This is a genomic window from Zarconia sp., from assembly GCF_057467645.1.
This window is the reverse complement of sequence record NZ_JBRJXU010000122.1, coordinates 57,672-108,534: the sequence shown is the minus strand read 5'-3', so window position 1 is coordinate 108,534 and position 50,863 is coordinate 57,672. Positions and strand designations below refer to the sequence as shown.

44 protein-coding genes and 1 tRNA gene (1 of these 45 running past the window's edge) are annotated in these 50,863 nt (G+C 50.0%); 29 read left to right on the top strand and 16 right to left on the bottom strand.

Translation table 11 applies throughout. From position 1 onward, the window contains the following. Positions 1-464: 464 nt before the first annotated feature. Complete coding sequence (locus AC2215_RS19055; RefSeq protein WP_486811584.1) at positions 465-3,128, top strand: C39 family peptidase; 2,664 nt, start codon at positions 465-467, stop codon at positions 3,126-3,128. Between the two features lie 199 nt (positions 3,129-3,327). Here AC2215_RS19055 and AC2215_RS19050 read toward each other — a convergent pair whose 3' ends face one another. The 3 genes from AC2215_RS19050 to aat form a co-directional block, all read right to left on the bottom strand. Next, on the bottom strand, positions 3,328-3,927 hold the full coding sequence (locus tag AC2215_RS19050; RefSeq protein ID WP_486811583.1) for a hypothetical protein: 600 nt from the start codon (positions 3,925-3,927) through the stop codon (positions 3,328-3,330). A gap of 223 nt (positions 3,928-4,150) precedes the next feature. Further along, positions 4,151-4,222 (bottom strand) — tRNA-Thr (locus AC2215_RS19045). Between the two features lie 215 nt (positions 4,223-4,437). Beyond that, positions 4,438-5,022: a leucyl/phenylalanyl-tRNA--protein transferase gene (gene aat, locus AC2215_RS19040; RefSeq protein WP_486811582.1), complete on the bottom strand. Its 585-nt coding sequence runs from the start codon at positions 5,020-5,022 to the stop codon at positions 4,438-4,440. 87 nt (positions 5,023-5,109) lie between these two features. Between aat and AC2215_RS19035 the strand changes: the two genes are divergently transcribed. Then, positions 5,110-5,439, top strand: a complete 330-nt coding sequence (locus tag AC2215_RS19035; RefSeq protein WP_486811581.1) for a hypothetical protein — start codon at positions 5,110-5,112, stop codon at positions 5,437-5,439. Positions 5,440-5,528: 89 nt separating this feature from the next. Here the strand turns inward: AC2215_RS19035 and rpsN are convergent, their stop codons facing one another. From rpsN to AC2215_RS19010, 5 genes are all read right to left on the bottom strand, one after another. After that, positions 5,529-5,831, bottom strand: a complete 303-nt coding sequence (rpsN, locus tag AC2215_RS19030; RefSeq protein WP_486811580.1) for a 30S ribosomal protein S14 — start codon at positions 5,829-5,831, stop codon at positions 5,529-5,531. A gap of 199 nt (positions 5,832-6,030) precedes the next feature. Beyond that, entirely contained in the window at positions 6,031-7,155 is a 1,125-nt protein-coding gene (locus AC2215_RS19025; RefSeq protein WP_486811579.1) for a geranylgeranyl reductase family protein, read from the bottom strand. A gap of 394 nt (positions 7,156-7,549) precedes the next feature. After that, complete coding sequence (locus tag AC2215_RS19020; protein ID WP_486811578.1) at positions 7,550-8,614, bottom strand: hypothetical protein; 1,065 nt, start codon at positions 8,612-8,614, stop codon at positions 7,550-7,552. A gap of 163 nt (positions 8,615-8,777) precedes the next feature. Beyond that, the gene (locus AC2215_RS19015; RefSeq protein WP_486811577.1) at positions 8,778-9,968 is read right to left on the bottom strand and encodes a sulfotransferase domain-containing protein; all 1,191 of its coding nucleotides are present in this window, start codon (positions 9,966-9,968) and stop codon (positions 8,778-8,780) included. 192 nt (positions 9,969-10,160) lie between these two features. Next, on the bottom strand, positions 10,161-10,901 hold the full coding sequence (locus tag AC2215_RS19010; protein ID WP_486811576.1) for a tetratricopeptide repeat protein: 741 nt from the start codon (positions 10,899-10,901) through the stop codon (positions 10,161-10,163). A gap of 232 nt (positions 10,902-11,133) precedes the next feature. Here AC2215_RS19010 and AC2215_RS19005 point away from each other — a divergent pair, with 232 nt between their 5' ends. The 4 genes from AC2215_RS19005 to AC2215_RS18990 all read left to right on the top strand — a co-directional run bounded on the left by AC2215_RS19005 (position 11,134) and on the right by AC2215_RS18990 (position 13,612). Beyond that, positions 11,134-11,721, top strand: a complete 588-nt coding sequence (locus AC2215_RS19005) for a Uma2 family endonuclease (protein WP_486811575.1) — start codon at positions 11,134-11,136, stop codon at positions 11,719-11,721. Between the two features lie 67 nt (positions 11,722-11,788). Next, positions 11,789-12,100 (top strand): hypothetical protein, encoded by a 312-nt coding sequence (locus AC2215_RS19000; RefSeq protein ID WP_486811574.1) that lies wholly within the window; start codon positions 11,789-11,791, stop codon positions 12,098-12,100. A 138-nt stretch (positions 12,101-12,238) separates the two neighbouring features. Beyond that, on the top strand, positions 12,239-12,844 hold the full coding sequence (locus tag AC2215_RS18995; protein WP_486811573.1) for a Uma2 family endonuclease: 606 nt from the start codon (positions 12,239-12,241) through the stop codon (positions 12,842-12,844). 93 nt (positions 12,845-12,937) lie between these two features. Then, complete coding sequence (locus AC2215_RS18990) at positions 12,938-13,612, top strand: Uma2 family endonuclease (protein WP_486811572.1); 675 nt, start codon at positions 12,938-12,940, stop codon at positions 13,610-13,612. Between the two features lie 17 nt (positions 13,613-13,629). Here the strand turns inward: AC2215_RS18990 and AC2215_RS18985 are convergent, their stop codons facing one another. Beyond that, positions 13,630-13,764: a hypothetical protein gene (locus AC2215_RS18985; RefSeq protein WP_486811571.1), complete on the bottom strand. Its 135-nt coding sequence runs from the start codon at positions 13,762-13,764 to the stop codon at positions 13,630-13,632. Between the two features lie 142 nt (positions 13,765-13,906). Here AC2215_RS18985 and AC2215_RS18980 point away from each other — a divergent pair, with 142 nt between their 5' ends. The 3 genes from AC2215_RS18980 (at position 13,907) to AC2215_RS18970 (ending at position 20,735) form a co-directional block, all read left to right on the top strand. Then, on the top strand, positions 13,907-14,452 hold the full coding sequence (locus AC2215_RS18980; RefSeq protein ID WP_486811570.1) for a transposase: 546 nt from the start codon (positions 13,907-13,909) through the stop codon (positions 14,450-14,452). A 294-nt stretch (positions 14,453-14,746) separates the two neighbouring features. Then, positions 14,747-17,242 (top strand): primosomal protein N', encoded by a 2,496-nt coding sequence (gene priA / locus AC2215_RS18975; protein ID WP_486811569.1) that lies wholly within the window; start codon positions 14,747-14,749, stop codon positions 17,240-17,242. A gap of 535 nt (positions 17,243-17,777) precedes the next feature. Beyond that, positions 17,778-20,735, top strand: coding sequence for a two-partner secretion domain-containing protein (locus tag AC2215_RS18970; protein ID WP_486811568.1), 2,958 nt, complete (start codon positions 17,778-17,780; stop codon positions 20,733-20,735). Positions 20,736-20,944: 209 nt separating this feature from the next. Here AC2215_RS18970 and AC2215_RS18965 read toward each other — a convergent pair whose 3' ends face one another. Continuing rightward, the gene (locus tag AC2215_RS18965) at positions 20,945-21,106 is read right to left on the bottom strand and encodes a hypothetical protein (RefSeq protein WP_486811567.1); all 162 of its coding nucleotides are present in this window, start codon (positions 21,104-21,106) and stop codon (positions 20,945-20,947) included. 44 nt (positions 21,107-21,150) lie between these two features. Between AC2215_RS18965 and AC2215_RS18960 the strand changes: the two genes are divergently transcribed. The 3 genes from AC2215_RS18960 to AC2215_RS18950 all read left to right on the top strand — a co-directional run bounded on the left by AC2215_RS18960 (position 21,151) and on the right by AC2215_RS18950 (position 27,148). Then, positions 21,151-22,644: a sugar ABC transporter substrate-binding protein gene (locus AC2215_RS18960; RefSeq protein ID WP_486811566.1), complete on the top strand. Its 1,494-nt coding sequence runs from the start codon at positions 21,151-21,153 to the stop codon at positions 22,642-22,644. A 130-nt stretch (positions 22,645-22,774) separates the two neighbouring features. Then, positions 22,775-25,462 (top strand): ATP-binding protein, encoded by a 2,688-nt coding sequence (locus AC2215_RS18955; protein WP_486811565.1) that lies wholly within the window; start codon positions 22,775-22,777, stop codon positions 25,460-25,462. Between the two features lie 333 nt (positions 25,463-25,795). After that, positions 25,796-27,148: an adenylate/guanylate cyclase domain-containing protein gene (locus AC2215_RS18950; RefSeq protein ID WP_486811564.1), complete on the top strand. Its 1,353-nt coding sequence runs from the start codon at positions 25,796-25,798 to the stop codon at positions 27,146-27,148. A gap of 119 nt (positions 27,149-27,267) precedes the next feature. Here AC2215_RS18950 and AC2215_RS18945 read toward each other — a convergent pair whose 3' ends face one another. After that, complete coding sequence (locus AC2215_RS18945) at positions 27,268-28,062, bottom strand: PhzF family phenazine biosynthesis protein (RefSeq protein WP_486811563.1); 795 nt, start codon at positions 28,060-28,062, stop codon at positions 27,268-27,270. A gap of 284 nt (positions 28,063-28,346) precedes the next feature. On the opposite strand from AC2215_RS18945, the gene AC2215_RS18940 reads away from it, so the two are divergent. The 16 genes from AC2215_RS18940 to AC2215_RS18865 all read left to right on the top strand — a co-directional run bounded on the left by AC2215_RS18940 (position 28,347) and on the right by AC2215_RS18865 (position 43,133). Beyond that, positions 28,347-28,520, top strand: coding sequence for a DUF3285 domain-containing protein (locus tag AC2215_RS18940; RefSeq protein WP_486811562.1), 174 nt, complete (start codon positions 28,347-28,349; stop codon positions 28,518-28,520). A gap of 13 nt (positions 28,521-28,533) precedes the next feature. Beyond that, positions 28,534-29,040: an rRNA maturation RNase YbeY gene (gene ybeY, locus AC2215_RS18935; protein ID WP_486811561.1), complete on the top strand. Its 507-nt coding sequence runs from the start codon at positions 28,534-28,536 to the stop codon at positions 29,038-29,040. Positions 29,041-29,183: 143 nt separating this feature from the next. After that, positions 29,184-29,636: a diacylglycerol kinase family protein gene (locus AC2215_RS18930; RefSeq protein ID WP_486811560.1), complete on the top strand. Its 453-nt coding sequence runs from the start codon at positions 29,184-29,186 to the stop codon at positions 29,634-29,636. Positions 29,637-29,961: 325 nt separating this feature from the next. After that, the gene (locus tag AC2215_RS18925) at positions 29,962-30,549 is read left to right on the top strand and encodes an anthranilate synthase component II (protein ID WP_486811559.1); all 588 of its coding nucleotides are present in this window, start codon (positions 29,962-29,964) and stop codon (positions 30,547-30,549) included. 254 nt (positions 30,550-30,803) lie between these two features. Further along, entirely contained in the window at positions 30,804-31,577 is a 774-nt protein-coding gene (locus AC2215_RS18920; RefSeq protein ID WP_486811558.1) for an MBL fold metallo-hydrolase, read from the top strand. A gap of 206 nt (positions 31,578-31,783) precedes the next feature. Then, a complete protein-coding gene (locus tag AC2215_RS18915; protein ID WP_486811557.1) occupies positions 31,784-33,130 on the top strand; it encodes a lysophospholipid acyltransferase family protein in 1,347 nt (448 codons plus the stop codon). A gap of 24 nt (positions 33,131-33,154) precedes the next feature. Beyond that, the gene (miaA, locus tag AC2215_RS18910) at positions 33,155-34,084 is read left to right on the top strand and encodes a tRNA (adenosine(37)-N6)-dimethylallyltransferase MiaA (RefSeq protein WP_486811556.1); all 930 of its coding nucleotides are present in this window, start codon (positions 33,155-33,157) and stop codon (positions 34,082-34,084) included. A 506-nt stretch (positions 34,085-34,590) separates the two neighbouring features. Next, positions 34,591-35,280, top strand: a complete 690-nt coding sequence (locus AC2215_RS18905; protein WP_486811555.1) for a class I SAM-dependent DNA methyltransferase — start codon at positions 34,591-34,593, stop codon at positions 35,278-35,280. 46 nt (positions 35,281-35,326) lie between these two features. Continuing rightward, positions 35,327-35,617, top strand: a complete 291-nt coding sequence (locus tag AC2215_RS18900) for a hypothetical protein (RefSeq protein WP_486811554.1) — start codon at positions 35,327-35,329, stop codon at positions 35,615-35,617. 276 nt (positions 35,618-35,893) lie between these two features. Continuing rightward, positions 35,894-36,955 carry an alcohol dehydrogenase family protein gene (locus tag AC2215_RS18895; RefSeq protein WP_486811553.1) on the top strand — a complete coding sequence of 354 codons (1,062 nt, stop codon included), beginning with the start codon at positions 35,894-35,896 and terminating at the stop codon, positions 36,953-36,955. A 47-nt stretch (positions 36,956-37,002) separates the two neighbouring features. Then, a complete protein-coding gene (locus tag AC2215_RS18890; protein WP_486811552.1) occupies positions 37,003-37,809 on the top strand; it encodes a hypothetical protein in 807 nt (268 codons plus the stop codon). 93 nt (positions 37,810-37,902) lie between these two features. Next, positions 37,903-39,219, top strand: coding sequence for an NAD(P)-dependent oxidoreductase (locus AC2215_RS18885; protein WP_486811551.1), 1,317 nt, complete (start codon positions 37,903-37,905; stop codon positions 39,217-39,219). 30 nt (positions 39,220-39,249) lie between these two features. Continuing rightward, positions 39,250-40,377: a TauD/TfdA family dioxygenase gene (locus AC2215_RS18880; protein ID WP_486811550.1), complete on the top strand. Its 1,128-nt coding sequence runs from the start codon at positions 39,250-39,252 to the stop codon at positions 40,375-40,377. A gap of 55 nt (positions 40,378-40,432) precedes the next feature. Further along, complete coding sequence (locus tag AC2215_RS18875; RefSeq protein WP_486811549.1) at positions 40,433-41,536, top strand: mandelate racemase/muconate lactonizing enzyme family protein; 1,104 nt, start codon at positions 40,433-40,435, stop codon at positions 41,534-41,536. Positions 41,537-41,679: 143 nt separating this feature from the next. Next, positions 41,680-42,090, top strand: a complete 411-nt coding sequence (locus AC2215_RS18870) for an EamA family transporter (protein ID WP_486811548.1) — start codon at positions 41,680-41,682, stop codon at positions 42,088-42,090. Positions 42,091-42,191: 101 nt separating this feature from the next. Then, entirely contained in the window at positions 42,192-43,133 is a 942-nt protein-coding gene (locus AC2215_RS18865; protein ID WP_486811547.1) for an isopenicillin N synthase family dioxygenase, read from the top strand. A gap of 215 nt (positions 43,134-43,348) precedes the next feature. Here AC2215_RS18865 and opcA read toward each other — a convergent pair whose 3' ends face one another. The 4 genes from opcA to fbp all read right to left on the bottom strand — a co-directional run bounded on the left by opcA (position 43,349) and on the right by fbp (position 48,770). Next, positions 43,349-44,683, bottom strand: coding sequence for a glucose-6-phosphate dehydrogenase assembly protein OpcA (opcA, locus tag AC2215_RS18860; protein WP_486811546.1), 1,335 nt, complete (start codon positions 44,681-44,683; stop codon positions 43,349-43,351). Positions 44,684-44,841: 158 nt separating this feature from the next. Next, entirely contained in the window at positions 44,842-46,371 is a 1,530-nt protein-coding gene (zwf, locus tag AC2215_RS18855; RefSeq protein WP_486811545.1) for a glucose-6-phosphate dehydrogenase, read from the bottom strand. A gap of 157 nt (positions 46,372-46,528) precedes the next feature. Continuing rightward, positions 46,529-47,665 (bottom strand): transaldolase, encoded by a 1,137-nt coding sequence (tal, locus tag AC2215_RS18850; protein ID WP_486811544.1) that lies wholly within the window; start codon positions 47,663-47,665, stop codon positions 46,529-46,531. Positions 47,666-47,705: 40 nt separating this feature from the next. Continuing rightward, entirely contained in the window at positions 47,706-48,770 is a 1,065-nt protein-coding gene (gene fbp, locus AC2215_RS18845) for a class 1 fructose-bisphosphatase (protein ID WP_486811543.1), read from the bottom strand. Positions 48,771-49,715: 945 nt separating this feature from the next. Here fbp and AC2215_RS18840 point away from each other — a divergent pair. Continuing rightward, on the top strand, positions 49,716-50,732 hold the full coding sequence (locus tag AC2215_RS18840; protein WP_486811542.1) for a hypothetical protein: 1,017 nt from the start codon (positions 49,716-49,718) through the stop codon (positions 50,730-50,732). Positions 50,733-50,765: 33 nt separating this feature from the next. On the opposite strand, the gene AC2215_RS18835 is transcribed toward AC2215_RS18840, so the two are convergent. After that, a protein-coding gene (locus AC2215_RS18835; RefSeq protein ID WP_486811541.1) for a CHAT domain-containing protein crosses the window boundary here: on the bottom strand, positions 50,766-50,863 show its end. The gene runs 2,497 nt beyond the window's last position; the window shows 98 of its 2,595 coding nt (coding positions 2,498-2,595); its start codon lies off the right edge, out of view; it ends in the stop codon at positions 50,766-50,768.

Sequence of the window (50,863 nt, the reverse complement as noted above, 5' to 3'; positions counted from 1 at the left end):
CTTGATGAGCGAAGCGATCGCACTGGCTACATCTGGTTGCAGGGGAGCAAAGTACTTCATCCCTATTCCCCATTCCCCATTCCCCGCCCTCACCGGAAACAGTCTTATCCAAAACTGACGTTAGCCTAGATTCTTCACCACGCCGCTCGTAAATGCCTGAAACCCTGAATACTCGTCGAATTCGGGAATGGTCGCTCGATGACAAACGGTAATGGGGACAAAACTCGCCAATTAACTGATACTGAAGGCTTCCAGCTGTTTGGAGAAGGCGATGGTGAATAATGCCGGTTAGACGGTTTCCGATGACCGACTCATGCTCCAACGGCTCGACCAACTCGCGCACCATTCCCCACACTCCTTGACCAATGGCACATCAGCAAAACCACCTCACCAATGACCATTGCCTCTCACCCATGGAGCGACTAAAGTGAAAGTTAGTGACGCTATCGGAAACACTGACGCTCATGGGTGTTCTAACCTATCTCGCTCCCCAAGAAGTTACCGTCCGTCGGCCGACAGTGCTGCGGGGAACCTTCGACCCGCAACAAGTGACGGAGATCTCCGTCATTGCCGAAGACCGCTTTCCCCTCCCCGTGGCGATCGATCCGAATAATGGCACCTGGCGGGTGACCCTAGACCGGGGATTTAGCGGTGCGGGAGTGCGCTGGTTGCGCTTGCGGGGGAAGAACGGGGCGAACCAAGTCCAAAGCGATCGCGTCGTCTACCTCACCGTCAGCCCCCAACCGATGGCCGAAGCGGAAGGGTTGAGCGTCAAAGTTTTACAAAACACCTGGCTGAAAGTTTCCCCCTCGGGTTCGAGCAGCCTCAACGACGAGCAAAAAGTCTTTATCCGAGCGGGAGAAACCCTGAAAGTCCGTCGCTACGCCCCCCTTAACGGACACCTCGCCCTCGAATTCGAGACTCCCATTTCCCCAGTGGGGCAGTTTGGCTACTTTTACCAACCCCACGTCCGCCTCGCATGGCAGGGACAAGATTTCTTCTTCGAGGAAGACGAACTGCCGCAACCCCCGGTGGGGACGATTTTGGTGTGGGTCAAACAGGATACGAAAATTAAAGCCGTACCGGAAAGTTCGAGCGTCTTACCCGGCGATCGCCAAGTCACCCTCTTCGCCGGACAAACCCTGATCGCCTACGGTTACGCCTGCGTCGACGGGCACTTCCGAGTCACCCTGCGCGACTCCATCCCTAAATTGGGTAATAGCGGCTATCTCTACCGCAATCACGTGCGCCTCAAAGTCGAAGATGAGTGGATCGAGTACGATCGCAACGCCTTAACCGTCACCTTGGAAAAAACCACTGTCTTCAAAAAGCGTCCGATCGATTCCTCCCGACTTTCCGCAGCGGAAAAAGTCACTCTGAATGCTGGCATGGTTTACGGTGTCAGCAGTTATGCCCTCGAAGATTCCCATTTCCGGGTGGCACTGACAGAAAATATGCCCGGATTCGGCAATACCGGCTACCTCTTCGCCGATTTCGTCCAACTCAAAGAAGGCGGCCAACCTTTCAACGTCTTCCCCAGCCTCAGCTATCGGGGACCGGTGGAAGTGATGGTGGGTCAGCCGACAGTACTCCACGGCACCTTCGATCCCACCAAAGCCGTTGCGGTTTCCGTCGTTGCCGAAGATAAATTCTCCTTCCCCGTCAGTCTCGATCGCAATGCCGGTATTTGGCGGGTCACCCTCAACAATGGCTTCAACGATCCCGGATTGCGCTGGCTGCGGGTCAAGAGTACCAACCGCAACGGCGCAACCGTCGGCAGTCAAATTTTTTACGTTACCGTCAGTAACGATGCCCTGACCGTTGGCGATACCCTCACTATCCGCATCCTCAAAAATACCCTCTTTAAAATTGCCCCCGTCGATTCTGACCGATTGACCTCCGAGCAAAAAGTGAGGTTCGATACGGATACGACCTTGGCGGTGGCGAAGTACGGCTTCGTCGACGGTCACCTGAAAGTAGTACTCAAAAACCCCGTGGCACCGGTGGGAGATTTCGGATACTTTTTCGAGTCCCACGTCGAACTGAGGAAAGGCAACCAAGTGTTGCAGTTCGACATCGGTGACGTGCCGGATATTCCCACCACCGGGGAGTTGTTGGTCACCGAAACCACTTACATCAAACTCAAACCAGAACCCGCATCGAGTTTACCCGCCAACCAAAAGGGTCGGTTGCTTCTGGGGCAATCTTTCGGGGTTCTGGGGTACGCTTCAATCTCGGGACATTTTCGAGTCACCCTCAAAGAGTCCGTCCCCGGTTTCGGCAACGTCGGTTTCGTCTATCGCAATCACGTCAAACTGCGCCAAGATGGCAAACAACTCGTCAACTACGATGCCAATGCCCTGACTCTGACGATTCGTCAGCAAACGGCTTTAAAGCGTCGCCCGATCGCCTCAAGTCAGCTGAGTTCGGGGGATAAAACCACCCTCCCCACGGGACGGGTGTACGGCGTGGCGGGGTACAAAATCGAATCCGAACATGTCAAAGTCACCCTCACGGAACAGTTACCCGGATACGGCAACACCGGCTATATTTTTCCCGACCACGTTTTGATGCGACGCGGGGGCCAGAAGATCGACTTATTTCCCAAACTCCCCAAATACGTCGAACTCAACGTTCCTTATCTTTCCCAGCGTTGGAATCCCCGGTATTACTGGTCTACCTGTAACGTCACCTCGATCGCCATGGTCTTTGCCTACTACGGCATCGAACCCGAGGCTAGCTACCCTCTCGCCGACGACCTGTTGGAGTGGATTTTTAACAGCTACGGCGAAGGGTCTCAAACGGAACACGAAGTTCTCCAGCGACTGATTCGCGCCTATGGATTCGAGACCAGTTTCTCGACAACGCGCAAGTGGCGGGAAATCGACTGGGAACTGGCGAACGGTCGTCCCGTGGTTCTGGCGGGGGATTACGTGCAACCGAGCGGTCATATCGTCACTGTCATCGGCTACACCCCGGACGGATTGATTGTCAACGACCCTTGGGGAGATGCCCTCACCGGTTACTCCAACACCGAAGGCGTGCGCTTGTTCTATCCCAATGGCTACGTCAATTCAATGAGCGGCCCCGAGGGGAATATTTGGGCCCACTTTATTAAGAAGAAGTAGGTCGAGGGTGTGGGGATCGGGGAGACAAGGGAGACAAGGGGACAAGGGAGAGGGGGGAAGAATGACGCTCTAGATGTGGGGACGCGGTGATGCAGTGATGGAGAGTACGAATTTTGATTTAATGCGCGCATTTTCTCCCCCGGCCCCCGAGAGCGAACGAAGCTTCCTCTGCCCCCTTCGCCCCGAAACCCCTACCCTCTCAAAGTTCCCCCGAAGCTGGTTCGAGTGCGGTTAGGTTAAAGGAATTTAGAAATCGATCGGCTTCGACCAAAAAGTTGGTGAGATCGTCTTGGGAAGTAACAACGATCGTCTGATAGATTCGTTGGTTGACTAAGTAAACGCGATGTTTGTAAATTAGTCCGTCCAGACCTTCGTAGTACAAGTCCAGTCCCGGATGTCCCCCGAGAGAAATATTGCGATCGGCTTCCAAACGCTGACTGACATTAGCTGTGAGTCCTTGCATAGTGCCTTCTAACAGGGTTTCGGCCGGCAAACCTTGGAAAGCTGGGGGAAAGTCGTTGTAGCGAACGGCATAAACTCGCGTTTGGAGATCGATTCCGATGGTGTGGAGTTGGATTTGACCGACTTCGGTTTCGATCGATTGCACTTCTTCGCGCAAGTTTCCCGGTGGGACTTCGATCGCAAATCCAGCCTCGGGACGAGACAGCAAATCCCAGTCGGATGCGGTTTGCTCGATCGTTGTCGGTTCTTGACCCCAAACGGCTCGAGCGCAAATGGCTGCATACCCTGCCCATAAAAAGAGCGCGGTTAGGGAAGAGAGCAGAATGGGTCTTTTCATGGATGAAGTGCGTGTAAGGGGAAGTAATAAGTAATAAGTAATAAGTAATCAGTAATAAGTCAATAGAGGTCTGCGAAAATCGGGATAAAATTCTCGGATCCGACCGATCCTCGATCGATAGTTTGTAGGATGGACAGTTTTTATCGCCGCAGTTGTGGGTGGCGTTCGTCGGTAGAGTATATCGATCGCCCCCTTGAAGGTTTTGGAATGGTTTCTAAATTAAAGCCGATGACGAGATTTGAACTCGTGACCGCTCGATTACGAATCGAGTGCTCTACCACTGAGCTACATCGGCACTGCTAACTTAGCATTTTAGCAAATTTGGGGAAGTCGCGATCGCTCCAGGAAAACTTTTTCTCACACAGCGAGATTCGCTTCAAACAGAATCCATGCCTAATGTATATGAGATGCTCGAACCCAGCGATCGTGACTTCGAGCTTGCTGTCCTCGGTTTCCTTTCCCTTGCCAGGGTTGGGCGATCGTTCCCATGAGACGCAATTCACGCGCAATTCAAAATAGAGAGCAGTGACGTCTGAGGGATTTAGCGAGCAAACGCTGATAGTGTTTTTCGCTGAGGGTATACGCACCGAACCGGGCGAGGTGGGGATTCATTAATTGAGCGTCGAACAGAAGAAACCCTCGAGAGCGCAACCGTTCCACCAATTTGACCATTGCCACCTTCGAGGCATCGGGGATGCAATAAAACATCGACTCTCCAATGAACGCTCCCCCGATAACAATCCCCAAGACTCCACCGGCGAGTTGCGTGCCTTGCCAAGTTTCAAAGCTGTGAGCCCAACCGGCTTGGTGCATCGCGAGGTAAATCCGCTTCAACTTGGGAGAAATCCAGGTGGTTTCTCGATCTGCGCAACCGTCTACAACCTCTTCAAAGGCGCGATTTACGGCAATCTCGAAGCGTTCTTGATGGAGAACCCGACGCAGCGACTTCGGATAGCGAAATCGATCGTCGAGGGGAATGACCGCTCGTTCTCGGCTACTGTACCACCCGATATCAGAGGCTTCTCGTCCTTCATTGGCCATTAAAAAGTAGCCTCGGGCGTATCCCTGAACGATCGCGGGGATGTCGTATTCCATAAGTTCGGCGCGCAGCGATAGGAGGTGGGGGTAGCGATCGCGAGAATGGCAAAATAGTAGATAGTCGCATTGTTCGGCACACTATCTATGTCTCAAGCAATTCCACCGATTACCCTACCACCGGCCCAAAATCCTAAGCTCGAAGGAGAGTGGCTCGAACGATCGCTACATCAGTGGCTCGACGAAGAGTTTCTCCCAGAACCCGTCAACGCAGAAATTGCCCAAAGAGCGGCAAGCATCTACGTGCGACAGCGTATGGAAGGAGAGAACGATGTTGGCTCTCTGGTAATAGCGATCGTCACCGAGATGCAAGGATTTGACTTTTCCCAAAGTTTTTACGGTGAATTTGCCGTCGCGAATGCGGTTAGCGACTTATTACTCGACAGTTTGGGCATCGAGCGCTGTTGCGGGCAGTGACGCTCGACAGTTGAGAATCGAGAACGATCGCGCGATTGCGGCTTGGTTCTCTGCTTCGCTCGTGTGCCCTCAAAGTTTAAGCGCCAAGCCTACCAGCTCGATTTAACAACGCCCGGAAGCAAACCTTCGTGGGCCATTTCTCGGATCGCATTCCGAGACAAACCGAAATCGCGGTAGTAGCCTCTGGGTCTTCCCGACATCCAGCAACGATTCCGCACTCGGTTGGGTGCGCTATTGCGAGGGAGTTGCTGAATTTTGCGATGGATTTCCATTTTCTCCATCTGAGAAGCCGCTTTATCAAATTGCTCCTTGAGAGCTTCGCGTTTGGCCGCGTATTTGGCGACGAGTTTTTTGCGCTTTTTTTCGCGCTCGATCATGCTTTTTTTTGCCATGAATGTAGGATTGAGAACCCTCAAATTGACATATACCTTACATATCATACCGGATTCGACCGCCCTTGGTGGGGCGGGGTAAAAGGCGCATCGGAAGGGAAGAATGCAGAATTTGGAATGCACTATTCTCAATGATTCTTCCGAGCGCCCGCTCTCCCCATTTTCCCTCCGACTTCCCTTCATCAAATGCCTGCGGGCCTCAACTGGCTAACCCGAAACTGATTCTCTTGAGCGCCCGTTCCACAATATCGGCGTAACGTACTTCCCCATAGATCGTCGGTACGATGCGATCGAAGGCATGGGGGAGTTTGACTCCAAACTTATAAGCAACAAACGGAAAGCGATAAAACGCCTCTGCCAACCGCTTCGCCCAAGCCATATCTGCACCCCATTCTTCATTAATCGTTTGGGTATAGCGCTCTAGGGCCTCCAGATCGCCAGCCAACGCCCCATCGATCGCCTCGGAGGCTTTCAAACCGCTAAAAATCGACGGGCGAATCCCTTCTGCGGTAAACGGATCGACCACGCAGGCCGCTTCTCCTGCGAGCAGCGCATTTTGGGTATGGAGGGTTTGAGTTCCGTTCCACAAAAATAAGGGATGGCCTTGGCGGTGGCAGGTGTTGAAATCGACCTGAAACTGAGCGGCATAATCTACCAGAGGAGCGGCGATATTTTCGACTTTTTCGCGACCGGGTCGAAACGCGCCACTCCCGATGGAATGACCATCGGCTTTGGGAAAATTCCAGGCGTAGCCATTTTTCACCAAGCCAAATTCAAAATGGGCCACGTTGGTTTGGCTCATGGTAGCGCGCGGTTCGACTTCGATCGCCCCACACATCGTTCGCCGACGATTTCGAAAACCCAGCCAGTCTGCCATCGGTCCTTTGGAACCATCGGCCGCGATCGCATACTGCCCTTCAAAAACGCCACGGGGCGTTGTCACAAACCAGCGATCGCCTTTAAACTCAATGCCGCGAACGGGGGTACCATCATAGAGCGTCGCGCCCTGTTCTTGAGCTTTTTGGGCAATGAAGCGATCGAACTCATTCCGTCGAACCATCCACATCGGTTTGGTGTGTAATGTCGCCTCGACTGCATCCCCCATCTTCCAGGTGCATCTGACGGTGTCTACTTTGGCAGAAATTACCGGACTAAAGTCAAAATCGAACCACCCGGCAACTTGGGGAGATACCCCACCCCCGCAAGGTTTTTCTCGGGGTAGAGCTTGTTTTTCCAGCAATAAAACCGAGCGGCCCCGCTTCGCGAGATGATAAGCGGCAGTGCTACCGGCCGGTCCAGCACCGACAATAATGCAATCGTACATGGTTCGTATCCATAATCTTGGCCCATCCTTATCTAGCCTAACCTCAGTTTTGGATCAGACTATGTTAGATGAGAGTGGGGGTGGGCAAGGGAGAATTCGGAAGCGCGGAATTCGGAAAAGGGAATGGGGAATGGAGCACTTTTCTCCCCAGCGACCAGATGTATCGAGTGTTGTACCCTCGCTTTCGCGAGGCTTGCCGACCGCCCTAAGGTCATCGAGAGTCGGCATCCGGGCGAGGTGGCTTCAGTAAAACTAATGTTACCCTACAGCAAGGAGCTGATGGGCTTTTTGCAAGGGCGAGCCAGTATCGAGCGCGTTTCTCTTCGGGGGAAGTGGAGGGTTGTTTGCAGCTGATGGCTAAGAGTCTATACCTGAATGCTGAGTGCCATTCACCTCAAACGGCGAGCGAAACTTTCGGTTGCAAACCCACGTCCTCCAGAGTTAAATCGAGCGCTTTCACCTGAATGTTCGACCATTCCGTTGACTGTCCCCAATATTGAAACAAACCAAAAGATGCTCGTTCGATTCTGGGTAAGTGCGGATCGAGATGGAGGTTATCCTCCTGGCAGACCCACAAATCCGGTTCGGGATTGCCTTTCTTCCAAATCCGAAAGCGAGCGCAACTCACTCCTGCCTCCAGAATGACTTGGTGTCGAACGCGATAGGTTACGTTCGATCGAATCGGCAGTTTCAAGTCTTTTTTGGTGTGAATGACCCACGTCTCGTCTTTGTCGTACAGGCAATCGCCCCAAGCAATCCAAATCTGGGGCCATCCCCGATAATCGAGGGTTGCCAATCCGGCCGTGGCATATCCGGGTTTGATGCCCAGATTCGGGGACTGTTCGACGTGGGCGGCAAAAAAATCGCTCAACCCCAGAAAGCACCACCCTTTGCCGCTTTCGGTAAATCGCACGTCGTAGGTCGCTTCTTGGCTGCCGTGGGGAGAACCGAGGAGAAGCAGAATATCGGAACCGACAGGGGTTCGGGAGACGATCGCATTTTTGGCGCGATCGATATCGAAGTCCCCGTTCACCACCTGACCGATGTCCTGAATGCTGTCGAAGTTGCGCAAATCCTGCAAGTTCAAGGCCACAGAGAGCGGCTGGGAATCCCAGAGAAACTCAACCTCGAGAACTTCGCGCACCCCGGAGCGATCTTCAATATCGATCTCCACCCGATTCCACCCTTCTTGTAGTTGGGGGCGATCGATGGGAATCTCGATATTGAAGTGACCCGGTCGATCTCGCAGTCGCAAAACAGAGGGGGTTCGGGTTCCCCAGGGATACTTCGGACCGTCCGTTGGGTGGGATTCGACGTAAAAATGCACGGGAGAACTGCCGTTGAGGGAATAAGTCGATCGCCTCGCGGGAAGGGTGGCATCGGTTTTGCCCAAAATATTAATATCGCCATGTCGATAGCGAAATCGCTGTTGGTTGCCGTGTAAAAGTTGAATGGTCATGTCTCGTTTTGTGGGGTTTGCTCCCTTTGATTCGGGCGATCGTTCGCGTTCTTCTAAGCCCGTTTTAAATTTGCTGAAACCCAGATTTTCCCGTTATCGAGAGATGGGTAAAAAACTCAATCATTCGTTTTGAGGAAAGCTGGAGTTTAACTCTCACTAACACTCATGATTCTGGATAACCCAATCTGCCAATCGATTCTTTTGTCACTTGTTTAAAGTACGCCAAGATCGACTCATCGAAATAATTCTTCCAATCCCCAGATTCTCCTTTTCGATAGTGAGAATTGATGTCTTCTTCACCTCGATCGCGTCCTTGGGTATAGCGCTTAAACTGATGCCGATCGTATAACTGAGAAAATCCCTCTTCTGGCATGTCAATTTCCAGAAAATCTAACATGTTTTTCAAAAAAGCTTTATTATCGCTTGCCAAGTCTTCATAGTGAAACACTTTTATATTTTTTTCTTCAGTATCAGCTCGTTTTAGCCAAGATTGTAAAGCCGCAAATAATCCCATGTCTTCTAGCCGATCGATCGAATACTTCAATCCATCCTTCAAACTGAGCTGTTCTAAATCTTTTCGCATTTTAGGGATATAGGCAACCAGAGAATGGGAATACTTGGTTGAAAAGTAGAAAGACACCACAATATCCCTGGGGTCTCTGGCGATGAAAAAAGTTTTGTATTTTTCGGGCTTGGGAATTGTTAGATACGTCGGATAGCTGATATATACATGAGTGGCAATGGTTTGGGTCGGCAAAGCTCGATTGAAACGAGCATCTTTCAAACCGGCTTGAGTGTAAGGGAAAGTCACCAAACCCGTGTACTGATAGAAAAGGCGATCGTTAAAAATCGATCGAAACCACTGACTTGCTGTTTTTTGCACGCAACAATGGTAAATATTCTCATAGGGCGAGTGTTTCAACACTTCAACGCTAGAATGTTTAAGTTCCATCGCTTTTTTAAAGCATTCACTAGCCCGATCGAACTCCTCTATTTGTTGCAAAGTATAGCCCAGTTTATTCTGAACGGCGCTCTGATTTGGCTCGATTTCCAAAGCTTTCTGATAGGCGATCGCCGCTTCTGAAAAGTTGCTTTTTTTCTGAAGAATCGCTCCCAAATCGCACCACGTTCGAGGGGCGTTAGGTTGGACTTTAAGCGCCCCTCGAATCAAATTTTCAGCCAATCCGTATTTGCCCGTTTGCCATGCCAATATCCCTAACCCGTGTAGTGCATCGGGTTGCTCTGGCTGAACGTTGAGAATCTTGCGATACACTTGCTCGGCTCGATCTAGGCGATTGGCTTTATGCTCTTGAACGGCGAGTTCGAGTGCTTCCGAAAGGGTAACCTGTGTCATCTTCCATCCTCTTTTCGATCGGGTCGAAACCCTCTATTTACATTGAGTTTGACTGAGTTTTACATTGAGTAACGAATCGTCTAACCTAGTGCAGCACGGTAGAAATAAGTACCTAGCCTTTAACCCGCGAACGCTATGCGTACTGGGCATTTTGCATTTTTGACTTTGCACTTTTAATTCCGCGTAGCGGCACTAGAGCGCAGATCGATAGATCTCCAGAAAATCGCGGAGTTCTGTATCGCTAGGATTGAGCTCGGCAGCTTGTTTGTAAGAGTCGAGTGCTTCCTCGAATTTCCCTTGTGCGTGGAGAGCGTTGCCCAAACTGTAATGGGCGATCGCCAACCCCGGATTCAAGGCGAGTGCCTGTCGGTAATAAGCAACGGCCGTCACCACATCCCCAGCTTTCTGGCAGGTTTGACCCAACTGGGCATTCGCCATCGCGTAATCCCCTTGCCGTTCCGGGGGCAATTTTTCTCGGGCGTAGAGGGCGTTGGCCAGATTGACATCCGCTTCGGGACAGTCAGGCTGGAGTTCGAGGGCTTTTTGATAGGTGGCGATGGCTCTCTCCCACTCCCCTTGCTGTTGCAGGGTGTAACCCAGGTTGTTGTACGCTGCGACTAAATTGGGCGCGAGGGCGATCGCGCGCTTGTAAGCCTCCACCGCGTCGTCGAACTTTCCTCGGACTTGATGCAGGTTCCCCAACCCGAACCAGGCTTTCACCGACTCCGGGTGAGCGCGAACGGCACGCTCGAATAACTGCTGGGCGCTGTCGTATTCACCCGCTTGCTGGGCAAGCGCTCCTAAGCCGCAAAGGGCATCGGGTTGATGGGGGGAACTCCCCAATACCTTGCGGTACACTTGTCCGGCTTGAAGGAAGCGATTAGCTCGATGGTATTGAGTTGCCAATTGTAGAGCTTCGGACACCGTTGCCATCTCAAAATCTCCTTTTCTATTTTTTTCGGGTTGGTTACCGTGCAGTTTTTCCCATTCAATTCGAGTCCCCAATGGCAACTCAAAAGCACCTTAAAAAAAGAAGCTTGGATTTTATTTTTATTTCGCCAATTTTAAACGCAAAATCCAGGGTTGATGTTGCCAAATTGGCACGAACAATTGAGCAAAGTTGTAAAATAACGATACCCAGTTGTCCGCAAGGAAAGCGATTGCCATGACCGTAGCTACCGAAAAACTCACCCTTGCCGAATATCTCCAATACGACGATGGAACGGATACGGTATACGAATTGGTTGAAGGAGAATTGGTGCCGATGGCTTTGGGGACGGGAAAACATGGCGGAATCTCTAAATTTCTAGAACGCAGCTTCGACGATGAAAGCAGCAGAACCAGAAAAAACTGGACGGCACAACGGTTTGCCGTTGGCGTTCGATCGCCCCGTGGCGGATGCTGGGACACGTGCAGAATTCCCGATGTCGTTGTTCTCCCCATCGAACAGTGGGAAAATCTAGCTAACCGAGAAGCAGTTATCGAATTTAACGAACCCTCCCCGATTCTGGTGGTGGAAGTCGTCAGTCAATCGACTCAAACCACGGATTACCGCAGCAAGCGATCGGAATATGCGGTGTTGGCAATCCTGGAATATTGGATCGTCGATCCCCTGCAAGATGTCGTCACGGTTTGCACCTTGGAAGAAGGGTTCTACGAGGCGATCGAATTTCGGGGGGAAGAACGGATCGTGTCGGCGACGTTTCCCGAGTTGGAGTTGACGGCTGGGCAGGTGTTGTCAGGGGTAGGCTGAAGGCGATTGCCCGATTGAAAGAGAAGATTACGATTTTGAGAAATCCATCGATCCCCCATTCTCAAGCATGAAAAATAGATCGCAATCGGACGACTGGCTTCTCAAGCGTGGAGATGAAGTGTTGGGGTCTCTCAAGTACGAAGAATTCGACCAACCCTGGTTCTATTTTCAATTTCATCCCGAACCTGCCTTTGCTTCAATCTGCGAACTGTTTGAGGAAGAACTTCGCCTACTCAATGAAGATCGGTTGGATGAGTGGGAACGAGCGTACGATCGGATCGAAACACTCGGTCTGACCCTTGTTTCAACCGTCGATGGAAGAGAACTGCACGAATTTCTGCTGCATATTGACGGCAACTGCGCGTGGTTCCGCGCGTAGCGAGTTGAATAGATAAGACGAGGTGGCTGTGGGAAGGCGATCGCACTTCTCAAACAATGCTCGAAACTGAAAACACCCTCTCAATTCACCTCTACAATTAAAAACACCCGTACGTCTCGGTCTGAGGGAGTGACGACGATGACCACAACCCTGCGCATCCAAACCCAATCCACGCCGTTAACGATCGCCCTACCCGCGATCGCACCGATGACTCGCGATGAGTTTTATGCCTTCTGCCTCGCCAATCGAGATCTCCGCATCGAACGCACTGCCACGGGAGAAGTAATTGTGATGCCACCCGCCTTTTCTGATACTGGAAACCGCAACTTTAATCTTGCTGCTCATCTCTGGGTTTGGACTGAGAAGGATGGAACGGGACTGGGATTTGATTCGAGTGCCGGATTTACCCTCCCCAATGGGGCTACTCGATCGCCTGATGCTGCTTGGATTAAAGCGGAACGGTGGGATGCGCTGACGGAGGCGGAAAAAGCATCTTTTGCCCCAATTTGCCCGGATTTTGTCATCGAGTTGCGTTCTGCTAGCGATACCTTAAAGGGCTTGAAAGCGAAGATGGAAGAGTATATCGAGAATGGGGTATTGCTGAGTTGGTTAATCGACCGGAAAGATCGCACGGTTTATATTTACCGACCCGATCGAGATCCCGAAATTTTGGCAAATCCCGATCGGGTTAGCGGCGATCCAGAATTACCGGGTTTTAGTTTGCCGATGGCCAAAATTTGGTAATCCCAGAATGTTCGGAATTAAGGGCGATCGCGTCCGGGGAAATTTAGACTAAAATAACCGAACCGTTCTCTCTTGTTGCGCTCCCGTGCTGTTATGGTCAGTGTCACCCCGATTATTTCTCAGCCGGTTCCCCAGCCTGTTGGTGAAAAACGATTTGTGTTTCGTTCCCTGGACTGGCAGCGTTACCAAACCCTACGGGAAACGCTCAATCGAGATCGTGCGGCCTCTATGATGGCGAATCGCAACATTCGTTTTACCTACATGCACGGAACCCTGGAAGTTACTGTGTCGCTGGAAATCCATGAATTCTCTGCTCGACTTATTGAGAAATTCATTTGGATCTTGGTGGTGGAACTGGGGATGAAAATCAAAACGATGGGTTCGACGACATTGGATCGAGAGGCATTAGATCGATCTGCCGAACCCGATGATGCTTACTACATTCAGAATCAACCCTTGGTTGCCCGACGAGATGTGGATCTCGATCGCGATCCACCGCCGGATTTAGTGGTGGAAGTGGATATTACCCATACGGATATTAACAAGTTACAGCTCTACGCGGCGATGGGAGTCCCCGAATTTTGCCGGTATAACGGCGAAGTTTGGCGAATTTATGCCTTGTGCGAGGGTGAGTATCGGGAAATGGAAGTGAGTCCGACATTTTCCCAAGTGCCGAAGGTGAAGTTGTATGAGTTTTTAGCAACGGCGAGGCAAGATGAGGTGGAAGCGGAATTGATGTTGCGCAAATGGGTGCGATCGGTTGGGTAGAGGATGGCTTGGTCACATCACCAACCCACCGTACCAATCCACCGTAGGGGCAAAGCATTCGGGCGAAAAATCAGGCTATTTCCAGTATTTAACAATCCGGATGCTTCGCCCACCCCCAACGATAATATCCAAACATCGATCGATTTGCTCACACATCTAACCCATCCGAAAATCGATCGCCTGCGCAATACATCTAGAGGGCGAAGCATTGCGATTTGAGTGTTGTCGTAAAATGCCAAATTTACCGCTGCAATGCTTTGCCCCTACAGCCCGGATACACATGATAAACCGACTATGACAGAATATTTCCATCGCCGATCGATTCGCTTGCGGGGATACGATTATCGGCAACGGGGCGCATATTTCGTCACCATTTGTACCCATCAGAAATACTGTTGGTTTGGAGAAATCCGTCAGGGGATGATGTATCCCAACTTTATGGGGTCTGCCGTTGCAGCGATTTGGCACAACCTACCATCTCATTTTCCGTTTCTGGAGTTAGATGCCTTCGTTGTCATGCCGAATCACCTCCATGGAATTTTAGTCATTACGGACGATCGCCCTTTATCTACCCCAGAATCGACAAAAGGTACGCCATCAGGTTCTGTCGGGGCGATCGTCCAAAATTTTAAATCCACTTCCACCCGCCGAATTCATCGGATTGGCGGCGATCGAAAAATAATTTGGCAGCGCAACTATTACGAACAGATCATCCGCACCGATCGCGCTTATGAAAATATCCGACGGTACATCCTGGAAAATCCTCTACGATGGCATGACGATGACGAAAACCCGAATCGATCGTCCCGGCATCCACCCAAATCCCACAACCCACCGTAGGGGCACAGCATTCGGGCGAAAAATCATGCGATCGTCGGTATCTAAACATCCGAATGCTTCGCCCACCCCCAGCGATAACATCCAAACATCGATCGATTTGGCCATACATCCAACCCATCCGAAAATCGATTGTCTGCAGCATATATTCGGGTGGGCGAAGCATTGCGATTTTTTTGCGATCGCGAAATGCCAAATTTGTCGCTGCAATGCTTTGCCCCTACGAATCCGACGAATCCCCATCACCCGATCGCACCCATATGCTACCCTGCATACAGTCCCTCGCCCGATCGCCCTATGACTGTGACTGCCGCGACATCTGCCGTCTGCGAACCCGTCGCCACCTACGGAGTCAGCAGCCCCCAATACATCGAAGTTTTGGTAGACTGTCAGGGCAGCGCAGATAAGCTCTTCACCTACGGCTTACCCGCCGATTTAGACGTGCAACCGGGGGATATTTTAAGCGTTCCCTTTGGATCGCAACAAGTCGGGGCGATCGCCATTCGCCACCTCGATCGCCTGCCGGAAGATTTAGCCCCCGATCGCATCAAACCCGTCGAAGATATTGTTAGTCGCGGCTTCTTTCCCCCCCACTACTGGCAACTCCTCGAACGAGTCGCTAGCTACTACTACACCCCCCTCATTCAAGCCATTTCCGTCGCCCTACCCCCCGGATTACTCGGCAAATCCCAGCGTCGCGTTCGCCTCAACCCCGAAGCCATCCCCGCCGGTGCAGAAACCTTCCTCAACGCCGCAGCCCAACAGGTTATCGCCCTGCTGCAAGTCTCCAAAACCGGCAGCTACACCACTTTCTACCTCCAGCAACAGGTTCGGGGGGCGCGACGGGGGATTCGGGATTTGGTGAAGCGGGGATGGGTGGAAAGTTACCTCGAACCCCCCAAAAGCCCCAAACCCAAACGCCAGCAAGCGATTACCTACACCCTAGACAGCGCCCTGGTGGAACTGACATCCCGGCAACGAGAAGTGCTGATACTGTTGCAACGGCGTGGGGGGGAAATGTGGTTGCAGGAATTTTTGCAGATGGCGGCGACGAGTCGGGGGACGGTGCAAGCCCTCGAACGCAAGGGATGCGTGGTAGTGGAGGAACGGGAAATTCTGCGTCGGGAGATGGGAGAAGCGGTCGATCGCGATTTGCCCAAAGCCCTCACCCAAGCCCAAGCCACTGCCCTGGATGCGATTAACGCAATTTCGGGATACGCGCGGGTTCTCCTCCACGGCGTTACCGGTTCCGGGAAAACCGAAGTGTATTTGCAGGCGATCGCCCCAATTTTAGCGCGGGGAGAGTCTGCCCTAGTGTTGGTTCCGGAAATCGGACTCACCCCCCAACTCACCGATCGATTTCGCGCCCGATTTGGCAAGAAAGTCTGCGTCTACCACAGCGCCCTCTCCGCCGGGGAACGATACGATACCTGGCGGCAAATGCTGGCGGGGGAACCCCAGGTGGTCATCGGAACCCGATCGGCCATTTTTGCCCCCCTGCCGAAATTGGGTCTCATCGTCCTCGATGAAGAACACGACAGCAGCTTCAAACAAGACCGCCCCGCCCCCACCTACCACGCCCGAACGGTGGCCCAGTGGCGGGCGCAACTCCTCGATTGCCCGCTGATTCTGGGTTCGGCAACGCCATCCCTGGAAACCTATCGCGATGCCCATACCGGCGACGACACATCTTATTATCTGGAACTGCCCGATCGCGTTCAGTCTCGTCCCATGCCACCGGTGGAAGTCGTGGATATGCGATCGGAGTTGCGGGCGGGGAATAAATCGATTTTCAGTCGATCGTTGCAAGCGGCCCTGAGACGGTTGCGGGAAACCGAGGGACAGGGGATTCTCTTTATCAATCGTCGGGGACACAGTACCTTTGTCTCCTGTCGCAGTTGCGGCGAGGCGATCGAATGTCCCCACTGCGATGTCTCCCTCGCCTACCACCACACCCACGAGGCAGCTGCCCAACTATTACGATGCCACTACTGCGGCCATACTCGCCTCCATCCCCAACGCTGTCCCGCCTGCGACTCGCCCTATCTCAAGTTCTTCGGTAGCGGAACCCAGCGAGTCATGCGGGAGTTGGAACGGCAGTTTCCCCAGTTGCGGGCGATCCGGTTCGATAGCGATACCACCCGGCGCAAGGGGGCGCACCGCCTGCTGTTGCGTCAGTTTGCCGATCGAGAAGCCGACTTGTTGGTGGGAACCCAGATGCTGACGAAGGGGCTGGATTTGCCCTCGGTGAGTTTGGTGGGGGTGGTGGCTGCCGATGGGTTGTTGCACCTATCCGATTATCACGCTGGAGAGCGATCGTTCCAAACCCTCACCCAGGTAGCGGGACGGGCGGGACGCGGAGACGATCCCGGTCAGGTGATTCTCCAAACCTACACCCCAGAACATCCCGTGGTGCAAGCGGTGCAGCGTCACGACTACCACTCGTTTATCGCCAGCGAACTCGAACAGCGAGAAGCCCTCAGCTATCCCCCCTGCGGACGGTTAATCTTGTTGCGGCTGACGGGGGTGGATGAAACAGAGGTCAGTAACAGTGCCGATCGCATTGCCATGGCGTTGCAACCCCCTGAAGAGGGGGACGAAGAGGGCAGCTACGACGTTCTCGGTCCCGTTCCCGCCCCAGTGATGCGCGTTGCCGATCGATTTCGCTGGCAAATCCTGCTCAAATTCCCTCTTTCTAAATCTCCGGAGTTGCCAGATTTAGAGAGTTTGCGATCGCTGTGTTTGGGGAAAGTCAGTTTGGCAATTGATGTCGATCCTTTGAATTTTCAGTAATAAGTAATACGTGAGAAATATCGAATTCTAACTCACCAAAATAGAAGAAGAAAGAAGTCAATATAGTAATTAAAATTTTAGAAAATATCCGCAACAAAATATCAAAAATTTTCTATCATAAATTTTCAAATCTGTAATTTCAAAAATACAGATATTGCTATCTTTCAGAGTTTAAAAGTGACTATAGCTGTTCTCAAATCAGTGAGGACGATCTTAAATCTCCAGTTCCTCTTCATCAGGGGAGGCAGCGTGGGGGATCTTCCGGACCTCATCCATTCGAGAAACGCTATATCTAACCAGATTTCAGATCGTCGACGATCGGTAACGATTCAGTTGCTGGGATTGACACATTATTTTACTTATGAATTTCTCACTTATTTGAAACCATTCAGGGTCATTTCGAAGCTCTTAGTATTTTGGCATACAGTTTTATGGGGTAAATCCATAATCTATACACAAAAAGGCTGATAATACAACCCCAAAACCTGAATACTTACGGTAATAATAAGGTTTTAGCTAAATCAGAATTGACAGTATGTTAAGACAAGCTAAGACCCATTTTTCAATTCGATCGAAATCGATAAAATACTCTTCCAATAGTATTCTCAAGTCCGTTCCACTTTTATTGATTCTGCTCGCGTCCTATCCCGTTCGGGGGCAAATTGTTCCCGATGCAACCTTACCGGCGAATTCGATCGCTACTCCCAACGGAAATTCGATCGCCATTGAGGGCGGTACTGAGGTTGGGAACAATCTATTCCACAGTTTTGAAACCTTTTCCCTACCAACAGGAAATGAGGCTTTTTTTGACAATGCCCTCACCATCGACAACATCATCACCCGCGTAACTGGCGGTCAAATCTCCAGTATTGACGGACTTATCCGCACCAACGGGACGGCAAATTTATTTCTGATCAATCCCAACGGCATTCACTTTGGGGAAAACGCGCGGCTGGAGGTGGGGGGGTCGTTTTTGGCAAGTACGGCAGATCGCCTTTTATTTGAGGATGGCAGCGTTTTCGATGCCCTCAACCCAGATCGGCCTCCCCTACTCACCCTCAGCGTTCCCATCGGCGTCCAATTTGGCGATCTAGGGGGCGATAATCCCGGTAGAATTACCAATCTGGGAAATCTGACGGCTACGGGGGATTTGACTCTATCCGGCAGTAACGTAACGAATACTGGCCGATTATCGAGCGATCGCGGTAATCTCGCCATCGAAGCCGTTGCGGGAGACTTGCAAATCGAAAATGTTACTGCGAGAGGAATTGCCCTGAGTACCAGTGGAAATGCGATCGTCGGCAATCTCGATACCAGAGATGTCTCGGGTGGAGGCAACATTGGTATCGACGCTGGGGAGAATATCCTCATCAACGGCAATCTCGATGCATCGGCAAATTTTATTTCGATTGTTCCCACACTTTCTTTCGAGGGCGACGGGGGCAATATTACCCTCACCGCTGGGGGTGATATTAGCTTCGTTCCGGGGACTTCCTTCGTGTTGTCTCTAGGCTTGCGAGGCGGCAATATCAGTTTCGAGAGTGGTGGTGCGCTTGTTATCGAAGATGCTTTTATTGGCAACTTAACCACGGGAAATATGCGGGGAGGCGATATTTCCCTGGCAGGAGACTCCATTTTGCTGCGCAATTTCGGTCGCGTCGTCACTCTTACCCTGAATGAAGGACGAGGGGGCGATATTTCGGTAACGGCTGCCGGGACGATCGATCTCGTCAGCGAATTTCAAACAAGCAACCTGAGTCTTAACAATCCACTTGCCGCATTATTAAACATTCTTTTTGTCGATGAGATTTTCTTTGTGAATGCCCTCTTGAACTCAACGGGCATTGCGACAACTACCCTTTCTAGCGGTCAGGGTGGAGATATTGCGTTGCGGGCGAGTCAGTTGAGTATCCGCAACGAAACCCCATTCATCTCGCATCCAGAAATTCCCATTCAGATAGGGATCGCGACAACAACGGTAGGTGATAGTCGCGGGAATAGTGGCAATATTCGAGTTGAAATGTCTGAATCTGTAGAAATCGTGGGTAATAGACTGGGGGCATTCGTTCCCTTACTTGATGAAAATGATGCCGACATTGTGATTGACAATTCGACGGGGTTGATTAGCGATGCCAACAGTCGTGGAAATAGTGGAAACATCACCATTAATACAGAACGCCTAACCATGCGCGATGGGGCAGTTATTGGTTTGGGCACTAGCCCCGTCAGCCGAGAGGGTAGTGGCGGCGATTTAACGGTGAATGCAACTCAAATCGAGTTGCAAGGTCTAGCCGGTTTGGTTTCTGCCACCACGGGAACAGGAAATGCCGGAAATTTAATCGTGAATGCAGATTCGATCGTCATTCGAGATGGCGCGTTTATTTCTGCTGATACCCTCGGTCCGGGCAATGCAGGGAATTTGACCATCGATACGCGGACGCTAACCCTAACGCACGGATCTCGCATCAGTGGGGCAACGATTGCGGCAGGTCTGGGTTCGACGGTAGATATTTCCGCCACCGAATCGATCGACTTAGTTGGAACGTCTGCCGATGGTCGCGTTCCCAGCGGTTTGTTTGCCGACTCCCAAGGTAGCGGAGAACCCGGAAGTCTGAGGGTGACGACGGGGCAACTGAGAGTGCGAGATGGGGCGAGTATCACCGTTAGCAGTCGCGGTGAAGCCGCTCAAGCCGGGAATTTGGCAATTACAGCCGATACGCTGCAACTGGAGAACCGGGGGGTTATCGATGCTAGAACTAATGCCGGGAATGGGGGGAATATCGATCTGCAAGTGGGCGATTTCCTGTTGCTGCGGCAAGAAAGCAATATTTCAACGACGGCAGGAACCGATGAGGCTGGCGGCAACGGTGGCAATATCGACCTCGACACTGATTTTATCGTGGCGTTGCCGAACGAAGATAGCAATATTACGGCAAATGCATTTGCTGGAGATGGGGGTCGGGTGAATATAGCCGCCCAAAGTGTCTTTGGGATCGAGTTTCGCGAGGTAGAAACCCCCTTTAGCGATATCACCGCCAGTTCTCAATTCGGACAGCAGGGGGTGGTGAGATTTGAGATTCCCGATCTCGATCCGGTGTCGGAATTGGCAAACTTGCCGGAAAATACCGTTGATGTCGAGGAACTTTCGGGGAATCCTTGCGATCGCAGCCTGGGCAAATTCATCGTCACCGGACGCGGTGGATTGCCACCGACACCTCGAGAGTCTCTCAGTTACCAAGAATCCTGGGTAGATTTGGTCGAATTGCCATCGGATCTTCCTGGCAACAGCGATCGCTTGGCACTCCAACCGCAACCCCAATCCGATCGCCTCGTGGAAGCCCAAGGCTGGAAAATGGGAGACAATGGGGAAGTGATTCTGACGACACATCCTCCTACCGTAAACCCCCACGGGACGAGTCCAATTCTCGATTCTCCGATGGAGACGCTGCGCGAACGCATCACTTGCAACGATCGCATTCGGAATCGTATCTGATGCAGGTTCGGATCGATCGGGGAAGGATATAACCCATTGACGCCATGTGCAACTTGTACGAGCCAAAACCTGACAACACGGGGGGAAGGGGGAAGGGCGATGTTTCGACTCGCTCACCATCCTTTCGATTGCCTAAAGTTGCACACCGCGTCATTCTCAATTGTCCATTGCTCAATCGTTCCGGACGCAACGGCAAGAGATTAGAGAGTCTAATATAATAACCCCAACTGCGCGATCGCCTCTTTAAAAATTCCAGACAACCACAGCGTCGAACCCCGAACTCGATCGCGCGCGGTGCGACGGTTGTTGGTATGGAGTCCGGGGTCATCGATCGCGGCGATACTTGCCCGCCACCGATCGGGAATTGCCATTGGGGTCGATCGAACACATCCAAACACCGATCGAGGAAAATTGAATGGTATCGAAGGCTCGAAGTCGAAGAACGCCGGAATCGGAATCCGAAGCGCCCTCCCATCATCGAAGGGGTTGGGGTTCTAAACTCTGCCGACTCGATCGTGCTAGAGTGCGAACCACGGCAATCCTAGCGTTGGGTTGGGTACTCGTCTCCTGTAACTTGGGTTCTCAAACCCAGCTATCTTCTGAAGACAACGCCTCTGGTGAGACGGAAAGCGATGTTTTAACAGTTTGGTGGGACCAAGGCTATCTCCTGGAAGAAGATGAAGCCATTCGCGAAATCGTCAGTAACTGGGAACGCGAAAGCGGTATCTCCGTTCGCCTCACGTTTGAAACCGAAGATGAGTTAACAGCCAAAGCCGAACGCGCCCTAGCTTCTGGTAATCCCCCCGATGTATTGTTTTCCACCCGCGCCGAATACGAACTGATTCCCCGCTTGGCTTGGGAAGGCAAACTCGCGGATGTCTCAGATGTCATCGAACCCGTTGCCGACTTGTACGATCCTTCAGCCCTGCAGGCGGTGTCTTTATTCGATCGCACCCGCAACCAGCGCAGTTACTACGCCATTCCCATTTATCAAACCACGATTTACTTCCACTATTGGGGCGATTTGCTCGCCAAAATCGGTCGCCAGAGTGGCAATATTCCCAGGGATTGGACGGGATTCTGGGAGTTTTGGCAGACCGCCCAGGATGAATTGCGATCGGCCGGAGAGTCGGAAATCTATGGCTTGGGACTGACCCTCTCGCCGAAATCCTCCGATACTTACCACTTCTTCGAGCAAGTTTTAGAAGCTTACAACGTCCAACTTCTGGATGAATCCGGTCAGTTGCAAGTAGACGATCCGAACGTGCGCCAGGGCATTATCGATAGCTTGAAATGGATAACCCAATGGTACGACCTGGGATACGTGCCACCGGGAGCAACGAAGTGGTTAAATCCCGATAACAATTTCAACCTCCTCAACCGCGCCACCCTCTCCTCCCCCAATCCCACCCTCTCCATCCCGGCAGCCCAACGTCAAGACGAAGAAATTTACTTCCAAAAACTGCGCACCGTCGAATTTCCCAACAAACCCAACGGCGACCCGATGCGCTATTTGCTCTCCGTCCGCCAAGCCCTCATTTTTGCCGACTCGAAAAACCCCGAGGAAGCCAAGGACTTTCTGAGCTATCTCGTGCAACCCGAAGTCCTCGATACGTATGTCAAAGCAGCGCTGGGTCGTCAGTTTCCCGTCCTCAAACCCAGCCAGCAAGACCCGTTTTGGAACGATCCGAAAGACCCGCACATTTCAACGGCCACCAAAATGCTCGCCGGGGGACAGACGCGCCCGTTCTACCACACTCAAAATCCTGCCTACTCTCAGGTTTTGGAAGAGCATCTGTGGGGCAAAGCCCTCGATCGCATCCTACTCGAAGGGGTTTCTCCTGAAGATGCGGCCGATGAAGCCATCGATCGCATGAAAAAGATTTTTGAGGAATGGGAGATGCGGTGACGCGGAGAGGGGGTGAGAATGAAAAATTAAAAATTAAAAATGGGGAAGCCAGAGGAGACACAGCGTTGCAACTGACCCATTGTCCATTGTCCATTGTCCATTGCCTCCGAACTGTTTGCCACAAAAGGCGATGAAATTGATTAACCAACATTTAACGACCAAAATCAGTACGTATTTTTTCTTCCTTTCGATCGCGATGACGGCGATCGTGGGGGGGATTAGCTTTTTTCGCGGTCGAGAAGCCCTTGAAGATTCGACTTACAAGCGCTTGAGCGTTGCGGCAACCCTCAAGGAAGGGGAAATTAATCGCTGGTTTGAAGATCGCCAGCGAGATTTTTTCCTCACCACCCAATTTCCGGAGGTGCAAACAGAGTTAGAAACGGTTCTGACGCGCGATGCCGACACTCCCCAGTTCAAAGGGGCCTACGAAAATCTGGCAACCTATCTCAAAGGCATTGCCGAAGTCTCGCCCAACTTTGCAGAGATTTTCGTCCTCAACCGGGGGAATCGAGCGGTGGTTTCGACCGATCGCACTCGCGAAGGACAGTACGTGGTGGCGGGCAACTTGACCTACTTTAACTTCGACAGTGACGGTACGGATCCATCTTTTAGCCCCATTTTTTACATCTCCCCGGTGACGGGAGAACCGGCGATTACGTTTGCCTCTCCCCTGCGGAACGATCGCGGCGAGCGCATTGGGGCGATTCTGGCGCATCTGAACCTCGAACGGATCGATCGGATCGTGCGCGAACGGACGGGGTTAGGGGCGAGTGGCGAAACCTATCTGGTGGGTTCCCTGGTGACGGGGACGGATTTTATTGCCAAAAGTCAAACTCAAACGGAGGAATTTCCCGATGGGGTGAGCAGTCCCGGTATTGAAGCGGCGATGCGGGGTCAGAGTGGTTTTGGACTGTACCCGAACTATGCGGGGGTTCCGGCGATCGGCGTGTATCGGTGGTTGGCAGATCGAGATATCGCTCTGATCGTGGAAATGGAGCAGGCGGAAGCCTTCGCCCAGGCGCGCAACCTGGCGATTCAAGCCATTCTCGCGGGATGTTTGTCGGCGGTGAGTCTTTCGATCGTTGCCTCGTTACTGTCCCGGCGCATCGCCCGACCGATTTTAGCTCTAGCCGATGCGGCCGATCGCGTTTCTGGGGGGGATTTGCAACAAAAGGCTCCGGTACTGAGCCGGGATGAGGTGGGGCTGCTCGCACGCAATTTCAACCAAATGACGCAACAGTTGCAAGAGTCGTTTTCTGCCTTAGAATCGCAAAATGCCCAGATGAAAACTCTGAATGCGGCACTTGCCGAAAGCGAACGGCGGTTGTCTCAGTTCCTGGATGCGATGCCGGTGGGGGTGTTTATTACCGATGCTCGGGGCAAACCCTACTACACCAATCCGGCTGGGGAGCAAATTCTCGGGCAGGGAATCGTTGAGTCTGCTAGTGCTGAGAGATTGCAAGAAATCTATCAAATCTATGAAAGCGGCACCGAGCAACTTTACCCGGTCGATCGCGATCCGGTACTCAAGGCGTTACAGGGAGAAAGTTCGCGGGTAGACGATATCGAAATCCATCGCGACAACACTATCGTCCCCATCGAAAGTATGGGCACGCCGATTTACGATCGCCATGGGAATTTGACGTACGCCATTGCCGCATTCCAAGATATCACCCAACGCAAAAATGCCGAACGAGTCTTGGCCGACTACAATCAAACCCTAGAACGGCAAGTGGAAGAACGCACCCAGGCGTTGCAGGTGGAAATTGCGGAACGCCGACAGGCTGAAGATCGGGTGCGGCAGAAAAATCAGGAACTCGCTCGAACCCTGCAACAGTTGCAAGCCACCCAAGAGGAACTGATTCAGTCGGAAAAGATGGCGGCGTTGGGACAGTTGGTGGCTGGGGTTGCCCACGAAGTGAATACTCCCCTGGGGGCGATTCGATCGTCGGTGGAACACATGAGCGATTTCCTTGCCGAACGCTTAGAAACCTTACCGGAATTTTTTCAACAGCTTTCGGCGGAAAACAGGGAAGTGTTCGTGGCGCTTTTGCACCGGGCGCTGCAGCCGTCGGCGATGTTGTCGAGTAAGGAAAAACGCAAAGCCAAACGGGCGCTCAATCGCAAGTTGGACGGTTGGGATATTGGGGAAACCGATACGATCGCGGATATCCTCGTGGATATGGAGATTTACGATGAGGTGGAGTTTTTATTGCCGATGATGCAAGATGGCGATCGCGATCGGTTATTTGAAGCCGCCTACGAATTGGTCAGCTTGCACAAAAGTACGAATACGATCGCTTTGGCGACCGATCGGGCGGCGAAAGTGGTTTTTGCCCTCAAGAGTTACGCTCGTTACGATTCCAGCGGTGAAAAGATTCCCACCCAAATCGCCGATAGCATTGAAACGGTTTTAACTCTCTATCACAATCAACTCAAACATGGGGTGGAGGTGGTGAGAAATTACCCCGAAGGGTTGCCGTTGATTCCATGCTATGCAGACGAACTCAACCAAGTTTGGACGAATTTAATCCATAATGCCCTGCAGGCCATGGATAACCGAGGAACCCTGACTATCGATATTGGTTGCCAAGACGATCGCCTGCAAGTTGGCATTACCGATAGCGGCACGGGCATTCCCCCGGAAATTCAAGCCAAAATCTTCGATCCATTTTTCACCACGAAACCACCAGGAGAAGGGAGCGGTTTGGGACTTGACATCGTCCAAAAAATTGTGACAAAACACGATGGTACGATTGCCGTGGAAAGCGTTCCGGGGAAAACCACCTTCACGGTATCCCTTCCCTTGGATAATTGAATGTAAACTCCCGGAGCGATCGCTCCGTTTTCACTCGATGAAACTCCACCCGCTCTCACGTCATAATAAAGGTACGCTACTGTTTGCTTCAGTTGCGATATCCTTCTATTTCCATGATGTTTGCGCGCAATTCGTATCCCATCTGGGTGCCGACCGGTGGCGAGTGCAACGGAATTCCCGAGCGATACCGTTCCGATCTCGGATGCTCCGACGGGAAACTCGCTGCCGGTGGGCGGGGAACTCCCAGCAATGCCTCCTATCTCATACCCCTTACCCCAACTCAGTTAGGGTGCAACCTCCAATTTTTGTGTCCTTCAACCGCTTGTCAACATCATGAAAAAAGCAGCGATCGTCTGTGTGGATGACGAGCAAATGATTCTAGAGAGCTTGAAAATACAGTTACGGCAAGCATTTAGCTCGAAATACCCCATCGAAACCGCTGAAAGTGGTGAAGAGGCACTAGAACTTGTTGAAGAACTACTCGAAGAAGAATACGAAATTGCAGCGATCGTCTCCGACTATATCATGCCCCATATGAAGGGTGACGAACTGTTGGCAAAAGTTCACAAAATATCGCCGAAAACCGTCAAAATTATGCTCACCGGTCAGGCTGATATCGAGGCGGTCGCCAATGCCGTTCAGTACGCCCAACTCTATCGCTATTTGACGAAGCCCTGGCAATCCGAAGATTTAATTTTAACAGTAACTGAAGCTATTTATAGTTATTTTCAAGAACAAAAAATTGAAGAGCAAAACCAAAAACTTTTAGAGGTAAATACCGATCTCAAAGTCTTAAATGAAGAACAAGAAAAACTTATCAAAAAATTACACGACAAAGAAAAACATCTATTTCAACTCAATCAGGCCTACGAACGTTTCGTTCCCAAGCAGTTTTTACACCTTCTGCAAAAAGAGAGCATTATCCAGGTAGAACTCGGAGACCAAATTGAAGCGGAGATGTCGGTTTTATTTGCAAAAATTCACAACTTTGCCGAGATTTCTACCGATTTATCCCCCGAAGAAAACTTTAAGTTTATCAATGCCTATCTCTTGCGTATGGAACCGGCCATTGTTGACAACAGCGGGTTTATCGATAAATACATGGGCGACGTGATTATGGCGATCTTCAGCCAGCACGCCGATGATGCCGTGAGAGCGGGAATTACCATTCTCCACCAAATGCAAGAATACAACCAACATCGACTCCAGTCCGGTTACAAACCCCTCGATGTTGGTATTGGGATTAATACCGGCACGCTGATGTTGGGAACGGTGGGGGGTAAATCTCGCATGGATGGAACGGTGATTAGCGATGCGGTCAATTTAGCCTCTCGCATCGAAGGCTTAACCCCAAAATACAAGGTGCCGTTACTGATTTCCGGTCAAACCTTCGCGCAACTCAACGAACCCCCGGACTTTGAGATGCGGGCGATCGATCGAGTGCGCGTTAAAGGTAAATCCCAACGAGTTTCCGTCTTTGAAGTGTTCGATGCCGATCCTTCCCCATTGCGGGAGAGCAAGTCTGCCATGAGAACTCGCTTCGAGCTAGGATTGGTTTTCTACGCCCAGCAACGCTTCCCCGAAGCTGCTCGCCAATTTAAAGAATGTCTGCGCCAAAACCCCGAGGATGTCGTAGCGCGCATTTATTTAACGCGGTGTCGGAAGCAGTACCAAGCTTCTGGCTAATTAAAAATTAAAAATTAAAAATGCAAAATGGGGAAAGGGTGATGGAGTCGATTGTCGCAACTGACCCATTATTCATTGAACTCTTCCCCAGTCTCCCAACGCCACGGAGATAGCAACTTCTATGACGATCGCAATTCACCCTGCAACACCGTAATCGCCTGTCCCCCAAGGTAAACTCGATCGCCCTTGAGTTTCACGCGCACAAATCCCCCCCGCGCGGAGGCTTGATAGGCGAGAAATTCATCCCGGTGCAATCGCTGCTGCCAAAACGGACCTAACGCACAGTGAGCCGAACCGGTGACCGGATCTTCGTTAATTCCCACGGCGGGGGCAAAAAACCGAGAAACGAAGTCGTACTCCGAACTCGCCGCTAAGCTGGTGACGATAATGCCTCGAACCGGTAGAGTTGCGAGTTGGACAAAATCCGGCTGCAACTGCCGCACCACATCCTCCGATGCCACTTCCACCAGATAATCTGCGCCGTCGTAACTCACACAGAAGATCGCCGCACCCAAACTTCGATCGAGTCCTTCGGGAGATGTCATTACTTTTGGCGGTTTGGCGGGAAAGTTGAGTTCGATCCACTCCCCTTGACGTGTCGCCCCAAGAACGCCACTGCGGGTATAGAATTCGATCGGTTGCCCAGCTTCAACCGCACCCACTTCCCATAAGGTATGAGCGCTAGCGAGGGTGGCGTGACCGCACAAATCGACCTCCACGGTGGGGGTGAACCAACGCAGGCGATACCCTCCTTTTTCCCGACAGAGGAACGCCGTTTCTGAAAGGTTCATCTCAGCCGCAACTTGCTGCATCCATTCCGCTTCTGCCGGATGTTCGAGTAGGCAAACAGCGGCCGGATTCCCCTGAAACGGGCGATCGGTAAATGCATCGACTTGCAGAATTTGAATACCCATTATCGTGACTTCAAGAATTGAGAGTGGGGAACACCGGAACGGGGAATAGGGAATGGAGTTCCCCGCTCGCCAGCAAGAAAATTATAGACCCAGCCGACTACACCGGCGTTAATCCCCCTTCCGGTGTTCCCCATTTCCCATGCCCCTTTCCTCTTGGGAATTCCGAATTCCGAATTCCCCACCCCGATCGAATACAACAATCCAAAACTGACATTCATTTGTTAAATCGAGGCAATAATTTGTTACGGTGTGAGACAGAACCACGATCGCAAACTATTCTCGCAATGAACGATTCTCCCACCTCCCCTCAACCGACTCCCGAAGAACCCAAACCCAGCTACGTCAAACTGGCGATGCGCAATATGGTGCGCAAGGGCAAAAAATCCGCTACCCACTTTACGATTACCGCTTTTGGCTTGCTGGCATTTTTCGTCGGTGTCTCCTACTTGACGCGCTAGAGATCTCGCGACTATGCAACTCGACCTCATCGTTCAAACAAGTTCTCCAGCATCCACTGCTCTTGAGGCAGCCGTTGCCGAAGTGTTGGAGGTTTCCTGGGAAAGCTGGTTTGAGCGTTGGCTGTGCCGATTGCATGAGGATTTACCCCCCGCCAAGGTCTGCGAACTCAGCTTGTGTTGGGTTGACGACGCTCGAATGCAAACGTTGAACCACCAGTTCCGACAGCAAGACCGACCGACGGACGTCCTGGCTTTTGCCGCCCTAGAAGCCAATATTCCCCATCCTGAAGAGATGCCCCTGTCTCTGGGAGAAATTATTATCTCCATCGAGACGGCCCAACGACAAGCCACACGGCAACAACATCCCCTCGTAACGGAATGTGGGTGGTTAGCCGCTCACGGTTTGCTCCACCTACTCGGTTGGGATCATCCCGACGAGGAGCGCTTGCTGGAAATGTTACGCCAGCAAGACATCTTACTACGGGACGTCGGACTTCAAGCTCCGGCTCGATTAATCTAAAATTAATCCCCGATCGCCCTCGCTCAAAGCTCAACTGGGTTTATCGTAGACTCAACAATTCAAATTTGGTGCACAGATTCTGTTCGTTGACTATGAAATCTCACGACACCCTAAGCAGCTCCCATCCGGTACCATCGCCATCCATGACTCCAAAACTTCCCATCGAGCAAGCAAAAACCACATCCCCTTCAGTCAATCGAGAGTTATCCTGGGCTGTGGCTTCAAGCCTGTTTGTGAGTTTCAAGTACGCAGCGGCCGGCATCGCTTATGCCTTTACGACCCAGCGCAACTTTCGCATTCACGTGGTTATCGGCAGCTTAGCCGTTGGACTGGCGTTATTTTTACGCCTAGAACCGGTGAAAATCGCCATTATCGTTCTCACCATCGGTCTGGTTCTTGCCTTAGAGTTATTGAATACGGCTCTGGAGTCTGCCATCGATCTGACGGTAAAGCAGACCTTCCACCCCCTGGCAAAGATTGCCAAAGACTGTGCGGCCGGTGCGGTGATGATCTCGGCACTTTCGGCTTTGGCCGTTGCTAGTTCGCTGATTTTGCCGCCGTTATTTGAACTGCTTCAAACGACCCTCGGCAGTTAAATTACGTTCGCGGATGAGTCGATTGCCCGCGTGCCGGTATTGAGCGAAACAGAGTCGGTTCGCGCAGGTCACCTCGAATCGTTCGTATCCATCAATGGAACGCATTTCTAGAGCTCGGGTTGAAATAAAGTTGACATCTGGTTTTAACTCTATTTCAACCCAGATGCTTTCAGAACTCGAGCGGAATTTTCTCTCGGGGTTCTAAGATATAGAATCGATCGCAACTGTTGAATGGGCGATCGCTAACTCGATGGGGTTCGAGCCATTTTTGGGTTTCCCCCTCTTCTTTTCCCAAACCCGAGCGCGCAAAGCGCTAATTTTTGCAATGATTATTGTCATTGATAATTACGATAGCTTCACCTACAACCTCGTTCAGTACCTGGGGGAATTAGCGGCAAAATTTCCCGTCGCCGCCGATATCCAGGTCTACCGCAACGATAAAATTTCCCTTGACGAAATTCAAAACTCCGGTGCTGCGGGGATCGTCATCTCCCCGGGGCCGGGTCGTCCTGAAGATGGCGGCATTTCCATGGAGACGATCTCCAAATTGGGAACGAAAACCCCGATTTTGGGGGTTTGCTTGGGCCATCAAAGCATCGGACAAGTCTTTGGCGGCCAAATTGTCGGCGCGCCAGAGTTGATGCACGGTAAAACCTCCCAGGTTTTTCACGAAGGTCGAGGGGTATTTCGCGGTTTGGACAATCCCCTCACGGCCACTCGGTATCACAGCTTGGTTATCGATCGCGCCACCTGTCCGGATGTGCTCGAAATTACCGCTTGGGTGGAAGATGGAACGATTATGGGGGTGCGCCATCGGGACTATCCCCATATCGAAGGAGTTCAGTTTCACCCGGAAAGTATTTTGACCGACTGCGGTAAAGCCCTGTTGGAAAATTTCCTGGCTCGCTTGTAACCTCGCATCCCGGTGACGAGATCGAAGGATAGTTACCTTCCCAAAAGACGTGGGGAGCAATTTAGAGAGCGATCGCGTCATCGAGCGTAAGCTATAGTGCTTCGCGCCGATCTATTTACACGATTGAAGAAATAGGTTTTTTCTATTCCCTATTCTCATTCCCCATTCTCTATGACGGAAAATGTGTAATGTAAAGAGCGCGAACTGCTATAAAATTTGGCAATTGAGAAGGACGAGAAAAGCGATCGGGAACCATGAAACGACGACAATTCATTCATTACCTACAAGTCGGAGTCTTGAGTGCGATCGCAACTGGGGGTTTATCCTCGTGGCAAGGAGCGCGCGCTCAATCGAATCGCGGACTGTCCGTTCGCTGGTTCGGTCATACCTGTTTTTCCTTCTCGGGTGGCGGCAAGCAGATTCTGGTGAACCCCTTCCGGGCCATCGGCTGTACCGCTGGATACGAGGAACCCAGTATCGATGCCGATTTGGTATTGGTAAGCAGTTTGTTACTCGATGAAGGGAATCTAGAGGGACTCCCCGAAGACCAAAAACTGCTGTTCGAACCGGGGGCCTATCAACTGGGAACTCTCCGCTTCGAGGGGATTAAAACCGATCACGATCGCAACGGCGGACGGCGGTTCGGTACCAATGTCGTCTGGGGATGGACTCAGGCAGGGATTAATATCCTTCACCTCGGAGGAGCAGCCGCGCCGATTACCTTCGAGCAACAAATTCTCATGGGACGACCGGATTTGCTCTTCTTGCCGGTGGGGGGCGGCCCCAAAGCCTACAACCCCGAAGATGCTGCGGCAACCCTGGAACTACTCAATCCCAAAATTGTCGTTCCTACTCACTATTTCACGTCAGCCGCCGATCCGACGACGTGCGATCTCGAACTCCTCGATGCCTTTTTAGATTTAATTGGGGACGTCCCTGTGCGTCGGGTGGGTAATACCGCCACGATCGCACCGGGGGATTTGCCAGAAACGGGGACGGTGGTTTATGTGATGGACGATCGGGCTTAGGGGATAAGGGAGACAAGGGGACAAGGGAGACAAGGGGACAAGGGAGACAAGGGAGAGGGTTAGGATGGGGTTAGTCGGGAAGATAAGGGCGATCGGGGATAACATCAAGCATTGACTCTCCTTCTGCTCCCCCAACTCCCCCAACTCCCCCAGTTTCCCCAGCTCTCTTCCTGCCACTCGTCTTTCTACACATTCCCCATCGATATATGGATCGCGTTCAACCTCCGCTCAACTTTATCGCACCAGCATTCAATCCCTGGGTCTTGCGACTGGCTCGCCTGAGTTTACCGATTTGGTTGCGATCGCGAGCGGATTTAGCTGAAATTGATGGGGTGAATCTCGATCGACTCGTCAAGCAGTACGATCGCTTTCAAAAGGGCGAGATTCGTTTGATGCTGGCTTTTCGCCATCCCAATCCTAAAGACCCGTTTTGCTTGGGACATTTAATGTGGAATTTGCTCCCTCAAGGGGCGAAAGCACAAGGTGTTTCCCTATCATCGCCGACCCATTTTCACTTTATCTACGATCGCGGTATTCCCCTGTGGGCGGGTTCGGTGGTTGAATGGCTGTTTCCCAAACTGGGGGGAACCCCCATCCAACGGGGTAAGCTCGATTGGGTGGGATTGCGATCTGCCAGGAATTTGTTTGCCAACGGCGAATTTCCCTTAGCTGCCGCACCGGAAGGGGGAACCAACGGTCATAACGAAATCATCAGCCCCCTGGAACCCGGTGTCGCTCAACTGGGGTTTTGGTGCGTGGAAGACGTGCGGCAAGCGGGGGGGTCGCAAGAGGTGATTATTTTGCCAGTGGGCATTCGCTACAGCTATCTAAACGCCCCCTGGAGTCAGGTGGATGCTCTGCTCGATCGCCTGGAAACCGAAATGGGACTCGATCCCTTAAGCGCAGGCGATCGCTACGATCGTCTTTATCGGTTGGGGGGCAAGCTGCTGGTGGTGATGGAACGATTTTACCGCGAGTCCTACCAGCGCCCGCTACCTAAGGATACGGATTTGCCTCAGTCGAACGAGGAAATGGCGACGCGGGTACGAGAGTTGCTCGATAATGCGTTGAGCGTTGCGGAAGAATACTTCGGTTTGAAAGCACGGGGAACGGTGATCGATCGCTGTCGTCGTTTGGAGCAGGCGGGATGGGATAGAATCTATCGGGATGACTTCGAACATCTAGCCAAAGTTTCCCCCATCGAACGGGGACTCGCCGATCGCATCGCCGAAGAAGCGGATTTGCGGATGTGGCATATGCGAGTCGTGGAGCATTTTGTCGCCGTGACGGGCAGTTACGTGCGGGAAAATCCCACCGTCGAACGCTTTGCCGATACGGCGATTCTACTGTGGAAAACCTTCGAGCAAATTCAGGGAAAAACTACTCGTACCCCTCATTTAGGGTCGCAAAAAGCACGGGTAACCATCGGCGAACCGATTTCAGTCAGCGATCGATGGGAGACTTACAGTGCCAGTCGCCGCAGTGGCAAGCAAGCCGTTGACGATTTAACCCAAGACTTGCGAAAAGCCCTCGAAGCGACAATTGACAACTGACAGCGGACAACTCACAATTGACCGATGCAAAAATTAATTGTAATTTGCGGGGCGACGGCGACGGGAAAATCCGGGCTGGCGATGAGTTTGGCGCAACGGCTGAATTCACCAATTCTCAGTGCCGACTCTCGCCAGGTGTATCGGGAGTTCGATATCGGCACGGCAAAACCCACCCCACTCGATCGCCAACTCGTTCCCCATTACCTGCTCGATATCTGCCATCCCACGCAAACGCTTACGGTTGCAGATTACCAGCAGCAAACGCAATCTCTCATTGCTAAGTTTCATCGTCTTTCGTCTCAAAATCGCCTCGATACCGTGCCGCTACTAGTGGGAGGAACGGGACTTTATATCAAATCCATTACCCGGGGGTTGAAAATTCCGAGAGTGGCACCGATGCCGGAGTTGCGATCGCAGCTAACCTCCATCGGACAACCCCAATGCTACGCCATGTTGCAACAGGTGGATGCAGTGGCGGCGCAAAAGATTCACGCTAACGACGCGACGCGCACCCTACGAGCGCTGGAAGTATTTTACGTTACCGGCAGGGGGATTTCCGAGCAACAGGGGGAATGCCCTCCCGAGTATCCCATTTTGCAGATTGGGTTGGAGTGCGATCGCCTCGACGATCGCATCGAACGGCGCACCCATCAGATGCTGGAGATAGGATTGGTGGCGGAGGTAGAATCATTGTGTCAAAAATACGGGCTGGATTTGCCGTTACTCGAGACCTTGGGATATGCAGAAATCAAGCAATATTTAGCGGGGGAAATTTCCCTGGAAAAGGCGATCGAACTGACGATTTTACATACCCGTCAATTTGCCAAACGACAACGCACCTGGTTTCGCCGCGATAAAGATATTGTTTGGTTTGATGGCGATCGAGCTGATTTATTGGATGGGATTTGGGAAGAGCTCGATCGGTTTTTGGAAGGAAACGAGGGAGCATTTTAGTGGTTGCGTTTATTTAATAAAAATTTAATATTTAGTCTGTTGGCCTCCATCCCAAAGATCGAAGATTTAATAAGATCCCCGATTGCATGAGTAGACTGATTTCCCTATATCTCCCTTTTCGGGAGGGGTTAGGGGTGGATTCATCGATCTCCAATTGCACAAGTTATTAAATCCTCATTCCCAAGCTATTCCGATGGGGGAGGGAGTGAACGGTTACGACTTTTAAATTACGGTTACGACTTTTGAATTTGGGCAAGACAAAACGGCCTCATTGCTATATTCTATGAAACTGTGCCAAGCAATAATAGCTTGTAACTCACATAATATTCGACTTAAAGTCTAAAACGTTTTGTTAAGTCTAAAACGTCTTGTTTGGCACCAAAATTAAATTAGTCGGAAGAAATAAGTTTCGCGTCACTCAAATGACGTAAACTCAAAACCGTCAAAAAAGTTAGATATTGCATATTTCGTCCATCAAAATTATCAAGAATTAAGAGGTTTGAATAGTGACTCAAAGTCTGACTCAATACCAAGAAACCGAGGAACTGAGTAGTTTTGATGCGATTAAGGAAGCGCATACCCTCTCTGGGAACCCTGAAGCGATAAAACAGTATTACGATCGATGGTCGTTCTCTTATAATCGCGACGTGGCCAATGAAGAGTACTGCGGCCCCAACTATATTGCGGCATACTTCGATCTGCTACCCAAGCAAGAGAGTAGTATTTTGAGCGGGCACGATCTCGACATCGAAATTTTAGATGCAGGATGTGGCACTGGACTTGTAGGTGCTGCTCTGCATCGCCAAGGTTATCAAAATATTGATGGGCTCGATCTATCCCATGGCATGGTGGAGAAAGCATCCAAAACCCAGGCTTATCGAACTTTAACTGGGGGATGTGACATGACCGAACCCATCGAAACTTACCCTGACAATCGTTATAATGCTGCCATTAGTTGTGGGGTATTTACTCTCGGTCACGTTCCTCCTACCGCTCTCGAAGAAATGATTCGCATTACCAAGCCTGGGGGATTGGTGGTTGTGAGTACTCGCAAAAGCTATTACGACAGCACCGATTTTCAAGCTGTTTGCGATCGACTGCAAGCTGAAAATAAAGTCAAGCTTGTGAGCAGTATTATGGATGGTCCTTACCTGATGGAAGAAGGCGCTCACTACTGGGCTTTTCGAGTTTGCTAAAGCCAACTGACAAACTTTGCCGTATATCTTCTCATGTAGGATCGCCATGACCCTACTCATGAATGCGGTTCTTCTGAGTGGTCGCGGAGGACTAGACAAGTTGGTTTATACCCAAGTGGCAAAGCCTTCGCCCCAGGCAGGAGAAGTCCTCATCCGAGTGGGTGCGTGTTCTGTCAATAACACAGATCTGAACACCCGCACGGGGTGGTATACCGCACAACAGGAGTTGGAAGCAGTTCTCCAAGATACTGCAGCAACACCGATTCACACCTCAACGGCTTGGGGAGCAACCCCGATCGAATTTCCTCGGATTCAAGGGGCTGATATCGTGGGTTGAGTGGTTGAGATCGGTGCTGGTGTTGACCCCAAGCTTTTGGAAAAACGGGTCATCGTCGATCCCTAGATTTGGACTGAACCTCCTGAGTGCGATCGCTATATGGACAGCGAACTGAATGGAGAGTTTGCAGAATAGACTGCTATTCCAGACGCCAATGTTTGTCCGATTCATTCATCCGTGCAAAAGCGTTTTGGGTAAAGTTGCGATACGTCATTCTCAGATAACCCGACAGAAAGTTCTGCCCGAACTAACGATTCTAAATTCAGAGAAAAAATAATGACAGAATTAATGAATGCTGTTGTTCTCAATGGATATGGCGGACCAGAGCAATTAGTGTACGCTCAAGTTCCTAAACCTACGCCCCAGAAAGGAGAAATATTAATCCAAGTGGGAGCTTGTTCTATCAATAATGCAGACATAAATACTCGCACTGGATGGTATGCCGCAGATGAAGGATTTCAAGAAATCTTGCAAGATACCAAGACCAACGAGGGAGGAAAAGCAACCTGGAATCAGATGGGTGTGAAATTTCCACGAATTCAGGGAGCCGATATCGTCGGAAAAGTTGTCGAAATTGGTGAAGGTGTTACGCCAGAGGTACTGAACCAACGAGCGATCGTATATCCTTGGGTTCGTACTGCTAAATTTGCAGAATATCAGTATGTCGGCAGCGAATTTGATGGAGGTTTTGCAGAATATGCGGTCGTTCCGGCAACAAATGCTTATCCCATTAATTCGGATCTACCCGATACTCAGTTAGCAACCCTGCCCTGTTCTTATTCCACAGCAGAAAATATGTTAACGAAAGCCAGAGTTTCAGCCAGAGATACCGTATTAATCACAGGAGCATCTGGTGGTGTGGGTAGTGCTGCAATTCAATTATGCAAAATTCGTGGGGCAGTCGTTATTGCTATTGTTGGAGCGAACAAAGAGCATTTAGCAAAGGAGTTGGGTGCTGATTACGTTTATCCTCGAGATAACCAACTCGCTTCTAATTTGGCGAAGCATGAAATTACGGTGAGCGCAGATGTGGTGGGAGGAGAATATTTTAGTCTGGTCTTCAAAAGTCTAGTTGTGGGTGGAAGGTATGTGACTTCTGGCGCGATCGCTGGTCCACTAGTTGAGTTAGATTTGCGAGATTTGATTTACAAGGACGTGGAGATGAAAGGAGGAAACCGTTATGAGCCAGAAGTGTTTCAGAACTTGCTCGGATATATCGAACGAGGTTTATTGAATCCTCCAGTTGCTAAAGTTTTCCCCCTGAGTCAAATGCAAGAAGCTCAGAAATTTTTTCAAAGTAAAAGCTTTTTGGGTAAAGTCGTAATTACACCATCCTAGTCAGGATAAAAATGAACCATCTATTCAAATAAAGGAATTTTTCGATCGTGGCTATATTATCAAGTGATTCACTCTCTATATCCGATCGTTTACTCAAACGCGGATTTACGATTTTTCAGTCCGATAACCTGAAGAATTTGGCAGGTGTTGATGTTTTTGAGCGCTACAGAAAAAATGTGATGTCCTTTAGGGCAAAGTTGAGAAAGTTGTTTGAACTTGATTTGTCAGTGAAGCGTGGCTTTGAGGCAGCTGTAACAAGTTACGTTCCAGAACTGAATGGATTTGGTCCGGGTTGGTGGCCGGAGTCTAAATTTCCCGATCCAATCGAAAATGTGGATTACGATATCCAATATATTTTATCTAAAATCTATGATGAAAGCCATCCTTCGACTATGTTTGATTTCGATGGCATAGATCCCGATATTTCGTTGGGAGGGAGAGATGATTTACCGAATCTAGAAAGCAATTTTATTAGCGACTTTCTGAGCCAATTTGTTCTGAATCGATTACGCGAGGATCTAGCCGCGAATTTGAATGTTTCTATTCCTAAATTAAAGCAGCAATTTGAGATAGCATACTATCCTCGAAAAGGGTTGCTACCAAAACATACTGACACGCCATTTTTGATGGGGAATATTGGTCCGACGCAAAACTTATATATTCTTCCCTTTGATACACGGGAGCCTTACCAAGTCTTTTTAGAAGAAGGGGAGATTCTCTTGTATACAGGTCGAGAGTTTCGAGAGCTACTTACTTCGGTAGATCGCAAACTTCCGACACCGATGCCACATTGGGTAAACGGGAGTCAGGGAAGAATTGCAATTTTGCTGCCATGTTTTGCCTCCAGACAATAACCTGCTATTGGTAGAGACCCCAAAGTGTTTTTTGGGGTTCTTTTTACCAGTGAATCGGTAGCATGTTCACACAGATTTAAAAATCAAAAGGAAATGATGACTAAACAGAAAATTGCTTACATCGGTACGGGTGCTATGGGCAAACAGCATATCTACAAACTCCTAAATGATGGGTATGAAGTCCAAGTTTACGATAAGTATCCAGAAGCGGCCAAAACAGTCATTGCAAAAGGAGCAGTTTGGAAAGATACTCCCAAGGAAGCTGCCCAAGGGTCGGATCTGGTGATTACCAATTTACCCTTACCCCATCATGTATTAGAAAATATGTTGGGAGACACTGGAGCAGCAGAAGGCATGAGATCTGGTGCAACTTGGATGGATTTTTCCACAACTGACTACCATAATACCCAACATATAGCAGAAGAAGCCGGCAAAAAAGGAATATTAAGCCTAGAATCTCCGGTGAGCAATCTATCCCATATGGGTGTAGATTTTTGTAATGTTAGTTACTATGTTAGTGGCGATCGAGAAGGCTACGATCTGAGTAAAGAAACCCTGGATGCGATCGGCAAAATTTCCTTCTTTGTCAGCAATACGATTGGTGAAGCTCAAACCGTAAAATTGTTAACCAATTTGTTGTTTTATGCACAAATGGTGACATTAGGGGAAGTTTATATGATTTGCAAAATATATGGCATTCCCTTGTTATGGATGTGGGATTATATTCGAGCTTCCCAAGGAAATAGTGTTGTGACAGAGCAAGTAAGTCCATTTATTTTTGATGGCAGTTATGACTATTCCTGTTCCTTGGAAATTACGGTGAAAGATACCGATTTAACCGTCAACTTAGCCGACGAATTGAAGGTTCCATTACCTCTGGGGCGTATTGTGGAAGAGCGATATCGGGAAGCCGGACAGAAATATGATGCCCATGATAATCATGTCAAAGTCACTAAATTAATTGAAGAGGACAACAATTTAGATTTGCGGGTGCCAGATTTTACAGCGCCATCGCCTTATGGTTTAGATCGGAGTTACGTTCATTCTGAGACCAAAGTGGCAGATAGTTATGGTCGGATTAAACCTCTTCCCTATCAACTGGAATATGCTTCTCCCGAGCCTTTAGCCGATGAGAAATTGATGGATATTGCCAAATCTTTGACGGATTTTATGGCTTATATTAATTACTTAATCTTGGGAGAAGCAAATCAACTGGGAAAAGGAATGGGATTGACTGACGAGTTATTAGTGGATGTGATTCGTTGGAGTGTTGGAACCTGTTGGGTATCAGATAATATTGATGCTTATCAACCCAATCCAGAGATTGTGGAGAAAATCAAATCTTTTGATTTTGGCAGTCAGGCGAAGCTCCCAGTTATAACAAAATTTTTGGCACATCTGAGTTCTTAAAAAAGTGTAAACATTCGCTCTTAGCCAGCTATGAAAGAAAATCAATCTTTTGTCATAGTTAACAACCAACGCTTCCACTACATTTGGTTACGGGATAATTGTCTTTCTGAGACAAGTCGCCATTCTACATCTTTTGAGAAACTTTATGACTTTAGTGAAGAAAAAGAATATCCAAAACCAAAGTCTGTGGAGTTAACAGATAAGGAATTGAGAATTGACTGGGATGAAGATCCTCCACATCGCAGCATCTTCCCTATTGAATGGTTGATGGCTTTTGCTTATGATGAAAATTCTCCAGAGTGCTACAACTACAGGCATAAAGAAGCACAAAGTCGCTATCCTGAAGAAATTTTGTGGAATAGAACTTTGCTTGAGAGCTATTTATCTAAGCCGGAAAATTCTAGTATTGGGGTAGATCGAGGATGGAAAGATCTGCTTTTTAGATTTGGTTTTAGTTTAATCCATGATTTAACCCCACAACAACATCAGGATTTTATGGCTTCTATTGGACCAATGCTCTATACCGAAGCAGGAGCTTTCTACGATCTTGAGAGTAAACCTGGAGCAAACGACTTAGGATATACTAGTCATGAACTTACCCTTCACACAGATTTTGTCCACATAAATTATTCTCACTTACTAACTTCTTTTTACATGGTTGAAAATGAATCAAAAGGAGGAGAATCAACTTTAGTAGATGGTTTTCGTGTTGCCCAAGATTTTAGAGAACAATATCCTCATTACTTTCAATTATTAGCCCAAACTTCCATTCAATTCCGTCAATTCTATACAGACTTGCAATATTTTCATAATAAAAGTATCCCTGTTATTCAATTGAATACTGATGGCGAATTGGTTTCTATTAACTTTGCTCACTTCCATGGCTGTAATTGGAATATTCCTTTCGATCTGATGGAGGAGTTTTATCAAGCTTATGCCACTTTCTTTAAGTATCTCAAAAATCCAGATTACCAATACTGTTTTCGTCTGGAGAAGGGAGACTGCCTGCTGATGAATAATAATCGGATTCTTCATGGTCGAAAGTCTTTCGATATTGGTTCGGGGAAACGACTTTTGAGACTAGGATACTTAGTTTGGGATCATGTCATAGGAAGAGAAAACTTTCAGAAATATAAAGATTTATATATGAGGAAATAGCTGTTGCACTCGTGTTCTATTGTTTGACTTAAGAGTGTAAATTTTCCGAAAAATTATGAAAATATCTAAAATTTCCGTCTATCAAGTTACCTTGCCTCTCGAGCATCCCTACAGTTTATCAGGGGGAAGATTGCACTTTGAAAAACTTGACTCTACCATCGTTGCCATCGATACCGATGAAGGTATCCGAGGCTGGGGAGAAGGATGCCCTTGGGGTTCGACTTATTTACCTGCTTTTGGACGGGGTATTCGGGCTGGAATTGAAGAACTCGCCCCCCAACTCATCGGACTCGACCCCAGACGCACCGATTCGATCTATCGAACGATGGATCTCGCTCTCCCCGGTCATCCCTACATTAAATCTGCACTAGATATGGCCTGTTGGGATATTCTGGGCAAAGCCACGGGATTACCGTTGTGCGAACTATTTGGCGGTCGCATCGACCAATCCATCACCATTCAAAATTCCGTTCCAACCGGTACCCCAGAGGAAATGATTGAATCGATAAAACTGGGTCAAGCAAGGGGGGAGACGGTTCATACTTGCAAGATTGGCGCTGATGTTGCTTTAGATATTGAACGAATTAAAGCCATTGCTGCTTATTTACCTCCCAATGAAAGCGCTACTTTTGATGTGAATCGTGCTTGGTTAGTGGATGAGGGGATGCGGGTGATGAATGCAGTCACAGACCGTCTTTTTTATTTCGAACAACCCTGTGAAACCTATGAGGAGTGCTTGCAGCTTCGCAAAGTGACCTCCCATCCCATCATCTTAGATGAATGTATTCAGCGCTATGGCGATATTGTCCGTGCCCAAGCTGATAATGCTTGTGAGGCGATTGGGCTGAAGATTAATCGGGTTGGTGGATTAACGAAAGCTAAGCGCATCCGAGACTTTTGCGTGGAAACGGGAATTCGGATGAATATTGAAGAATGTGGCGGTAGTATCATTGCCGATACTGGCGCTGTACATTTAGCCCAAAGTACCCCAGAAACCCACTTGCGAGCAACTTGGTTGTGCCACGAAATGCTAACAGTTGATACCGCCGAAGGGGGTGCGCGCAATCAAGGAGGTAAAACCGTTGCGCCAGATGCTCCAGGATTGGGTGTGGAGCCAATTCTTGATGTTTTGGGTGAGGCGATCGCGGTGTATGAATAGCTTCTAGAGTGAGTATCACTTGTAAGATTCTGTTTGAAGGTTGATTGACAAGGCACATCGCACATCATAAATATGCAATCTCTGCGACGTTAACTTTTTCCCAAGTTCAAAAATTTCCCTCTTTTAAAAGTCTGGAGTTATTTATGAAAGAGTGGGTGTTACCAACACTAGCAGCAGTATTATGCTGGGGAGGTTGGGCATTTCTACCCAAATTTTCAACTCAGTCTATTCGCCCCAGCAGTGCGATCGTCTATCAAGGCTTGGGAGGTGCGATCGTTGCTTTGTTCGTATTTCTCAATCTCAGAGATCCCTTAGAAACTCACCCAGAAGGGTCTATCATTGCCGTAATAGCCGGAATTCTAAATTTCTTGGGCGTGCTCTTCTATATCAAAGCCGTTTCTAAGGGACCTGTGGCGATTGTTTCCACCTTATCGGCTCTTTATCCCTTAGTCGTCATTGCCTTAGCCGTGACTGTCTTTCACGAAACCTTAACGACTAAACAAACTTGTGGCATCGTGTTTGCTCTGATTTCGATCGCACTTATTGCTACATGAATTTGGAGATGGGAGTGAGAAATTGATGAAAAAAATTCTGGCCTTGTGGGCAATACCCCGATCGACTTCTATCGTCTTGGTTTGTAATGGAGGATAAAACGATGGATACCTTACCCGTTATTTCGTTAAAAAATCTCAAAGATCTCGAGACTTCAAATCCGGGTAACGCAGAACATCAGCGTCTCTATGATATTTGCTTGGAACATGGTTTTTTCTATTTAAAAGACCATGGAATTTCACGAGAATTGGTAAAAAAAACAATTGATGCTTCTCGTGACTTTTTTGAATTACCCAAAGCCATCAAACAACAATACGCACAGGATAAGCAAACCGTTTATCCCAAAACGTCGAGAGGCTATGTACCTCTCTACGGAGAAACGCTCCATGAAGATGTAGGTCCAGACCCGAAAGAAATTTTCGATTTAGGCATAGAACATCCACCTTCAGATAAGCCTTTTACAGGTCCGACTCTAATTCCCGATGATACTGTCGCACCTGGTTTTGCGGAATTTCATGCTCGGCTTCAAGGGGAGATTATGACCAAAATTGTTCCTCACCTCCTCAAAGCACTAGCTGTGGCGTTGAACTTGGATGCGAATTGGTTTGACTCTTATTGTGACGATCCAATTTTAATTCATCGAACGATTTATTATCCTTCTGAATCGGGAGTTGCTGGCAAACATACAGATAACGGTATTTTCACCATATTAATCCAAGAATATTTTTCTACGCCGTCTTTACGAGTTTATACTCAAAACAATTGGATTGACGCAATGTGTTTGGAAGATGCTTTCATCGTGAACTTGGGTGATATGTTGCAGCTTTGGACGAATGGCTTATTTGTCAGTACCCCCCATGAAGTAATTCACAAAAACCCCACCAGCCGTATTTCTATTCCATTCTTTGTTTATCCCAATATTGATGCGGTGTTTCAACCCATCGGAACGAATCAAAAAATTCGATCGATGGATATTATGCTCAAAAACTTTAACTCAATTTGGGTAACCAAAGAAGGAGCCGGTCGGGCGAAAGAATTAAAGTGAAGATTCTAAATTAAATTGTTGGCAATATTTTCCGATCTAAATATACGGTAATTAATTTGGACGAAAATCTCTCAAATCTCCTTGGAGAACGTGATACTTAATGAATTGTTAGAAGAGGGATAAGAGAGAAATAGGGAAATGGGAGAATCAATGCAAGATACGAAATTCTCCCTTGTTTCCCGAAGCTCCCGAGAGCGACTCGAAAGAGTTACCATCTACGATCGCAAATTCAAAATCTGCGCCGTCACCGCCAAACTCTCCTCGTACAACACATCTCGTCCCCAGCGCTGAAGCTGTTGCGCCATCAGCAATTCCGCTTTCTGATCCGTTGAGGCGCTTACCTGTTCCGTGCTGCAAGATTGAGCGCTTCCCCCGGCTTCCATCCTCATGCATCCGGTAGTTTCCGAACAGAGAATCGTGCAGCAGTCGGCATTTTCGTTGGTGGAATTGAGGCGCACGCCGATCAAGTCGCCGGGAATTTCCCCAGAATCGGCCGTGGGAATCGCCGCGAGTTCCGCCTGGATTTCCCGATCGCCTTCTCCTTTAAAATGAACGTGCATCAGTTCGTAATCTCCCCCCTCCTGCACGATCTTCACCGGTTCCCAACCCAGGCGGCTGGAAAACCACCCCAAGAACATCAGCGCCTGTGCCGCATTTCCTTTTTCGTAGTCCAGTGCGATTTCGTCGATTTCCACCAAGGCGGCGCGACGCTGGGGGGGATCGAATGCCGATGCGGTCAGTTCCTGCCAGGGAAGCAGACGATGCCAGTTTAGATCGGAGATGTAGGTTTCCGCTTCGATTAAATGCTGCATTTTCAACAATTCCGATTCCGGATCGCTGAAATAGCAAGAATCGACAATCAGGCAATTGCTAAATTCCGATAGGGTTTGGAATAACGCCTGTTCCGGGTTGGGAGTCGCCTTCCACCAGACGAACTTGGGTAAATCCGGTATCATCAACGAGGTCACCACATCGCTCACCCGCGCCAGTGCTTCCTTCGTCCCGCGCAGGGTAATATATTCGCAGCAAACCAGGTTACTGGTTTCCCCTTTCTGAATCGGACAGTAGGCCGAGACTTGTGCCGTCACCCCCGTATCTTCGCCGAGGGTCGGACATAGGGTAATAATGCGGCAGGGATTGCGATCGGCGATCGCATCGCTAATTCCAAACCCCCGAGCATTTAAATTCGATATTTCCTGCCGATCCTCCGGCTGTTTGGCAAACTCTTCTCTAAGCTTTTCGAGGGTTTCAGTATCGACGCGACCGGTAATTCGCAATTCGTAAGCTTTTTGCGCTTCTCGAATGGCATTTCTCGTTTTCGGACCGTGAATACCATCGATCGCCCCGTCGTAGAAACCCAAACTTCCCAGCAATTGCTGAAATTCTTCGGGTTCGTAAACCACCATACTAAACGTTGCCGCTCTGGTGGCGATCGCCGATGTCTTTCCTTTACCCGCATTTTGACTGAGCCAAATATTACTCAGTTCCGCTTCGATTTCCCCGAGGGAGATATCTTTGGGTTTTTGCAGTGCAACAATTGGAGTACTCATATTTCTTATATTTTGGCTGTAAGGTTGGTTGAGACGAGGAGAGGGTTGGGGAGACACTCAGACGCGGGGACGCGGGGACGCAGGGATGGAGTGACGGGAAAACAACGAAGAAGATCGTGATTCAAGTCATCATTTCCCATTCCCCATTCCCCATTCATCTAGAGTCTGCGCCAGCGTCCCCCATCCCGTTCGAGCAGTAATTCCGCCTCCACCGGTCCCCAGGTTCCCGCTTCGTAGAGAGGAATCGACTCCGGCGGCGCGGGTGCGTCCCAAACATTCAGCAGGGGAGTCAGCACACGCCAGGAGGCTTCCACTTCGTCACCGCGAGTGAAGAGAGTTTGGTCTCCCAACATACAGTCAATCAGCAAGCGGCTGTATGCGTCTGTACTCGGTTTACCAAAAGCGGTATCGTAGCGGAAATCCATATCCACCGATCTCGTTCTCAGCGCACTGCCGGGGGTTTTCACCTCAAATCGCATACTAATGCCTTCGTTCGGCTGAATCCGCATCGCCAAGACATTGGGATTGGCTTGTTTCGCCGCCGATTGGAACATCAAGTGCGGCACTTCCTTAAATTGGATGGCAATTTCTGAGACTTTCTTCGGCATCCGCTTCCCGGTGCGCAGATAGAAAGGAACCCCTTTCCAGCGCCAGTTATCGATATTCAACTTCAAAGCTGCGTAGGTGGGGGTAATCGAGTTGGGATCGGCCCCATCCTCTTCCCGATAACTGGGAACCTGTTTGCCTTTCATCCAGCCTTGGGTGTACTGACCCCGAATCGCCGATTTCTCCAAATTTTCCTCGTCTGCCAGGCGCGTTGCCTGTACCACCTTCACTTTTTCGTTGCGAATGCTGTCGGCATCGAGGGAGTTCGGCGCTTCCATCGCCGTCAGGCAAAACAGTTGCATCAGGTGGTTTTGCACCATATCCCGTAAGGCGCCGGAGGTTTCGTAATACCCGGCGCGTCCTTCCAATCCCACGGTTTCGGCAACGGTGATTTGCACGTTTTCGACGAACTGCCGGTTCCACAATGGCTCGAAAATCGCGTTGGCAAACCGGAACACCAACAGGTTTTGTACCGTCTCTTTACCCAGATAGTGGTCGATGCGGTAGACCTGCCGTTCGTCGCAGACATCTTGCACTACCCGGTTGAGCATTTTCGCCGTACTCAAATCCCGACCGAAGGGTTTTTCGATCACCAGGCGCTGTTTGCTCGGATCGGCGAGCATTCCGGCTGCACCGAGTTGTTGGGTCGCTTCCCCGAAAAAGCGCGGCGCGACGGAGAGGTAAAACACTCGGTTGCCTCGGGTTCCCCGCTGTTGGTCGAGTTCTCCGAGGAAGGCTTTGAGTTTCTGGTAGCTTTCGGGGGAATCGATGTTTCCCGAACAGTAGAATAACCCTTTGGCAAAATCGTTCCAGATTGCCTCAGATTGCAATCCACCGCCAAACTGTTCGACCCCCTCGCGCAGGTGTTCCCGGAAAAAGTCGTGACTCCACTCTCTTCTGGCGACGCCGACGATGGTCAGTTCCGGGGGAAGGCGGCGTTCGAGCTTCATCTGATAGATGGCAGGAACGAGTTTGCGCTGGGTTAAATCTCCCGAAGCACCGAAGATAATCAATATTTGCGGTTCGGGGACGCGATCTTGTTGAAGTCCAACGCGAAGTGGATTTTCTGCAAGTGAAATCATGAGCAAGTGATGGGGTGTGGGGTGTGGGGTGACCGGGTGTGGGATGGGGAAGTGCAGAATTTCCCCTTGTCTCCCATCGCCTCGTTTTCCCGAAGAATGTTAAAAATGGGGAATCGATCGCCTCAACAGCGACCCACTCCCCATCATGTTGGTAATTTTAGACAGGTGCGAGTTGCGTGACTTTGTCTTCGAGGGATTTCATCAGGGACCCGAAGGGTTTGATGAATTTGTCGATGCCTTCGTCGAGGAGTTTTGCCATCACCTCATCCACCTCGATTCCCACTTCCGCCAGAATGGCCATGGTTTGTGTGGCACCCTCGATGTCGGTTTCCACGCGGCTAGCGACATGGCAGTGGTCGGCACAGGCTTCGATAGTGTTGGGAGGTAGGGTATTCACCGTATCGGGCCCGATGAGTTCGTCCACGTACATGACATCGCTGTAGGCGGGGTTTTTGGTGCTGGTACTGGCCCACAGGAGGCGTTGAACTTTTGCACCTTTGGCCGCGAGTGCCTGCCAGCGATCGGTCGCCAAGATTTTCTTGTATTCTTGATAGGCAATTTTGGCGTTGGCGATCGCGACTTTGCCTTTGAGACTTTCTAATTTCTGTTTGAGATCGGCATCGGTGGTTTCGGCGAGCATCTTATCGAGACGACCGTCCACTTCACTATCGATCCGGCTGAGGAAGAAGCTGGCGACGGAGGCGATATTGTCGATGGGTTCGCCTTTTTCTACCCGTGCTTCCAATCCTTTGATATAGGCCCAGAAGGTATCGATATAGGCTTGGACGGAGAAGAGTAGGGTGACGTTGACGCTGATGCCATCCGCGATCGCCTGTTCCACGGCCGGTAAGCCTTCGGGAGTGCCGGGGATTTTAATCATCACGTTCGGACGATCGACGGCTTTGTGATAGCGACGCGCTTCGGAGATGGTGGTTTCGGTATCCCGCGCGATGTCCGGGGGAACTTCGATGCTGATGTAGCCATCGACGCCGTTGGTTTGTTCGTAAACCGGCTTGAAGATATCGCAGGCGTTGCGAATATCGTCGAACACTAAGGACTCGTAAATTTCGGTGACGGATTTGCCGTCTTTGATTCCCGCTTCGATATCGGCATCGTAGATTTGATTGCCGGCGATCGCTTTTTCAAAAATGGCGGGATTGGAGGTAATTCCCCGCAGGCTTCGCGTCACGATCGCTTCTTTGAGCTCTCCCGATTCGATCGCATCCCGAGACAAATTGTCCATCCAGATGCTTTGACCGTATTCTTGAATTTCAAAGAGATGGTTAGTCGTCATAACTGTTCCGTTGTAAGTACGCTAAACGATGTCGATCTATCTAAGAACGGGTGAGAATTTTGTCCTCTGCCATTCGAGCATTTTCTTGAATGAAAGACTCAACCAGAGACACATCTTCTTTACTGCCAATAATTAACGGCGTGCGCTGGTGCAGTTCCCCTCCCACCACATCTAAAATGTCTTGGGTTCCGGTACTGGCACGTCCTCCAGCTTGTTCCATCAGATAAGCTAGAGGGGCCGACTCGTACAGCAGCCGCAGCTTGCCTTCGGGTTTCTTCACCGTACCGGGATAGAGAAATACCCCACCCTGGAGTAATACTCGATGGAAGTCCCCCACCAACGCACCGCTATAGCGTCCGGTGTAGCCTTCGTGGCGATGCACGTAGCGGATGTAATCGCGAATCGAATCCTCCCACTGCCAGAAATTGCCCTCGTTGACGCTGTACACCGCGCCATGCTCGGGAACTGTGATATTCTCTTGCCACAGGATGAACTCTCCCAAACTCGGATCCAGGGTAAAAGCGTGTACCCCCGTGCCGATGGAGTAGACCAAAACGGTACTCGGGCCGTAGAGAATGTACCCGGCCCCGATTTGATTGCGACCGGATTCGAGTAAGTCTCGCGCCGAACCATCTTCATCCTCACCTTGCTGCTGGCGGATGGCGAAAATCGATCCAACGTTTAGGTTGGCATCGATATTCGAGGAACCGTCGATGGGATCGTAGACCAGGGTGTAACGTCCGATCGGGCAGTTCTCGGGGATATAATAGGGCTTCTCCATTTCCTCGGAAGCCAAGCGACAAACTAAGCCACTTTGCTCGAAAACAGAGATGAAAACATCGTTGGCGTAAACATCCATCTTTTTGACGGCTTCGCCTTGGACGTTTTCCGTTCCCGCAAATCCGAGAACTCCAGCCATAATCCCCGCGCGGCTGAGGCGGCGAGAAACTAGTTTTCCGGCTAAGGCAATACGGCTCATCAAGGCACTTAAGTCTTGTGCCTGGGTCGAAAAACTTTGTAGTTGTTGCAGAACGTGGCGAGATAGGGTGGTGCAGTCCCGATCGAGTGCGCGTTCCTGGGCTGTGGGTTGGTATGGATCGGTCATGAAAACGATCTTTCCTCCTTGTGTGCCACGATAGTTTGTATGGCTGACTTTGGGTCAGAGAGCTGTAACTTTGGCAACGCCCGGTCGCTGTGAAATTCTACTTACTATCTTAAAGATGCATTCTGGAATCGGGGGTTAACTTTATACCAACTACAGAATGTTTTCAGATTTGTGAGGTTTGAGTATTCGCCCCTAAGTAGGTTCACGCAAAGGCGATCTCCAACGATAGGATTTGTCGGTAAATTGCGCGCGAGACTTCATCGATCGCGATCTCCTCCTTCCGCAGAACTCATCGCAAATCTGGGAGTTTTATCATCCTAGAGCGAGGAAAGAACCGGATAAAAATTCCCAAATCAAATATTTTTTTAGATTTTTAGCTGACAATTAGATTTGATAAATGCCGCTTTTGGTACTCATAAAACCTGTATTTTATGTTTGTACAAGACGGGTAATAGCAAAGAAGTTTTGAGTGTATATTATAATTCTAAAAATTCCTGAAGGCTTAGAAATTCAAAAATAATAATGACTAGATATTTTTTTATCGCAATCTAAAATCTTAGATCGTGAATCGTAAACTTAAATTTTTATCGAATTTAAAATGGCGTTTTTTTTATATTTTATAGAGATATAAAACCGAAATTATTCTATTTAATAGTTTTAGTTTGGTGTCGAATTAGTAGATTTTGGGTTAGCGCGAATTAGAGTAAGAGATGCTGCGGAAACCTCTTCTCTCATACTCGCCCGAAAACTTATTCCGATTATCTCTGCGTTTTTTGAAACGATCGTTAAAAGTCGAGCTGTGGCGATTTTTTTTGAAATCGGTCAAACTGATGATGGGAACAAATATCGGCAGAAACTTATCAGTTTTTTGAATCGTTCGATCGAAATTTACGGATCGAAATACTTTGCGAGCGAACATCGATCTAAACCTAAATTATCGATTTTATGGCAACCCAAAAATTACCCCACCCCAACCGCAATGCTGTGGTAACTTTGCTAGCAACTCTCATGGGAGTCAATACGCTGATTGGATGCTCCCCGAACATCACGATTAACGTTGGTTCGGACGGACCGGCAACGGAAGCCGCGCCAACCGATACAAACCCTCCGCCGACCGATGACAGCAATTCCCCAGCATCAAGTCCCCGAGTTGAGACCGTCTCAACTGCTAACCCCTCGGAAGCCGTCGTGGCCGAGAACGCCGTGACCGCTCAGGCGATCGGACTAGAAGACTTGCTAACAGATTTACCCCTGGATCGGGGGGCATCTTATACCCAGGTACGCGAGAAACTGATGGCAGATGGCTGGATTCCCCATACCTTTGCCACGAACGGTCCGGTGGGGGATTTTAACGATCCGCTCGTGCAGCAGATGCTAGAGCAAGGTTTCGAGGAAGTGAAAACCTGCTCCGGGACGGGGCAAGGGTTCTGTCGACTCGAATTTGTCTATCAGGATCGGACCCTCGATGGCGGACCCGTTTTGGTGGTGACAACGGCTGCATCGGCCCCCAGCAGCACTGCATATCCCGACCCGACTTTTTGGGATTTTCGCCTCGAGGGCGTTTCCGATCGCACCTATGCCGACCGAAGCTTCGATCGAGCGTTATTTAACCAGATAGAGGAAGAAGATTCTTTTTGCCAGGGGGTGGGACGCTGCGAATACGTTCAATACCAACTCCAAGATGCTTTACTCATCGGCGGTTCCCACGATTTTGGCACGATCCGAATCACGTTGATTCCCAACCAGCCGGTGTTTGAAGAAGACGCGATCTCCTACGCCAAAATCTTTGACAGGACGGAGTCGATCGACTTTACCGAGGCGATCGCGGACGAGGAAGCCAATACGGTTTCCTATCAGATGCAAAATCGCTCCCCAGACTTGGATCGAGGGGTAGCGGCGACGTTGGCTTACACGATGACGGGCAAGGTATCGGAAATCTCGTACACCATTTTCGTCCACTAACCTCCATGATTCATCAAACCCTAAAATCCAGGATTAGCGCCAATTTCCCACAAGTACGAAAGGTGCCCAATGGTAGGGATGATCGTACTTAGAGCTATTTAACAAAGCTTGCTGGGCTTGACGTAGGGCCC

Coding starts and splice junctions, on each gene's coding strand:
- AC2215_RS19055 (WP_486811584.1), top strand. CDS start 465: ATGGGTGTTCTAACCTATCTCGCTCCCCAAGAAGTTACCGTCCGTCGG.
- AC2215_RS19050 (WP_486811583.1), bottom strand. CDS start 3,927: ATGAAAAGACCCATTCTGCTCTCTTCCCTAACCGCGCTCTTTTTATGG.
- aat (WP_486811582.1), bottom strand. CDS start 5,022: ATGGAATACGACATCCCCGCGATCGTTCAGGGATACGCCCGAGGCTAC.
- AC2215_RS19035 (WP_486811581.1), top strand. CDS start 5,110: ATGTCTCAAGCAATTCCACCGATTACCCTACCACCGGCCCAAAATCCT.
- rpsN (WP_486811580.1), bottom strand. CDS start 5,831: ATGGCAAAAAAAAGCATGATCGAGCGCGAAAAAAAGCGCAAAAAACTC.
- AC2215_RS19025 (WP_486811579.1), bottom strand. CDS start 7,155: ATGTACGATTGCATTATTGTCGGTGCTGGACCGGCCGGTAGCACTGCC.
- AC2215_RS19020 (WP_486811578.1), bottom strand. CDS start 8,614: ATGACCATTCAACTTTTACACGGCAACCAACAGCGATTTCGCTATCGA.
- AC2215_RS19015 (WP_486811577.1), bottom strand. CDS start 9,968: ATGACACAGGTTACCCTTTCGGAAGCACTCGAACTCGCCGTTCAAGAG.
- AC2215_RS19010 (WP_486811576.1), bottom strand. CDS start 10,901: ATGGCAACGGTGTCCGAAGCTCTACAATTGGCAACTCAATACCATCGA.
- AC2215_RS19005 (WP_486811575.1), top strand. CDS start 11,134: ATGACCGTAGCTACCGAAAAACTCACCCTTGCCGAATATCTCCAATAC.
- AC2215_RS19000 (WP_486811574.1), top strand. CDS start 11,789: ATGAAAAATAGATCGCAATCGGACGACTGGCTTCTCAAGCGTGGAGAT.
- AC2215_RS18995 (WP_486811573.1), top strand. CDS start 12,239: ATGACCACAACCCTGCGCATCCAAACCCAATCCACGCCGTTAACGATC.
- AC2215_RS18990 (WP_486811572.1), top strand. CDS start 12,938: ATGGTCAGTGTCACCCCGATTATTTCTCAGCCGGTTCCCCAGCCTGTT.
- AC2215_RS18980 (WP_486811570.1), top strand. CDS start 13,907: ATGACAGAATATTTCCATCGCCGATCGATTCGCTTGCGGGGATACGAT.
- priA (WP_486811569.1), top strand. CDS start 14,747: ATGACTGTGACTGCCGCGACATCTGCCGTCTGCGAACCCGTCGCCACC.
- AC2215_RS18970 (WP_486811568.1), top strand. CDS start 17,778: ATGTTAAGACAAGCTAAGACCCATTTTTCAATTCGATCGAAATCGATA.
- AC2215_RS18965 (WP_486811567.1), bottom strand. CDS start 21,106: ATGGCAATTCCCGATCGGTGGCGGGCAAGTATCGCCGCGATCGATGAC.
- AC2215_RS18960 (WP_486811566.1), top strand. CDS start 21,151: ATGGTATCGAAGGCTCGAAGTCGAAGAACGCCGGAATCGGAATCCGAA.
- AC2215_RS18955 (WP_486811565.1), top strand. CDS start 22,775: ATGAAATTGATTAACCAACATTTAACGACCAAAATCAGTACGTATTTT.
- AC2215_RS18950 (WP_486811564.1), top strand. CDS start 25,796: ATGAAAAAAGCAGCGATCGTCTGTGTGGATGACGAGCAAATGATTCTA.
- AC2215_RS18945 (WP_486811563.1), bottom strand. CDS start 28,062: ATGGGTATTCAAATTCTGCAAGTCGATGCATTTACCGATCGCCCGTTT.
- AC2215_RS18940 (WP_486811562.1), top strand. CDS start 28,347: ATGAACGATTCTCCCACCTCCCCTCAACCGACTCCCGAAGAACCCAAA.
- ybeY (WP_486811561.1), top strand. CDS start 28,534: ATGCAACTCGACCTCATCGTTCAAACAAGTTCTCCAGCATCCACTGCT.
- AC2215_RS18930 (WP_486811560.1), top strand. CDS start 29,184: ATGACTCCAAAACTTCCCATCGAGCAAGCAAAAACCACATCCCCTTCA.
- AC2215_RS18925 (WP_486811559.1), top strand. CDS start 29,962: ATGATTATTGTCATTGATAATTACGATAGCTTCACCTACAACCTCGTT.
- AC2215_RS18920 (WP_486811558.1), top strand. CDS start 30,804: ATGAAACGACGACAATTCATTCATTACCTACAAGTCGGAGTCTTGAGT.
- AC2215_RS18915 (WP_486811557.1), top strand. CDS start 31,784: ATGGATCGCGTTCAACCTCCGCTCAACTTTATCGCACCAGCATTCAAT.
- miaA (WP_486811556.1), top strand. CDS start 33,155: ATGCAAAAATTAATTGTAATTTGCGGGGCGACGGCGACGGGAAAATCC.
- AC2215_RS18900 (WP_486811554.1), top strand. CDS start 35,327: ATGACCCTACTCATGAATGCGGTTCTTCTGAGTGGTCGCGGAGGACTA.
- AC2215_RS18895 (WP_486811553.1), top strand. CDS start 35,894: ATGACAGAATTAATGAATGCTGTTGTTCTCAATGGATATGGCGGACCA.
- AC2215_RS18885 (WP_486811551.1), top strand. CDS start 37,903: ATGATGACTAAACAGAAAATTGCTTACATCGGTACGGGTGCTATGGGC.
- AC2215_RS18880 (WP_486811550.1), top strand. CDS start 39,250: ATGAAAGAAAATCAATCTTTTGTCATAGTTAACAACCAACGCTTCCAC.
- AC2215_RS18875 (WP_486811549.1), top strand. CDS start 40,433: ATGAAAATATCTAAAATTTCCGTCTATCAAGTTACCTTGCCTCTCGAG.
- AC2215_RS18870 (WP_486811548.1), top strand. CDS start 41,680: ATGAAAGAGTGGGTGTTACCAACACTAGCAGCAGTATTATGCTGGGGA.
- AC2215_RS18865 (WP_486811547.1), top strand. CDS start 42,192: ATGGATACCTTACCCGTTATTTCGTTAAAAAATCTCAAAGATCTCGAG.
- opcA (WP_486811546.1), bottom strand. CDS start 44,683: ATGAGTACTCCAATTGTTGCACTGCAAAAACCCAAAGATATCTCCCTC.
- zwf (WP_486811545.1), bottom strand. CDS start 46,371: ATGATTTCACTTGCAGAAAATCCACTTCGCGTTGGACTTCAACAAGAT.
- tal (WP_486811544.1), bottom strand. CDS start 47,665: ATGACGACTAACCATCTCTTTGAAATTCAAGAATACGGTCAAAGCATC.
- fbp (WP_486811543.1), bottom strand. CDS start 48,770: ATGACCGATCCATACCAACCCACAGCCCAGGAACGCGCACTCGATCGG.
- AC2215_RS18840 (WP_486811542.1), top strand. CDS start 49,716: ATGGCAACCCAAAAATTACCCCACCCCAACCGCAATGCTGTGGTAACT.